We start from the raw sequence: 57671 nt of genomic DNA on the forward strand, positions 1-57671 counted from the left end.
TAAGATAGATACAGAAACATACGACTCCTCCGGAGTCGGTGACAAGGGCGGTTTCAACCCTGTTATAAACATATGATGCCTCTTGGCATCAATTCACACTAATCTATAAAAATCAAATATTGCAGATTTCCCTCTTCCTGAAAAAAATATCATTACCCGGAAATGTGGTTCGTTTAGGAAAACATCCTGTCAAAAAACATTTGATTTCGCTGACATCAGTTTGGTTTGCTTTGAAAGACAATCCTAAAAATACCCAATCAATACAACGACCTTTTAATTCAAACAAGAACTTTTACCCATCCTGGAAGTATGGTATGTTTATAAAAAGCGGCTCCAACAATAAACCCGACCCCAGCGGGGTCACACCTTCAAAATCTATAATTGTTAATTTCATTTAAGTTGTCTCTGTTGTTTTGAAATATGGAAATCCTTTCTTAAACTATAAGAAATTTTCGTTATGAAAATACCAAATACAAATATTGACCTGGAACTGAAGCAAGGAGATATTGCAGCTCAAAACGATATGGAAGCTGTAGTAAATGCAGCCAATGCTCAACTGACTACAGGCGGTGGTGTAGCGGGAGCGATACATCGTGCAGCCGGCCCTGAATTGAGTGAAGCATGTCAACCAATGGCTCCCATTCGCCCGGGAGAGGCGGTTATTAGCGGGGCGTTTAATTTACCAAACGATTATGTGATCCATTGCCTTGGCCCAATTTATGGCCGCGACAAACCCGAAGATCAACTACTGGCAAATTGTTATGAGAATGCATTGCATTTGGCCGATAAAAACAACATTTCATCCATTGCATTTCCTGCTATTTCAAGTGGCGCTTTTGGTTACCCGATAGATTCGGCAGCAGAAGTTGCCCTGGGAACCATATCGGATGTAGCTAAGGAACTCAAACATGTAAAGCTTATCCGAATGGTTCTGTTCAGCAACCGTGATTTGGAAATTTTTGAAAACAAACTAAAACAACTGATATGATTAACTATACTGCTACTTATACCGATATGTACCAATTGACTATGGCGCAGGTCTATTTCCTGAAAGGGCAGAAAGACAATACCGCTGTGTTTGACTATTTCTTCAGAAAATTGCCTTTTGAAAGTGGCTATGCAGTATATGCCGGATTGGAAATACTTCTGGACATTCTTGAAAATTTGCATTTTGATGAAAAGGATATTCTTTTTCTGCAAAAACAGGGATTTGATCACGAATTTCTGGAACATTTAAAAAAATTCCGCTTCACAGGAAATGTCTATAGCAGCACTGAAGGCGATGTGGTTTTCCCTACCCGTCCGGTCTTGCAAATAGAAAGCAATATCATTGAAGCCCAGATAATTGAGACCTTATTGCTGAATACTTTGAATTTCCAGACACTGATTGCTACCAAAGCAAGCAGAATGCGGAAAGTTGCAGGTGACAGAAAGCTGATTGATTTTGGTTTGCGCAGGGCGCATGGTCCGGGCGGGCATTTTGCCAGTCGTGCTGCTGTAATTGGTGGTTTTGATGCTACAAGCAATGTGCGTGCCGGCCGTGATTTTGATATTCCTGTTTCTGGTACTATGGCACATTCTTTTGTTCAAAGTTATGATACAGAATTAGAAGCTTTCCGTGATTTTGCACAAGGTCGGCCTGATGATTGTGTCTTACTTGTAGATACTTACGACACACTGAAAAGTGGTGTGCCCAATGCCATAAAAGTGGGACTGGAAATGAAAGAGCGTGGGCAGCAGCTCAAAGGTATCCGGCTTGACAGTGGCGACCTGGCTTATCTGGCCAAAGAAAGTCGCAAAATGCTGGATAAGGCTGACCTGCATGAGGTTAAAATTGCCGCTTCCAACCAATTGGATGAACACGTTATAAGAAGTCTCTTGGAACAAGAAGCTCCTATCGATTTATTTGGGGTAGGCACGAGTTTGGTGATTGGCCGGCCCGATTCTGCACTTGATGGCGTTTACAAACTTGCATTTGCCAATGATAAACCAAGAATCAAGCTTTCGGAAAATGTAGGAAAGATTACATTGCCACATAAAAAACAGGTACACAGAATACGCGATGACCAGGGGCAAATGATTGGTGCAGATGCAGTTGCTTTAAAGGATGAATTAAAAGTGCACCGTATGCATCACGTGTTTGAATCTGGAAAGTCGCTGTCATTTAAAAACTGCCAGAAAGAACCATTGCTGCAATTGGTAATGGAAAATGGAAAGCGTGTAAACCTTCCAAGGTCGGTGAAGGAGATTCAAACATACAGCCGACAGCGTTTGGAAGAATTGCCCCTTGAATACAAGCGCTTTGAAAACCCGCATATTTATAAAATAGGCCTGAGTGATGGCTTGAAAAAAGAGCGGGATGAATTGATAGCGGAGAAGAAAAGCGTTTAAACTATAAATTTTATTTGCAATCCAATTTATTATTTTATATTTGCGATATACTACGTTTTTCGTAGTGAACCGCAAATTACAAATAATAGCTGTGGTAGAAAAACACAAAAGCCTGGAGAATTTTGTAGAGGAAAAAAGAGCCGAGGGGAAATATTCATTTACGCAAAATGAATTATTAGATAGTTTTGATATTTCTGGAAAGGCTTTACAACAAGCTTTGTATAGACTAAAGACCAAAAATAAAATAGCACATGTACGAAAAGGCTTTTATGCAATAATCTCTCCCGAATTTTTAAAATGGGGAATCCCGCCTCCCTATTTATTCATAGATGATTTAATGAAATCGATTGGTAAGGACTATTATGTGGGCTTATTTTCAGCTGCTTCATTGCATGGTGCTTCCCATCAGGCTGTAATGAAATTTTATGTGATTACTGAAAAGCCTGCTTTAAGAAATATAAGTAAGGATAATTTGAATGTTGATTTTTATGTTAAGCAGAATTGGTCAAAAGATGATATAGTCCTAAAGAAAACCGATGCAGGATATATAAAGGTTTCTTCTCCCGAATTAACAGCCTTAGACCTGCTTTATTATGGTAATTATGGAGTGAATAGGGCATTTACTGTTATAGAGGAGTTAACTGAAGAAATGAATACAAAATCTTTAATCCGAGTAGCTGAAAATTTTCCAAACATCTCTACTATACAGCGCTTGGGCTATTTGCTGGATATTGAATTAAATAATCAAAAATTGGCAAATGCATTAAAAAAAGTGCTGAAAAATAAAAGGATTTATCCAGTTAGGTTAAGTAAGAATTCTAGTAAAAACGGAGCGTACAATTCAATATGGAATATTTATATAAATACGGAGATTGAGAGTGATTTATAATAAATGCACCATGATATGATACCCAAAAGCTACATAGAGCGTTGGAAGTATAAAGCCCCATGGAATTCCCTGCATTATGTAGAACAGGATTTGATAATCAGTAGGGCGTTGGTTCTTTTATTTTCAGATGAATTTCTAAAGGAAAATCTCGCATTTAGAGGGGGAACTGCATTACACAAACTTTATCTTTCACCATCACCGAGATATTCAGAGGATATTGATTTGGTTCAGATTAAAGAAGGAAGGATTAAACCTATATTGAAGCGAATAGCGGAAGTGATTACTTTTTTTGAAGAAAAGCGAACCGTAAAACAGAAATTGAACAACAATACAATTTTGTATCGCTATAATGCTGAGTTCCCTCCTAAAATTCGCCTGCGTCTAAAAATTGAAATCAATTGCAGGGAACATTTCAATGTATTGGGTTGGGAAGAACATCCTTTTGAAATGCAGAGTGATTGGTTTTCCGGAACTGCACAAATCACTACTTATAAAATAGAGGAGTTACTGGCAACAAAACTCAGGGCATTGTATCAGCGGAAAAAGGGTAGGGATCTTTTCGATTTGTATTATGCCTTTGATAAACTGAATCCTGATATTGATAAACTGCTGTACTGCTATGAAAAATATATGGGATATTCAGATGGGAAATCGCCTACAAAAAAGCAGTTTTTGATAAATATTGAGGAGAAAAAAACCGATTTGGAATTTTGGGGCGATATGGAAGGTTTGTTGCGTTCAGATATTGAATTTGGTATGGACAATGCTTTCGAATGGCTTATTGAAAATCTGTTAAAACATTTTAAATAAAGCACCTGCGATTTGTATAGTTCGCTCAGTTTGCTTTTATTATCCTAAAAGGATGAAAATGAAAACTTTAATTATAGTAGATCCACAAAATGATTTTATGCCAGGAGGCAGCCTTGCAGTTCCGGATGGAGATACTATAGTTCCGGTGATCAACCAATTGCAGGAAAATTATGATTTGGTTGTTGCCACACAGGACTGGCACCCTAAAAACCACATGAGTTTTGCCTCAAACCACAAGGATAAAAAGCCTTTTGAGAAAATTCAGCTCAATAATATGGAGCAAATCCTGTGGCCCGACCATTGTGTACAGGGTTATATGGGCGCGGACTTCCACCCGGATCTAAAAACAGAGAAGATTGAAGCCATTATTCGTAAGGGAATGGATCCCGAAATAGACAGCTACAGTGGCTTTTATGACAATGGCCACCAAAAGAGCACAGGGCTTGCAGGCTATCTAAAGGAAAAGGGTGCAAAAGAATTGTATTTCTGTGGCCTGGCAGCAGATATCTGTGTCTATTTCACCATTAAAGATGCTTTGAAAGAAGGTTTTTCATGCAAATTGATCTGTGATGCCACGCGTCCGCTGGAAAAAGAAAAATTTGATGAACTCAAAGAGGAATTGAAAGAAAAAGGATTGGAACTAACGCACAGCAGTGCATGCTGAAAAGGGAACGCCAAATTTAGAATTCCTGTAAATATTCATATACTTTGTGCATGGCCAGCCCTACCACATTAAAATAAGAACCCTCGATTTTTTCAATCCCAATCAGGCCAATCCATTCCTGTATGGCGTATGCCCCGGCTTTGTCATAGGGCTGGTACTGATCCACATAGTGTTCGATTTCTTCCTGGCTGAGTTTTTTAAAAAACACTTTTGTAGTGTCGCTGAAGCAGATTTGCTTTTCAGGCGTAGTGAGACAATATCCGCCAATCACTTCATGCGTTTTGCCCGATAACTGCTGTATGAATGCAATGGCTTCCGCCCTGTTTTTTGGTTTTCCCAGTATTTCACCATCACAAAACACCAGGGTATCGGCAGTCAGTAGAATAGCACCTTCTGTTAATTTTGGCTTCAGATCATCGGCTTTGAGTTTGGCGAGATATTCGGGTATTTTTCCGGCTTCAAGTTTTTGGGGATATACTTCCTCTACACCGCTTTTTATAATCTCAAAGTCAAATCCTGCTTGTTGCAATATTTCTTTTCTGCGCGGAGAGCCGGAGCCCAGAATTAGTTTTTTATTGTTATTCACAATTATTGAATTAAATAATAAAACACAGGCATTGATAAAATCCCTGTCAGCATTACAAATTTCAGCATAATGCCTGTTTTTCTATATTGCTTGGCGTTTGATGCTTTAAAAAGTTGAATTGCGGTCAAAGCAAGTGGTAAAACCACAGCTGCAATAATATAGGAAGCCTGTGGATATTGCGTGTCGCTTACATAAATCCAGGCGATGTAAAGTGTTGCTGCAATAAGCAACAGGAGCAAAAGACTCAATACAAATTTTGTTGTTTTAAATCCCAAAACTATAGGCATGGTTTGCATGCCCATTTGCCCATCCCCTTTTATATCTTCCATGTCTTTCACAATTTCCCTGATCAGCGAAATAAAAAAAGCATAAAGCGAATAGGCCATCAATTGCATATAGAGCAAAGAAAGCAGGCTTCCCATTCGCTGGGCATGCAATTCAAAAACAGGCATTTCAAACAAAGCGACTACCAGCAGCACAAAAGCAGAAAGCCCGGCTACTATCAGGTTGCCAAAAAGAAATTGCCTTTTAAAAATACGATTGTATATAATGAGCAGAAGCGTAGCAAAAAGAAAGATAAAACCAAGCTGAAATCGCCCGGCTTTAAATGCCACATAGAACCCCAGTATATTCCCCGCGATGAAAAAAAGTTTGTAAAGGCGTTCCAGCTCATTTTTCGAAATGCTTTTTAGAGCAAGTCCTTTGGAACCATTGAGCCGGTCGTTTTCACGATCGAACAAATCGTTTTGGATATAGGCACCACCTGCAATTAAAACAACGGCAAGCACCAGTTGGAAGAAATAAAAATCATTCAGCGAAGAGCCAATATCAACAGCCTCAAAAATGGGAAGTACAATAAAATTCCGCACAAAATACATGCTGAGCAGAATAATCAGCAGATTGGGCCAGCGGATCAGTTGCAGCATTTGTTTCAGTGCCTGCCAAACAGAAGTGTTCATTCGGGTTTTTTGAATTTTTTCAGAATAAGCTCCGATATTTCCCGGTAGAGCTTTTGGTATTCGGGTTGGTCTTCAAGCATTTTCAAATGTTTTGAAATCGTTTCCCCGTCACCTCTCCTGGCGGGGCCAGTTTGCAAAAGCGCGGGATCATTTTCGTCTAACCGGGCGGTCATTTCTTTCAAAAGTGGAATCAGCCACTCAAAGGGCAAGTCTTCTTTCCGCATCAGATCATAGGCGATATGATAAAGGTAATTCGGAAAATTATTGGCAAATACCGCAGCAAGATGCAGCTTTTTTCTTTCGGCACTATCCAGTCGATTCACAGTATTGCTGAGTTTACCTGCAAAATGTTCCAACAATTTATAATCAGCTTCCTCATTGGCTTCCAGGAAAATAGGTATGTCATTCCAATCAGGATTTCGATCACTTTGGAAACTCTGCAGCGGATAAAAAATTCCGGTTTTAGTGGCTGCGGCTTCAATGCCACTCAATGGAATTGTACCAGAAGTATGCGCCAGCACCGTATTTTTTAATTGTAATTTTCCGGCAATCTGCTCAATGGCATCATCAGAAACGGCAATGATGGTAAGTGTGCTATCATCCCTGAACTGGCTGAGGTTGTCAGTACTTTCCCCTTCTTTCAGCAGCTTACACAGTTTATCTGCATTTTCCTTTTTTCTGCTGTATATCTGAAGAATGGATATGCCTGCATTTTGAAATGCCAGTGCCATCTGGGTGGCCACTCTGCCCGAACCGATAAAGCTGACACTATCAGGTACCAATTTATTTGCTTTTTCCATGCCTGTTCCAGGCACTGAGTAAAAATCCGATTACCATTACCAAACTGCCCAGCCAAAGTACATTGATGTAAGGAAATACAATGGCTTTCATAATAATAAAATCACTTTCCCCTTCTTCCTGCCACATAGAAATTTTCACTTGTTCGGTTTCAGGGATTAACTTGTCGATGCGCAAACGTAGTTTGAGTTCTTCTACTTCATCTTCTAACTTTATACCACGTTCATCGCGTATCAAATAAACCGGTTGGGCAGTGTATTTCTTTCCATCCAAAGTATAAAGCACAAGATTAATGCCCACTGCAATATCATCTTCCCTTTTCTCATACAATGGAGATTCGGGAAATGGCGTCACCGATTCAAAAACACCAATGGCTCTTGCCGTGTAAAAAGTATCGCCCTTGCTCAGCATCATTGATTCATAATCTTCTTCCTCAATTTTGGGCTCACTTTTGTCGGGAACTGAGGTGACATGGGTATAGACATCCCGGGTCAGATAATGCCTCGTATCGGGATTGGCAATCAGCCCCATATTGGGGTTGATCTGTGCATTTGGGCGCAGCTCAAAGGTTTCCACTACCAGCTCGTTCTCATCCAGTCTTTCATAGCGTACCTTGTAGTAGTGGTTGGGTTCAACAACCGTATCTCCAACATAGGTCACCAGGTAATTGGACATTTTCACCGGCTGGTCTTTTCGAAGCAGGATATTTTCCCGCTTGGCTTTTTTGTCAAAACTATCTCCAAAATCAATGCCTGAAGTATTGATGGAAATCACTTCCTGTTTGTAGTTGGAAATAAGTATTCCCAATATCAAAAGGCCAAAACCAATATGCGCAATGGAACCACCTGCTGCTTTAATATTTTTTCTGAAAGCCCGGGAAATATAAAGTGCGTTGGCAATAATTGTATAAAAAGCTGCAAAAGTGAGTAGCAAATAATACCAGACCCATATTTCTAACATAAAGGCTGTAATAACACTAAGTGATAAAGCAGAAATTGCAGCCCCCACCAGGCTTCTTATAAAAACAATTTTCCGCGTCTTTTTATAGCTGAGATACTGTATGGTAGCACTCATTATCGCCAGAATAATGGCAATCCAAACCTGTACATTGTTGTAATGCGCAATCACGTCTATAGGCGGTGCCAGGTCTTTTTCGAAAAAATGTCCTATACCGGGGATACTCCTGAAAAGCGGGAAGAACTTATTAAATACGGGAATGGAAGTAGAGAAAGATATCTGAATGGCAGAGATCAGAAACACCAAAGCCCCTACAAACATCCAGAATTCACGAGAACTCGTTTCTTCTTCTTTGGCATTGGAGGGCATTTGTTTCCAGCGAATTGCAAGCATGACAATGCCTAAAATCAGGAACAAAAACATAAACACAAGCAATTGTCCGGACATGCCCAAATCAGTAAATGAGTGTACAGAACTGTCGCCAAGAATTCCACTTCTAGTAAGGAAGGTAGAATAGAGAATTAATAAAAAACTAATTATAAGTAGAATATAGCTCGCCTTCAGTGCGTGCTTGGTGTTTTTGTAAACTACCAATGTGTGCATACCGGCAACCAGTGTCAGCCAGGGAACAAGGGAAGCGTTTTCTACAGGATCCCATGCCCAAAAGCCACCAAATGTCAATGCTTCATAAGCCCAGGCACCGCCCATTAAAATACCGGTACCGAGTATGCCTCCACCTACCAATGTCCAGTTGAGAGCTGGTTTTACCCAGTTGGTATAATCCTTTATCCAAAGCGAAGCAATAGAGTAAGCAAAAGGAACTAAAGTAAGTGCAAAGCCCAGAAAAAGGGTTGGAGGATGAATGGTCATCCAGTAATTTTGCAACAGTGGATTCAACCCGTTTCCATCTTCTACAAAACTCATGTAATCGGGACGTGAGAAAATAGGTGCATCCAGTGCTTCGCGCAATAAAATAAAAGGATTGCTGCCAATTCTCGTTCCGCCAATTTCAATCCCAAGCAACATACTCGCCAACACCACCTGTGTGAGTGCCACTATGCTCAGAACCGGAGCTTTTAGTTTGCCTTTGGCTGTTTTTAATAAAATTCCACCAAGAATAACGTGCCAGAACAACCACAGCAAAAAGCTGCCTTCCTGGCCTTCCCAAAAGCAAGACAATAAATAGCGCGGAGGTAAATCGTGCGAAGCATGCTGCCAGGCATAGTAATACTCAAAAAGGTGATTGGAGATCAGGTAGAAAAGTGCAGCAATAATGGTAAAAACACCGAGTGCATGAAGCCCGAAAAAAACAGTCGCCATCTGCGACCACTTTTTTTCTTCCAGATCATTTTTAGAACTGGTGGCCGCCCACCAGGAAATAAATGCCGAAAGGGCAAAAACAAAGGCAAAAACCACTCCGCCTCTTCCTATCATACCGGGGATCAGGTTTTCACCTACATATTGAATATCCATTAACTTTCTGCTGCTTTGAATTCAGAAACTTCCAACTCATCATCCACATATTTGGAAGGACATTTCATCAAAATTTTCGAGGCCATAAAGACATCCCCGTTCATGCCACCCGTGAGTACGATTTGTTCTGATCGCTCGAAATCCTGCGGCTTTGCACCATTAAAAATCACTTTGCGCTCAGTTCCCGATTTGTCTTTCAGGTAAAAAGTAAAATGATTTGGATCTTCTTCCGGGTTGTAATAAATTTCCTTGTCTTCCACCAGTTCCCCTACAATATGAAAATCTTTGGATGGAGAAGCCGTTGCGCTTGTGAATGTTTCGTAGCGACTGTAATCTCCTGTCATGCTGATAATTACGGCAATCGAGATGGCAATAAAAACAAGGGCTATGATATGGGTTTTCTTCATTGGTAATTAGCTTCCTAATGCTGAAAATTCAACGCAAAGTTAAGTGAAAATGTTCAGTTTGTGCACGCTGTGCAAGAAAGGATTAGCGAAGAAATGTTAAACTGTTTTGTACAAACTTTGTACTAAGCTGTTTAGCATTGACAAAAAAACCTACCGCAGGCGATCACTGGCACTCACCAATTTTTGATCGGCTTTTACACCACGCATTGCAAGAAAATTCAAGACAAGTGCTACAAATGGCAATACCAATGGCCATTTAAAACTTACGATATCACCAGCTGCTGCAGGGGCTTCGCCATTAGATAGTGCAAGAAAATTCACCGCGGCAGAGCCTGTAAAACCTAAGAGAATTACCAAGGCAATTAGCCAGGAGAGTTTGATTTGCAAAGGGCGATTATTGACCAGAAAAATGGTCGCCAAACTGAGCAAAGCAGCTAAAGATGTGGCAATGGTCAAAGTCATACAATCCTGCACTGCAAAAACATTTTCTTTGCCGCTTGGTCCGTAGCCAAACATGGGCAAAAACAAAAAAGCCACCAACACCACAGCAGTCAATAACCAGTATATACTCTGAACTCTTTGTATCATCCCCGTTTAGAATTTTATCTTTGTACTATTGTAGAATTGCCGACAAAATTAAAAATACTTTATGACTTCAGCTTACATAATTGACGCACTGCGTACACCCATAGGAAAATATACCGGAACACTGAGCACAGTCAGGCCGGACGATCTCGCTGCACTTGTGATCAGTGAAATTGTGAAACGCAATCCTAAAGTCAATCTAGAAGACATTGAAGATGTAATCTTTGGCGCAGCCAACCAAGCGGGCGAAGACAATAGGAATGTCGCCCGCATGGCCTTGCTTATGGCCGGTTTGCCTCAGGAAATTGGAGGCGTGACCGTCAACAGATTGTGTGCATCAGGCTTGCAAGCTATTATGGACAGCAGCCGTGCCATTATGCTGGGCGAGGCCGATGTATATCTGGCTGGTGGCGTGGAAAGTATGACACGCGCCCCTTATGTGATGAGCAAGGTCAGCAAAGCCTTTGGCCGCGATGCGCAATTATTTGACACTACCATTGGCTGGCGTTTTATCAATAAAAAATTAGCAGATAAATATTATCCATATGCTATGGGCGAAACTGCTGAAAATGTAGCTAAAGAATGGAAAGTCAGTCGTGAAGAGCAAGATGCATTTGCACTGGGCAGCCAGGAAAAATACCAAGCAGCGCATGATGCCGATAAATTCAAGGAAGAATTGGTCCCGGTTTCTATTCTACAGCGCAAGGGCGATCCCATTCTTTTCAATAAAGATGAACATCCGCGACTGAGTAGTATGGAAAAAATCGCTTCGCTAAAACCAGCTTTTATCAAAGACGGAACCGTAACAGCTGCCAATTCCTCGGGCATAAATGATGGTGCCGCAGCCTTGATTTTGGTGTCAGAAGATTATCTTAAAAAACATGATTTAAAGCCATTGGTAAAAGTCATTTCCATGGGCATTGCCGGTGTTTCGCCCGATTGTATGGGCATAGGTCCCGTACCCGCCACGCAGAAAGCGTTGAAAAGGGCAGGTTTGAAAATCAGCGATATCGGTTTGGTGGAATTGAACGAAGCCTTTGCTGCACAGTCCATAGCCTGTATGCGCGATTTGGAATTGGATCCCTCGATTGTAAACGTGAATGGTGGAGCCATTGCACTTGGTCATCCTTTGGGTTGTTCTGGGGCGCGCATCAGCACTACATTGATTCATGAAATGCAGAAAAGAAATGTCCGCTACGGATTGGCAACTATGTGCGTTGGAGTTGGGCAAGGTGCTGCGGTGATTTACGAAAATTGCTGATATGCGCTATTTCGTAGAGTTGATGTATGACGGAACAAATTATCACGGTTGGCAATATCAGCCCAATGTGATTTCCGTTCAAGAAACTATTGAAGCCGCTATTTCCAGGTACCTGAGAACAGAAACAAAAGTAGTGGGTTGCGGACGCACAGATTCAGGTGTTCATGCCTCCCAGTATTTTTTGCATTTTGATCATCACGAGGCCATTGATAAACATTTCATGTATCGCCTGAATAAAATATTGCCACATGACATTGCATTTAAACGGGTGTTTCAGGTAGAAGATAATGCCCATGCTCGCTTTAGTGCAAAAACCCGGTCTTATCGCTATCAAATCTATTTTGATAAAAATCCATTTTTGAAACCCTTTGGCTTTCACTATTTCCTGAAAGAATTAGATTTGGAAAAAATGCATAAAATGGCCGAATTGCTTCCCGAATTGAAAGATTTTGAGTCTCTGAGTAAAAAAGGCACGGATGTAAAAACTACACTTTGCGATATTTATAGTGCTAAATGGACAACAGAAGGCGAGCTTTTGGTGTTTGAAATCAGTGCAAACCGTTTTCTGAGAAACATGGTGCGTATGATTGTAGGAGCGGGACTGATGATTGGACAAAGAACACTTAGTTTAGAAGCATTTGAATCAACAGTTAAAGCCAAAACACCATTTAAATACATAATGCCTGTTGCTCCGGCAGGCCTTTTTTTAAGTAAGGTAGAATATCCATTTTTTGAATAAGCAAAATCAATACGGAAATATTTTTGACTGGAGTCTGTTGAAGCGCATTCTCGGGCTGGTCAAGCCATTTCGCAGGGAGTTTATTTCTGCTACACTTTTGGCTATTGTGCTTTCTGTACTGGGCCCTGTGCGCCCTTATTTAATACAGGTAACGGTTGATGATTATATACTTAAACAAGACGGCAAGGGATTACAAATGATGATCATGATCCTTATTGGATTGCTGATAACAGAAAGTTTTTTGCGCTACTTTTTTATTTTTATTACCAATTGGCTGGGGCAGTCTGTAATCAAAAACCTCAGAGTACAGGTATTCAGCCATGTCACCCGGCTAAAGCTGCAATTTTTCGACAAAACACCCATTGGCACTGCTACTACCAGGACCATCAATGATGTAGAAACCATCAATGATATTTTCAGCCAGGGATTCATTACCATTATTGCTGATTTGCTCACAATTGTTGTCGTTATTGGAATTATGTTTTATTCCAACTGGCAACTTACGCTGGTAAGTTTGGCCACCTTCCCACTGATCATTTACAGCACTTATGTATTTAAAGAAAAAATTAAAGGGGCTTTCCAAAAGGTAAGAAACCAGGTGTCCAAACTCAATGCTTTTGCCCAGGAACACATCACCGGAATGCGCATTATTCAGATATTTAATGCAGAAGACAAAGAATACAGAAAATTTCAAAAAATCAATGCCGAGCATCGCGATGCGCACATACAGTCTATTCTTTATTATTCCATTTTCTTTCCGGTAGTGGAGGTGATCCTGGCCAGTGCCATTGGGTTGATGGTATGGTATGGAGCCAACCAGGTGATTGCGGAAAAAGCTACGCTGGGAGTTTTGATTTCATTCATTCTTTACCTAAATATGCTCTTCAGGCCATTGCGCATGTTGGCCGATAAATTCAATACGCTGCAAATGGGCATAGTGGCAGGCGACCGGATTTTCAGATTGCTCGACAACAAGGATTTTATCGACAATTCCGGCACTCGTGAAACTGATCACGTCAAAGGAGATATCCACTTTGAAAATGTGAGTTTTGCCTACAATGCTGAAGAATATGTATTGCGGGATATCAATTTTGACCTGAAAGCGGGGGAGACACTTGCTATTGTTGGTGCCACAGGTTCTGGAAAAACTTCCATAATCAATATCCTGTCGCGCTATTACGAATTTCAAAAAGGGAAGATCACTGTTGATGGAGTGGATATACGCGATTATAAGCTCGAAAATTTAAGAAGCCATGTTGGTGCCGTTTTACAGGATGTGTTTCTTTTTTCTGGAAGTATTCACGACAATATCACTTTGCACAATCCGGATATCAGCAGGCAGCAGGTGATTGAAGCGGCAAAGGAAGTAGGTGCCCACGATTTTATTATGCGACTGCCCGACAACTACGATTATGATGTGATGGAGCGTGGAGCCACCTTATCTATGGGGCAAAGGCAATTGATTTCCTTTATTCGGGCATTGGTCTATGATCCCAAAATCCTGATATTGGACGAGGCGACCAGTTCCATTGATACGGAAAGCGAACGCTTGGTGCAAAAGGCGATTGAGCGATTGATCCAGGGCAGGACATCCATTACCATTGCCCACAGGCTTTCCACCATAAAACACGCTCATAAAATTTTAGTACTAAAAGCTGGTGAAATCATTGAAGCCGGCACCCACCAGGAATTAATGGCACAGAACGGGCATTTCAAAAAACTGCACGATATGCAGTTTAGCGAGGGGGAAGTGGGGGTATAATTGAACGTCAGCAGAAGTATATACAGGTTTTAGTTATATTTGATAGGATGCTAAATTCCCATTTAGAATGATACCAGATACAGCTAAAAGATTATCATGGAATTTTAATTACTTAATAGTGATCCTATTTTATGGAATCGGACTTTATCTTTCCATCACTTTATTTATATCCAGTTCATATTTATTTGGAATAATCCCCTTTATACTATTATGTGTTTCAACTAGACCATTTTTAAAAAGGATGATTAGTGTTTATTGTGACAATGAGCACATATACATTAAAAACATTTTTTCTAGAAAGATTAAAAAGCATGACAAGAAACACGTTATATCTATTGTTCTAGATCAGTGGCCAAATTCATATAAAATATCTATCAGTGATAGCGGTGAATCTAAAACAATTTATTTTTCAGGTGAAATGTTTTTAAGAAGTGAAGAGATAATTGATTATATAAAAAATAAACCCACCCCTTAATCTGTAGTAAAATAATGTGAAGGGCGACTAAGCATTAACAATCCAAACCCCAGAACACACTTGTTATATCTACCTCATAGTCAATGCTGGATGTAAAATCATAGATGAAAATGCTGCTATTTTATAACTTTTGCAGTTGTGAAATGGGGGAATGTATCTACAAATCAGGATTACTGAGATATAGTGGTAAATCTTTCCTATGTTATTGCTACAAAACCTTAAATTTATTCCTTAACATTTCACTTCCATGAACAATCACCCCTATAAAATCTCAGACTTTTCCTCCCACCTTTTTTGGGACACAAATAGAGATATGTTGGATTTTGAAAAGCACAAATCACAAATTATTTACCAAGTGCTGGAATATGGCGAGATGAAAGATTGGAAAATGATCCAGGAAATATATGATAAGGACACATTAAAGGAAGTGACAACAAATCTCCGGCAACTTGATGTTGTTACGCTTTCCTTCATTGCCCACTATTTAAATATTGACAAATCAGAATTTAGATGCTACAAAAACAAGCAGTCGAACCCAAACTTCTGGAACTCTTAGAGTTTTTAATGAAATTTGATGATTCAGATACGCCTGAATAATATGCAGTTTATTGAGGGGAAAGTGGAGAGGGTTTAAAAAACTGGTTCTTAGTCTGTAGCAAAGAAAAGTGCAGGGCTACTACGGACAGCTTCAAATAAACCAAGCCCTTAACTTTAATGGGGAAAAGTTTTGTTTGATACTTAGATTAAATCCGAAGTCCCTATGCTCTAGAATTGCTTAAGACTAAGGATAGTTAGGGAAAAACGAGAATTTCATATTTGAAAATAGGACGTGTGAAAAGAAAAGGTTAATTTTGAAAAAAAAATTGTATGAAATCACTAATTCCTGCTTTTCTTTTTCTAATTACAATATCTTCTTGTAAAAATGGAGATTCTGAAGAAGTAGCTAAAAAGTATATAAATGCGATATTCTCCTACGATTTTGAAACTGCAAGATTTTTATCTACTAGCAATTTAGATAAAGATATTGAATATTACGAGCATATATACAACCCTAGCCGAAGAGATAATATAACTTTAAAGAGTATTAACACTCTTAGTGAAGAGGAATCTGACGATAAAGTATGCTATAGCCTCGAAATATACTACACACACGATGGAGCACCAACTCGAAAAAGAGGAAAATACTGCTTAAGATATATAGATGCCAAATGGCAAGTAGTAAGTGTCCATGATTTAAAGTAAATTAATCTTAACTGCTTACTTGTAGTGACACCTAACGACCCTTATTTCTAGCAGACACGTGACAAACGACCAAGGAATAGCAAAGCTTTCCTTTGATTCATAAATTCCCAAGTCCCTATGCGCTAATACCTTTCTACAGACTACGGATAGTTAGAGTATTCAGATTAGTGAGGGTAAGGAGAGAAAGTTTAACCCCTATTCCACTTCTTTTTCTATCCCATTTATGGTCATCAGAAGAAAATTAAGTGCTTTGTTGTAATCCAGTTTTGCATATTCAAGCCCTAATTTTTTGATGTTATTATAATAGTGATGGATATGCACATAATAATTTTTCTCTAGTTGAACGGCAGCAGCTTTTTGTCCTATTTTTTCAATTAAAAACCATTTTTCAAGCAAACGGGCAGTGCGTCCATTTCCATCTTGAAAAGGATGGATTTTCACAAAGACAAGATGGATATAGGCAGCGTAATAGAAAATTTCAAAATCATTGAGCCGGGCTTTTAAAAGCAGTTCAATATCATTGAAAAGCTTTTCAATTTCTATTTTCACTATTGCTGGTTCAGCGGCAATATATTCGATTTCATCTTCGCTATTGATTACCATCATAGGATTATTCCTTATCAAGCCCTGTTGGCTTTTGGGCAATAAATGCGCACTTAAAATGGAATGGGCTTTTTGAATATTTTTAAAGCTGATGGAATGATTGTCAATAAAATCATAGGCAGCATATAAGTCATCTGCTTTGCGAGTATAATCTGCTTTGAATTTTACCTTTAAAAACTTATGCTTGAAATAACTGTCAAAATCAATATTTTCCCCTTCGATTTTAGAAGAATAAACAGATGAAATGGATTTATAGAATTGAAAATAATCAACGGGGATTTCAATCTTTTTGATCTTGTCCAGTTTTTGCAATGGGGATTCTTTCACCACATTGGTATAGGCATCAAGAAGTGTATCGCTTAATATTTTGAAATTCATTCCCAGTTATTTCCCCAAAGATACCTATAAATTAAAGTCTGTGGATTAGCCCTCTATCACCGAATACAGTACCTTGCCAATTTGAATTCCAAATACAAAAAGCAATACGCCCCCAACAAGTGCCAGCAATACCGCAATGGCTGATTTTTCTGGTTTTGTAAAGCTGTTCCACTTCTCCTTTATTGTTTCTGAAAACTCCATGCCTGCATTATATTTTTCACAGCTCTTTTCACATCCCTATTTTCACTAAAAAACCACCTTCTCCACCAATTCCTTTCCAAAATGCTGGTTGATCTTCACGCGAAGCGGTTCCTTCAGATAAAGCATTTCGTTTTTTACGGCTGCAGAATCCAGTTGAATAAACAAAGTATTTTTGTGCAATCTGATGCTACGAGTGTATTTAGCGATCATCTTACCGGCAATTTCCTCCCAGTCCGTTTTCAATCGGGTTTCTACCATTTTATCACCCATGCCCAATAATTCTATCATTTCATCAATGACTTCTTTAATGGGTCTTTCTTCATCTTGTTTAGGCATATACATTTCCGTTTTCTACTTTAAAAATGGCAATATTGTCTAAATTTCCTGCAAATTGCTTTTCAATTCTTTCACGGCTGGTATCTGAAATAAATACCTGTCCAAAATCGGGGTTCAAAATAAACTCAAGCAGGTGCCGACCTCTCTGATCGTCTAATTTATCAAAAATATCATCCAAAAGCAGCAAAGGTTTCTTCTTGCTGATTTTTTCCAGCAAGGCTACTTGTGCCAGCTTTAATGCAATCAGATAAGACTTTTGCTGTCCTTGTGAAGCAAAGCGTTTCACCTTCTGCCCGTTCATTTCAAATTCCATATCATCGCGGTGCACACCCTCAGAACTGCGCCTGATATTTCTGTCAATACTCAGGTTTTGCTCAAAAAGCTCAAGCATATCTTTTCCATAAACCTCTGAGGCATAGCTTAAGCTTACATGTTCTTTTTCTCCTGATATCTTTGCATACAATTCATGAAATTGTGGTACAATCAACTCGATCAATTCCTTGCGCTTTTCGGCAATATATGTTGCTGCTTCTGCCATAGGTATTTCATAGGCTTTTAACATTTGCCTTTCAAAGCGTCCATTTTCGGCAAATCGTTTAAGCAGGGCATTGCGCTGAGTCAACTGCCGATTGTATATTTGCAAATATTGCAGGTACTTGCTGTCCATTTGCGAGAGCAAGGCATCCATAAAGCGTCTGCGGTCTTCACTTCCGCCCAATATCAACTGATTGTCGTCCGGAGTGATGATCACAACAGGGAATCTGCCGACATGCTCGGAAAGCTTCTCATATTTCACCTGATCTATAGACAATTCTTTTTTTCGGCCATTGGCATACAGCAGGCGCAATGCTTTTTGCTCATCACTATCCTGAATGTGCGCATCAATTCTAAAAAAATCCTTTTCAAAAAGAATGTTGCCGGCCTCCTTATTGTTAAAATAGGATTTGGAAATGCAGGTATAATAAATGGCATCCAACAAATTGGTCTTTCCCGCACCATTTTCTCCCACAAAACAATTCACCTTTTTATCAAAGGCAATATCCGCCTTCAGATAATTCTTAAATTGGCATAAAGAAATGGTTTGAATAAACATTAGTTTCGGGGAGCGGTTTTATTTTATAATTTTGAAGCAAAGTGCGGAAAATGGCCAAAGCAAAAATAACAAAAGATCAGTACCTCAAGTGGTTTGAATTAATGACCGAATTGAGGCGATTTGAAGAAAAAGCAGGGCAGCTCTATGGACAACAAAAGATTCGGGGATTCTGCCACCTCTATATTGGCCAGGAAGCTGTGGCAGCGGGTATCGTTTCTGCTACAAAGCAAGAGGATCCTTTGATTACAGCCTATCGCGATCACGCTATTGCTATTGCCAAAGGTATTAGTTCAGATGCTGCTATGGCAGAATTGTTTGGCAAAAAAACAGGCTGCTCCAAAGGAAAAGGGGGATCCATGCATTTCTTTTCAAAAGAACACAATTTCTTTGGTGGACATGGTATTGTGGGCGCACATATTCCGCTTGGAGCGGGTATTGCATTTGCTGAACAATATAAAGAAACCAAGAATGTATGTGTCTGTCTTTTCGGAGATGGCGCAGCAAGACAGGGAGCACTGCACGAAACATTCAATATGGCCATGCTTTGGAAATTGCCGGTGGTCTTTATTTGTGAAAACAACAATTACGCAATGGGCACTTCTGTAGAGCGATCGTCTAATGTGAAAGATATTTACAAGCTTGGTTCTGCCTATGAAATGCCCTCTGAAGCTGTTGACGGCATGAAAGTGGAAGATGTACATAAGTCTGTTGAAAAAGCAGTGAAACACGCAAGGGATGGAAAAGGCCCCACTTTCCTTGAAATGAAAACCTATCGCTACAAGGGGCATTCAGTTTCAGACCCGGCCAAATACAGAACGCGTGACGAGGTTAATAAATACAAAAAGACAGACCCGATAGAACAAGTGAGAACCACTATTCTGAAAAAGAAATACGCCTCAGAAAAAGAATTAAAAAAAATAGAAGACAAAGTGAAGGATATTATAGCAGATGCTGTTAAATTTGCAGAAAATTCGGAATATCCGGCTCCTGAAGCTTTATATGAAGACAATTACAAACAGGAGGATTATCCTTTTATAAAAGACTAAACAACAACAATGGCTAAAACAAGAACAACAGGTACAACACCAGAAGATAAATTAGACAAGCTTGAAAATTTTGTCAATGAAAATCAAAACAAAGTACTCACAGGAGTAGCAGTAGTGCTGTTGGTAGTTTTTGGTTATTTGGGTTTCAATAATTATTATCTGCCCAAACAAGAGCAGGAAGCCCAGGAACAAATGTTTAAAGCACAATTTTACTTTGAAGTAGATTCTTTTTCACTGGCATTGAATGGTGATGGTAATTATCCCGGGTTTCTGGATATTATTGACAGTTATCGCTTTACAAAAGCCTCAAATCTTTCCAATTACTATGCTGGCATCAGTTATTTAAAATTGGGCAAATACGATCTGGCTATTGATTACCTCAATAAATTCAGTGCTGATGATGTGATGCTAAGCGCTATAGCACTTGGCGCCATTGGCGATGCTTATGCCGAAAAAGGAGAGAACGGTCAAAGTCTGAACTATTATGTGAAAGCTGCCAAAGCAAGCGATAATAATTTCACAGCACCATTGTTTTATCTCAAAGCCGGATTAATGGCCGAATCTGAAGGAAAAAATGCCGATGCATTGAGCTATTTCAAAGCACTAAAAGAAAATTACCCCGAATCTTCCCAGGCTTCTAATGCTGAAAAACATATTGCCAGGTTGAGCATGAAAAGTTAATTATGGCTACTTTTCTCAAAAGCCTTTCTGATTACGATCCCGCTAATGTGCCTTCAGGAAAAGGCAGGCGTTTTAGTGTAATAGTTTCTGAATACAATAGTGATATTACATTTGCCCTTAGAGATGCAGCAATTGAAACCCTGCTCAAACACCATGTCAAGGAAGAAGATATCCTTTTAGATCACGTGCCGGGTACCTTTGAACTTCCTTCAGCAGCAGCAATGCTCTACAAAAAATACAAGCCTGATGCCCTGATCTGTATTGGCTGTGTCATCAAAGGGGAAACCGACCACGATAAATACATTAATCATGCAGTTGCTCAGGGTTTGGTAAATTTATCTCTGGAAATACTAAAGCCGGTGATTTTTGGCGTCCTGACTCCAAATACCCATCAACAAGCGCTTGATCGAGCCGGAGGAAAACACGGCAACAAAGGTGTGGAAGCAGCTTTTACGGCTTTAAAAATGCTCGGTTTACAATAATCTTTTGTTTTTATTGCGCAAGTGAGAAAGCGAATCGTGGGTTTTATGCAACTGAAATTTAATTTCCTTTTGTATCTTGGTTTCATGAAAACAAAACCTATTTTTTCGGCCCTCTCCATTCTGTTATTTGTCTCAACAGCCTGTAATAAAGACAAATGTGAAAGTAAATTTTTTGGCATTCCGGTAAGCAATACTGGATTGGACAATTCTATTTGCACACCTATTTGTGAATGTGAAGGTATCGCTTCTAAAAGTTTTAGTGTCGATGAGCTTTTGCTAATGAAGCAATACACCAATACAGATCCCTCTGAGGAAATTTTGGAGAACCCGTATGACGATCCAGTTCCGGAAAAACCGGAAAGCGTGTGTGCAGTGGTAATAGAGGATAAGAATGCTAAAACCTACCATTTGGAAACTTTCAGCAGCAGGGAGGCCGCCAAAAATGCAGGTGCCATAGTTACACATACGGATGCCTGTGGTGCTTGTTCCGGACTTCAGGATTTAAGTGTTTACGCTGAAAATTTAGATGTGGGAGCAGATGTAAGAGCTTGTGCCATTTCCAATCTGGCAAAGCCGATGGATAGTTTGGTTGCCTGTATTCAAGCCCTGGGATTTACCAGGCCCTGTGCACAGATTTGGGCATTCAACACCAAAAATACCCAAGCAGAATGTTTTGAAGTGTGCATAAACAATAATACCTACAACAATGAAGATGGATCGCTAAGCGAATGTCTTCAATGCGATGAAACCAATAGTGGGCCGGTTTTTAAAGCAGTAGCCGGAAGAACTAGAAGAAATACCGGCATAGCCAATGCCATTTGTAGGTTTTGCGAAGAAGTAGAAATTATTGAGCACAATTACTCTTTATGATTCAGGGTTAAATAGTCATGCTGCTGCGAGTTTTCAACCTGAACTTTGTACTATTCCAGAAATTAAAAATAAATTTTATTTAAATGTCTCTTGAGCCAATTTTCAAAGTTAGGGGCGCACGGCCATGCGCCCCTAACTTTGAAAAATTTCTAGAAAATTGTAAGGAGTTAATAGCGCAATAAGATAAACAGGCACTAAATAATCATGCCAGCACCAACCGTTTCATGGGTGCCCTCATCTACAAGAATTACACTTCCTGTATTTCGGTTTCTCCGGTAACTGTCGTGAAATAAAGGACTGGTGGTTCTAATGCTGATTCGAGAAATATCATTCAGTCCGATATTCTTATCTCCTTCATTGCGGTGTAGTGTATTAATATTGAGTTTGTACTTAATATCTTTCACAATGCAGCGCACTTCTTTAGAGGTATGCTTCAGCATATATTTCCCCCTGTGTTGCAGTGGGCGCTCATTCAGCCAGCAAACCATCAGGTCAATATTCTGTTCTACTCGTGGGGAGTTATTTTCACGCACAATCATATCTCCTCTACTGATATCAATATCATCTTCCAGGGTCATACTTACCGACATTGGTGCAAATGCTTCTTCAATTTGACCATTCAAGGTATCAATGGATTTTATTTTAGAAGTAAACCCTGAAGGCAGCACCATGATCTGGTCACCTTTTTTGAATACGCCTCCTGCAATTCTTCCGGCATAGCCCCTGTAATCGTGAAATTCCGTGGTTTGAGGTCTGATTACTGTCTGAACAGGATACCGGGCATCTATATGGTTTTGATCGCTGGCAATATGAATGGTTTCTAATGAATACAGTAAAGTAGGTCCATCGTACCAGTCCGTTTTTTTAGATCGTGTAACTACATTGTCGCCAAACAATGCACTTATCGGAATGAAACGAACATCTTTCACATCTAATTTGGTGGCAAATTTCCTGAAATCTTCTTTGATGCGATTATAGACTTCTTCATCATAATCCACCAAATCCATTTTGTTGATACAAATAACAATGTGCGGAATTTGCAACAGGGAAGCGATAAAAGCATGTCGCCTGGTTTGTTCCACCACACCGTGGCGTGCATCTACCAAAATTATGGCCAGGTTGGCCGTAGAAGCACCGGTTACCATGTTTCGGGTATATTGAATATGCCCGGGCGTATCGGCTATAATGAATTTTCTGCGCGGAGTGGCAAAATAGCGATAAGCTACATCAATCGTAATGCCCTGCTCTCGTTCAGCTTTCAGCCCATCTGTCAAAAGCGCCAGGTTTACCTGCTCATCCCCTTTGCGCTCACTGGTTTGCCTAATGGCCTCATACTGATCTTCAAAAATAGCTTTGCTGTCATAAAGCAAACGACCTATGAGCGTACTTTTCCCGTCATCTACACTGCCGGCTGTTGTAAAGCGCAGCAGATCCATATCCATATATGCTTTGCTGTCAAATATTGTATTGTTCTTCGTATCTGTCATGATGTGTTTTACTTAAAATCAATTGCTAAAAATAACCAGCTTTTTTGCGGTCTTCCATTGAAGATTCTGATCTTTTGTCATCTGATCTTCCACCGCGTTCAGTAATTCTGGTAGCTGCTACTTCCTGAATGATTTCGTCAATATTGGAAGCCGTAGAAAGCGCAGCACCGGTACAAGTGGCGTCACCTATTGTTCTAAATCGAAGGGTCATTTCTTTCACTTCCTCTTCAGGGCGGGTTTCTATAAAATCGGTTTTGGCCAGGATCACCCCATCTCTTTCAAAAGCTGGCCGCTTGTGAGAGAAGTACAGCGATGGCAGTTCAATTTTTTCCATGCCAATGTATTGCCAAACATCCAGCTCTGTCCAGTTGGAAATAGGGAAAACACGGAAATGCTCTCCTACATGTTTTTTAGCATTAAAGATGTTCCACAATTCAGGTCTTTGGTTCTTTGGATCCCACTGGCCGAATTCATCCCGGTGTGAAAAAAAGCGCTCTTTGGCCCTTGCTTTTTCCTCATCGCGTCTTGCGCCACCCAATGCGGCATCAAATTTATGTTTCTCTATAGCATCCAGCAATGTGACTGTTTGCAAGGCATTTCTGCTGGCGTTAATTCCTTTTTCCTCTACGGCTTTTCCACTGTCAATAGATTCCTGAACGGAGGCGACTATTAATTTTGCCCCGATTTTTTCCATCAATTGATCTCTGAAGGCAATGGTTTCGGGAAAATTATGCCCGGTATCAATATGCATCAGGGGAAATGGAATTTTACCGGGATAAAAAGCTTTTCTCGCCAAATGTGTTACCAGTATAGAGTCCTTTCCTCCGGAAAACAACAAAACAGGATTTTCGAATTCCGCAGCCACTTCCCGGATCACATAAATGGATTCGGATTCCAGCTCCTTAAGGTGATTTAAATTATAATCCATAAGATATTCACTTCTTTATAATAGGTAAAATATATTGCAGCACAGCATCTACGGATGCTTCGGCTGTCATTTCATTTGTTTTGATTTCCAAATCGGGATTTTCAGGAGCCTCAAATGGCGCATTCAGTCCCGTAAAATTTTTTATTTCTCCTGCTCTTGCCTTTTTGTACAGTCCTTTCACATCTCTTTGTTCGCAGACTTCAAAAGGGGCATTGACATATATTTCTATAAAATCTTTATCGCCAATAATAGAACGCGCAGCATTTCTAATTCCAATAGTAGGGCTCACAAAAGAATTGAGCGTAACAACGCCACAATCTACAAACAACTTAGATACTTCGGCAATACGCCTGATGTTTTCTGTGCGGTCTTTGTCTGAAAAACCGAGATTGTTGTTGATTCCTGAGCGCACATTGTCTCCATCCAGTATTTGCACCAAATGACCCAGTTCGTGCAGCTTTTTTTCTACTCCCCTGGCAATTGTACTTTTTCCCGACCCCGAGAGTCCGGTAAACCAAAGCACTTTGCTGTGCTGCTTTAGCAATTCTTCCTTTGCTGAGCGCGGAAGGATTTGATCAAAAATAGGATGTATGTTTTCTGCTTGATTGGCCATAAATCGCTGGCAAAGATAGAAAATAAGGCTTAGTGAATGAAGTGTTGCTATGATTCAAATAATAGCTAAAAAGCAATGGGAGAAATATTGTTCAGTAAGAGAAAAGATGCGAAGCATGGTTTTATGTGGCTTAATTTGAATTCCTATTAGAAGGTAAGAAGGGTTTGGAGTTTCCGTTAATAAGTAATGAGTGGGTTTATTTAGCTTATTTGTAAGTAGAAAGCCTGAGATTATCTTGCGCCAAACAATTGAGAAATGTTGGGGAATCAAGATTAGAAAGTTCAAGTTTGGATGTTTGTAAATTCATTACTTAATTGGAAGATTAAGATTCCAAATAGTCTTTCAAATAGAGAAAGGGGGTGTTCAGTTTGCCTTTTTTTACTATTGTAGCTCTGTCTAAAATTTTACTATCTGCTTTTTTGAGTTCGGGCAAAATTTCACGAAGCATTTTTTCACCAAAAGCTGTAGAGGCATCCCTTGGCAGCTCATTGGGTAAATTGTCAACCGCCATTACGCTAATGTTTTCTTTGTCAAAGGCGTCCCTTTCTTCATTTGTTTTGGGATCAAATCCATAAAATGGCGCATCGATAGTGGAAGGGCGAATGGTAGATGGCACGGATGCTTCAGGCGCAATATCGCAGGTAATATCCGCAATGGTCGATATCCTGAAATTGTCCTTCAGCATATCTTCCCTGGTAAAAAATGCCGGAGCTTTTGGATCCCAATAAATGGCATTGATGAATAAATCGCTGTGCGGATAATATTGATGGAACCGACTTTTATACTTTTCCGGATTTGCGAAAAAATCTTTTAGCTCAAATGAATTTCCATCTTTTCTTTCAAATAAATCTTCTGAATCGAGCTGTGCATATACGGCTTCATTGAATTCCTCGCTTGTAAATGCTTCGGGACTCACTTTTTTTATTCCTAAAAAATCTAAAATCTCCATGGCTCCCTTTGCCACCCTTCCCCCACCGGAAATGGCAATTTTAAATGCAGGGAATTTCAGTCCTTCCAAGGCTTTTTTCACTACTTCATAATCCTTGAAACTATTCACCGGATTAATCTCGAATGATTGCGTGCGCAATCCATAAGCCCTTAATCCATTCAGTGCGCCTACAATTCCCGCCCAGCGGCCAAAAGCAATGATGCGCTGACCATTTTCATCCGTTAGCACTTCGTAATCTATCAAGCGAATATTTTTCTCCGCCACGGCTTGTAGCAATTTTTGATTGTAAGGCTGTGCCTTAATCGTGTGGCTAAAGAAAAAATAGGTTTTATTGGCAATTAATTTATCAATGGGCACTTCTTTTATTCCAATTAAAATATCCCTATCGTCCATGTCGGGTACAATAGGCAATCCTTCATTTTTGTATTCCTCATCACTAAAGCAGCGGCTATCAGAACTTTGCACCGCAATGTCAAACCCCATTTCAACAGCGGCTTTGGCTTGTTTGGGATTAAGCGCGACACGGGTATCCGCAGGTGTTTTTCCTTCCTTGATAAGACCTATTTTGAGCATATTGAAATGATAAATTTTGTTAGAAAATGCATTGCTGAAACTAAAGCAGCTAAAATACAGTTTTGCAAATGAAAATGAATTAGACGAGCTTTGTGCTCCAATTTGCCCATTGAGCGAAGTCGAAATGCCGCAAATTGGAGAATGAATTTCAAATTTAAAAGCTTCGTTCTATCAATCGATCTTTGACATATTGGGGCTGACCGGAATTGACGGCAGGACTTGGAGATATACTTGCGTGTCGAGTATTCTGTCATATACTCGTAAATCCTAAGGCAGTATTTTTTTAGTTGGCGAACAAGATTACGCCATGGCTGCGTAGTACAAGGTACTAAACAGCTTTTGTCCCTTTCCAGCTTTGTCTGGTAGGTAGGATATGGGGCATCGACAATATCAGACTAGTGAGGCAGAAGTAATTCGCCTGTCTTGCGAAATTTAGAATTTAAGGAGTGCATCAGGTGGGTCAACTGACCTTTGCATTCCCGACAATCAACAGGTGACTACACATGTAGATGGTATGTTTGCGACCTGGCCGGACCAGAGTTCGAATCTCTGCAGCTCCACTTATAACAAACCCAATACTTTGTATTTCAAGGTGTTGGGTTTTTTATTTAATTACTTGCTTCTTATTTGCTTTGTTTCCTGCTTATAACTCAATCATGTTTTATTGCTCTGTTCCTTTTCCTGTATGTATTTTCAGGGCAAGAAAAAATAATTTTAAACTTTTGAATTTTCGTACAATAAAATTGTTAATTCAGTAGCTTTATTCTATAAAACCGAAAACTATGAGTAGTATATCTGTTATTACCACAAAACTGGAGCAATTGCCCCCCAAGGCATTAAAACAAGCAAATGATTATATTGAATTTCTCCATCAGCGTTATTCACGGCAAAGACCGAGTAAAAAAACAATAAACAAGAGGGTTTCAGATAATCCACAGTTTGGAAAATAGGAATACCATTAAGGTGTTTAATTCAGTTTTTCAGGAAGGCAATTGTTAACCTCCAATCAATATCTTCTCTCCGTAAAACTTTGGTTCTTTGCCCAAAAGCAGGTCCGAAACCATCTTTACACGGGCCAGTTTTTCCCTTATCAAAGTTTTAAAACCATATTTTATATTTACTGATTTGGCATTGTATCCAATAGCCTTGAGTTCTTTTTTATTGGCTATAAACACCGCCCTTTCATTGTGGAATTTTTGAGAGATAATGGTTATTTGGTTCTGCCCGAAAATTTCCCGACTTCTTACTACAGAATCCAGTGTTCTGAAACCAGCATAATCAAGAATAATTCTTTCTTTTGGTATGCCCCTAGCAATTAAATCCCTTTTGATGGTAGTTGGCTCATCATATTCTTTGGTAGCATTATCTCCACTTACAAGAATAAAATCAATTTTTCCAGATAGAAAAAGTTCAACAGCAGCATCAATTCTGTACTGGTAAAATAAATTAACCTTCCCGCCAGATGCGTATTTTGAAGTGCCAAGTAATAATCCTACTTCATTTTTGGGTATCTGCTCTACTGAACTGAACAATTGTTGCTTTACACTTAGCTCAACATATTTGTTGATCCCAAATACAGTGGCTAAAATTATAACAAGCAGCAAGCTTAAGTATTTCCAAAATTTCATCAAGTAAATATTTAATAAACGCAGTTGTATTTCAAGATAAAACGAAAAAAATAATTGTTTCTTTTTTACTCAATTATTTTACTATAGTGTGTAGTATTCGATTTCCCTTATTTTAGCTGAAATATGGCTTTTAAATCAAAATACGGTCCATGGGCTTTTGTGGCCGGAGCATCGGAAGGTTTGGGAGCTGCTTTTGCTGAAGCATTGGCAATAAGAGGACTTAATTTAATTCTTGTTGCCAGGAGAAAAGATAAGTTGGAATCACTGGCTCAAAAAATCTCTGAAAAGTATGCTGTAAAAGTACAAACAGAGTCGCTTGACCTTTCACAGTATGAATCTGTCTTGACTTTTATAAACAGCCTTGACCAGGAAGTGGGATTGTTGGTTTACAATGCAGCCTATGCACCAATTGGATATTTTTCTGAAATGGATTCGGAACACCTTTTAAAAGTAGTAGACGTAAATGTCAAGGCTCCTTTATTGTTGGCAAAGTTATTCTCCAAAGGAATGCTTCACCGTAAAAAAGGGGGGATAGTTTTAATGTCCTCATTATCCGGAACACAGGGGAGTCCTAAAATAGCTGCCTATGCTGCTTCAAAGGCATTTAATACGATTTTGGCAGAAGGGCTTTGGAATGAGCTCAAAAAATCAGGTGTGGATGTAATTGCTTCCAATGCTGGTGCTATAAGAACTCCCGGCTATCAACAGGCGCAAGATAAAGAAGCCCCAGGCACCCTGGATGCAGCAAAAGTAGCAGAAGAAACCCTGAGTGCATTGGGCAAGGATCCGGGAGTAACACCTGGCTTCACCAATAAAATAGCACGCTTTTTAATGGGTAGGCTATTGCCGAGAAAAATGGCTGTCTCAATTATGGAGAAAAACACAAAAAAATTATCATGAGTACAGAAATACTAGGTTTTTTCACCCCCTGGGTTATTTATGCTCTAATTACAGCATTGCATTATTTTTTGCCTGGAAAATGGATCGTTGGATACGTGAATGACAAGAAAAGCGGTGAAAAATTAAAATACCGGCTCAATGGCAGGTTGGTATTATTTGCGATGGTTGGCATCTGGTTTTTGCTCGGATATATGGAGTGGTTGGCATTTGATTGGCTTTATACCATCCGTTGGTATAGCCTGGCAGGTGCATGCACATTTGGATTGATCTATTCCTTGCTTTCGGTTTTCCCTTATCCTTCTACAGGTAAATCAATTGCAGCTGATTTTTTTCTTGGGCGAATTGATAATCCACAATATTTCAATGCAAAAATTGATGCTAAAATGTGGCTTTACCTGATTGGGGCAGTGATGCTGGAATTAAATGTTTTAAGTTTCACGGCTCATCATTGGCTTGTGTATGGAGCTGATGCTTCTCCCGGAGTTTTACTATGCGCTGCTATGCTGAGCTACTTTGTACTGGATTATTTGTCTTTTGAGAAAGTACATTTATACACCTATGATATTTTTGCAGAAAAAGTAGGATTCAAACTGGGCTGGGGATGCCTTACTTTTTACCCCTATTTTTATGCCATTGCATTGTGGTCAACTGTGCATTTGCCCAATCCGGGGACACCTGTTTACTTGCTGATCATTTATGGGCTAATTTTTTTGACTGGATGGACTATAGCACGTGGTGCCAATATGCAGAAGTTTTATTTTAAAACACATCCTTATAAATCTTTCCTGGGATTCAAACCTGAATTTATCACAGACGGCAACAAAACATTACTGGTAAATGGGTTTTGGGGGGCGAGCAGGCATATTAATTATCTTGGAGAAATTTTAATGGGTACAGGTATTGCCCTAAGTGTCGGATTCCCAACTATGCTCTGGCCCTGGTTGTATCCCCTGTATTATGTTGTACTCTTGCTACCTAGGCAAATTGATGACGACAAGCGTTGTGCTGCAAAGTATGGTGCTTTGTGGGAGCGGTATATAAGCAGAGTTAAATACAGGATTGTGCCTTATGTGTATTGATTTTAAAAAATCAACTGGTAATAATAGGCATATTTTTACTAATTTATAGGCAAAAGCATGTAATTATGAAAAGTATCAATCCCTGGAATGGGGAAGTAATATTTGAACACAGGGCAGATTCTGACTCAATCGTCAATAATAAAATAATAAAAGCTGAGGTCGCCTTCAGTAAATGGAGAAAGCTATCCTTTGAAAAGAGAGCTGAAAAACTGGAAGCTCTTGCACAAAAATTAGAAGCGCAAAAGGCTGAATTGGCAATTTTGATGACTCGTGAAATGGGTAAACCAATTAAACAGGCAGAAGCAGAAATTGAAAAATGTGCCTGGGTTTGTCGCTATTATGCAAAAAATGCTGCTGCTTTTTTGTCCGATGAAATAATTCAAACAGATGCACAGAAAAGTTTTGTGCGGCACAATCCACTTGGGGTACTTTTGGGAATAATGCCATGGAATTTCCCTTTCTGGCAGTTTTTTCGTTTTGCAGCTCCTTCTGTCATGGCAGGCAATACAGTTTTACTCAAACATGCATCTTCTGTAATGCAGTGTGCCAAAGCCATAGAAAAGCTTTTTCTCGAAGCGGACTTTCCAGAAGGTGTAGCCCAATCATTAATTATTCCCTCTTCTGCTGTGCAATCAGTAATAGAAAATCCTGTGGTGAAGGCAGTGAGTTTGACAGGTAGTGAATTTGCTGGCGCTAAAGTAGCAAGTCAGGCGGGAGCTAAAATCAAAAAGACTTTGCTCGAGCTGGGGGGCAGCAATGCATTTATAGTGTTTGAAGACGCAGATATTGAAATGGCTGCAGAGAAGGCTGTCTGGGCGCGTTATCAGAATACCGGGCAGAGTTGTATAGCCGGAAAACGGTTTTTGGTTCAGGAGCAGGTCTATGAAGCTTTTAAAACATCATTTATCGAAAAATTAGAAAAGCTAAAGTTTGGAAATCCTGAAGAGACCGATACAAAAATTGGCCCTATGGCTTCCGTAAAACTCGCTGAAGAGTTGGAGAAACAATTGCAGGAGTCCGTTAAGAAAGGAGCACAATTGACATTAGGGGGAAATCGAAATGGGGCAAAATTTGAACCTACTATATTAGAGAAAATTAAACCCGGTATGCCTGCATTTGATGAGGAGCTTTTTGGCCCTGTAGCGGCTTTTAGTAAATTTTCTACTGAAGAAGAGGCCGTGAAATTGAGTAATGAAAGCAATTTTGGACTTGGGGTAAGCATATGCACAAATGATAAGTCGCGTATAAAACGCCTCATTGATCAAATGGATGAAGGTGCTGTATTTTTCAATGAGCTTGTAAAGTCAGATCCGCGCTTACCTTTTGGAGGGATAAAAAATTCCGGATATGGAAGAGAGCTTTCTAAAGCAGGCATTGTAGAGTTTGTGAATCAAAAGACTGTTTATATTGCTTAATATACGTTTACAGCTACTAAGATGTTGTAGTAGTCTGTTTATTTATTATTTTATATGCGTTAAAAGCTCCCAGCTTGCAGTGAAATAGAAGCAAATGGCTGATAAAATAGATTACTACAAGGATATTAATAAACTGAATCCGGAGTCTGGGCGCTTAATTTTTAGACGTACAGTTACTTCAACTTGTTTTTTTATTCTCACTTTTTATACAGCCGTATTTTTAAACCATGCTGTTTCTGCTTATGCTGCAAAAATAATGGGTTATGATCCTGTACTTAAATATTTTGAAGTGAGCAATCTCCCTATGGATTGGGAGCATTGGTCTAAGTTGAGAGTCTTTGTTTTTTACAGTAGCGGGCCATTATTTGTTTTGTTTGTCGGGCTGATATCATGGCATTTGCATAGTTTATTAAAAAAAACCAGCAGCATCTTTAAGCCTGTTACTTTGTGGTTTTCTTTTAATTGTATTGTGCTTTTTTTGAGCTATGTGATTGTTGTCGTTTTAGGTACGGGCTCATACAATTCCCCATTTTATTATGGTTTTTCAGTAATTGCTTCCTGGTATTGGTTTGGAAAACCTCTAATGGCACCGGTTACATTATTGGGGGTTGGCTTTAGTGCACTTTATGCTTTCTTTGTTTCAAGAAGTTTTTTGGAACTGTCAAGTTCATATAAACGGATAAATAACCTTTACGGAAAACGTGCTTTTGTGTTTTACAATGTGGTTTTGCCAGTATTTATAGGTTCGGTTATTATATTGGTATTAAGAGCGGATAAAGATTTTATTGAAAGCCTGGTGACTTTTATCAGTGCTGTAATTGTAGTTTTTGTGATTTGGCTGCGAAGTATTCCTAAAATATCCGGATTGAAAATTGTAAAGAGCGATACATTGGATTTTCCTGTAGGATTTTCTCTAATTCTCTTATTGGTTTTTCTTGCTTTGCTTAGCTGGTTTTTTGAGAATGGGCTTGTTCTTTAAGCAGATGTATATGGAGCATTTAATTTTCATATGCCTTTATAAACTAAAAAGGTATTTGTCCAAAGGTTTCTCTCATCATTACAAATGAAAGTGCTAAAGTCAGTACTAAAAATGATCTGGGTTTTAAAAATTTCTTCATAGCTGAATATTTAAGATTGAATAGCAATTGTTTTTTATTACGAAAGGAATGCTTAAATGTTACGTTTTCAAGAAAATCAATAAACGCCCTTTTCGGGATGCTTTCCTTTAAATTGCTTATACCATTCCATGAGTTCTGCTTCGGTTTCTTCCCAGCTTTTATCTTGAGTATAGAAAGGTTCTTTGAACACAACCTCTTTTTTTGAATAGTCGAGTGCTCCGCAAATAATAGGAATATCTGCCTTCTTTGCGATGTAATAAAAGCCCGATTTCCATTTTTTTACATAGGCTCTTGTGCCTTCTGGAGCTATGGCAAGCGCAAACTCATTATTGGTTCGGTAAATGTCTGCAATTGTATCTACAAGATTGCTGTGTTTTGAACGATCAACGGGGATGCCACCAATTTGCCGTATAAATTTTTCGAATGGAAATCTAAAAACTTCTTTCTTGGCCATAAATTTAATATCCAGGCCAAGAATACTTCTGGCTCCTGCACCTATAGGAATGTCCCAGGCGCTAGTATGGGGGGCTGCTATAACAATATACTTTTTCAGATCATAGGGTATAGCTCCTTTGAGTTGCCAACCGGTTTTAACGAAATAGAGCCGGCAGAACCACATGAAAATGCGTGCAATCATTTGCGGTGAGTTTTACCTACTAAAGTAATAAAGCAAATGAAAATATATCTAAATCTGGAGTAATTTTTTATAAGTTCAAATTCAGCCTTGGGATTAGTATGACCCGAGGTACTTTCTAATACTCCATTCAAAACTAAGCAAAAAGAGCAGCAGGAAGAATATCCATTTGAAATTCAGCACTGCCTGGTTTTCTTCAACTTCGTAGGTACTTGGGCGAATCTGACTGTTTTCTGCTATGTTTTGTGCAAGCATATCCAATTGGGCACTTGTATAAAAACCGCCCTTCGATTCTTCCGACATTTGATAGAGCAGGCGGTGGTCGGCTTCGGTTCTGAAAGCCTCCAGTTGGGTGGGCTGAATACTGAATTTCCCTGAATAACTATGGTTTTTCCCAGCCCATTGTGTGCGGGCTATATATTCATAATTGCCTTCTCCAAAGCCTGGAACTTGCAGTTCATATGCATTTCCACTTCTGTTAAAAACAAAGGGATATTCTTTGCCTTCAGCATTTTGAATGGTGATTTCTACATCCGGATCATTGATCAATTGATAACTATCATTGTACAATTCAGCTTCAAGACGTATTACTTCATTGTCAGCATATATGTCCTTTTCCTGAATAATTCTGAATTTGCGCTTATCGTCTTTTACCGAAAGATATTGCAGTGTCTTGCTAATCAGCTCTTTAAAGGCATCGTGGTTATTGTTTTGCAAATAATTGTACAAATTCCATCGCCAAATTCCATCTCCGAGTGTAAGCGCGGACTTTCTACCACTTTGATTTTGAAAAAGCCACAGCGGATAATCAGTTGCTACACTGCCTACATTTTGAGAAAAAAGTACTCTTGAGGTTTTTGCTGTTTCGTATTTTCCAAAAGGTGCTTTCAAAGGTGGCAGCTTTCGGTACATTTGCCGAGATTTTTCCGAAAGTGAGAAAAATTGAAAATCTTCATTGGTATTTGCTGAAACTTCATTCCAGGAATTTCTGCTTTGATTGATTTTTGCCAGGTTTTGAATTTCATTCAGTTTATTAAAATCTGTTTGAGTGCCGGCAATGTACCAAACGGGCATATTGGCCTTTTTTGCAGCATCTATCCAATGCATGCCTTTATTGCCAGTGCCGGGAATTTGATGAAAAACAACGGTATTGTATTCTTCTGCATTGAAACTTTGATTGTGGCTGAGCATTACCACATCAACTTCATAATTCTTATTTTGCTCAGCCATAGTTTTTATTGCGGCAATATCCGGGTGGGGGCTTAATGCTGCAATGAGGATTTTTTGCCTATTGTCCAGCACATTCACAAAAAAGTCTTTGCTGTTGTTTTTAGTCGTAAATTCCCCTTCTACCGGTTTTGCTACTATTCTATAATGCTGTACTCCGGGGCGATCAGCACTAATCGTAAAATTGTTTTCAATAAATGCATCACTTTTGCTAAAATTGATGTCTTTGCTTGCTAATTCTTTTATATTATTACCGTCAATTCTTTGTAAAACGACTTGAGTACTACTTTCGAGTTTTTTGTTTTGAATGCTCGCACTTATCTGAAAGCGATCATCGAGATAAACGATTTTATTGTACAGTACACGCTCTACTAGCAAGTCTTTCTTAGGAGTTGTATCTCCCAGTGCTATGCTGTAGATTGGATAGTTGAGCAATTTAGGCTTATAAATTGGATTGATGCCATTGTTGTATATCCCATCAGATGCAAGAATAATGGCAGATAGGTTTCTGGATTTGTATAGATCAATACCTTCTTCAAGGCTACCAGAGATGTTGGTCAGTTTACCAGTGAAATTAATACTGTCTTTATCTGTAAGTTTAGCATCAAAACCTTTTAGAATCACCTCATAATTATCTTGCAGCTTTTCTTTAAGTTGCTGCAATGCTTCGAGATATTGATTTTTCTCTTCTTCTGAAAAACTGTTTTGTAAGGAAAGCGTATTGTCCTGTAAAAGTAGGATCACCGGGGCTTCACTTTCGGTTACCGTACTTTTGAAAAAAGGGGAAAGCAATAGCCATGCAATTATTGAAACCAGTATAAAGCGTGTAATAGCCAATACTTTTTTCCATCTTCTATGCTCTTTTTCCGGGGCATCTACTATTTCATTTTTGAAATATAAAATACCTGCTACAGCTGCTCCAAGAAGCAAACACAAAGGAATAAACCACAGCGGATATTCGTAAAATATTTCAAATTTCAATTGCTATAAATTTAGCGGGACAGGCCACCGCATACGCTGATAACCTGGCCATTAACATAAGAAGAAAGATCAGATGCCAGAAACAAAGCAGTATTGGCTACTTCAGCACCACTACCTGCTCTGTTTAACGGTATATTTTTCAAAAATTGTGCTTTTGTATTTTCATCCAGTTCACCGGTCATTTCAGTTTGGATAAAGCCCGGAGCAATAACATTGCATCGGATATTTCGCGCACCCAATTCATCAGCTATAGATTTTGAAAAACCGATAATTCCGGCTTTTGAAGCGGCATAATTACTTTGCCCTGCATTTCCACTGATGCCAACTACAGAAGAAATATTGATAATTGAGCCTTTTCTCTGTTTCAGAAAATTGCGCGAACAGACTTTTGTGAGGTTGAAAACGGATTTCAAATTGGCATTGAGCACTGCATCCCAATCTTGTTCGTTCATGCGCAATATCAAATTGTCTTTTGTGATGCCTGCATTGTTCACAAGAATATCTATGGTTTCAAATTCAGAAAGTACTTCATTAAGAAGTTGTTCACTCTCATTAAACGAGGCTGCATCAGACCGAAATGCCCTGGCTTTTATGCCGGATTGAGAAAGCTCATTTTCCAGCGCTTTTGCCTTTTCAACAGAATTAAGATAAGTAAAAGCAATATCAGCACCTTCTGCGGCAAAGCATTTGGCTATGTGATATCCTATCCCCCTGCTCGCTCCGGTAATTAATGCAGTTTTGCCTTTTAACAATGCCATAATTTGCTTTATACCGAAGCTCCTTTTAAAGCTTCAACCATAGTAGTACCAATATATGCAGGAGATTCAACTACATGAATCCCGCATTCTTTCATTATTTCCATTTTGGCTTTGGCCGTATCGTCTTTTCCACCAACAATGGCTCCGGCATGTCCCATGGTCCTACCTTCTGGAGCGGTTTGTCCGGCAATGAAACCTACAACGGGTTTAGTTCCGTGGTCTCTCACATAGCGTGCAGCCTCGGCTTCCATTCCGCCACCAATTTCACCGATCATAATAATGCCATCAGTTTCGGGGTCGTTCATCAACAATTCCACAGCTTCTTTGGTAGTAGTGCCAATAATTGGGTCTCCACCAATTCCGATACAAGTGGATTGTCCCAATCCGGCTTTGGTAACCTGGTCAACCGCCTCATAAGTCAAAGTCCCCGACCTGGAAACAATTCCGATTTTTCCGGGATTGTGAATAAAACCGGGCATAATACCCACTTTTGCTTCACCGGGAGTAATCACTCCGGGACAATTCGGGCCTACCAGTCGGCAATCTTTATCACTGAGGTAAGATTTTACTTTTACCATATCTTGTACAGGAATGCCTTCAGTAATACAAATGATCACTTTAATTCCTGCCTCGGCAGCTTCCATAATGGCATCTGCTGCAAAGGGGGGCGGAACAAAAATTACAGAAACATCTGCTCCGGCTTCTTTCACAGCTTCTGAAACGGTATTGAAAACCGGCTTGTCCAAATGCTTTGACCCGCCCTTTCCAGGGGTTACTCCACCAACTACATTGGTGCCATATTCAATCATTTGTTCTGCATGGAAAGAACCTTCTTTACCGGTAAACCCCTGCACTATTACTTTCGAATTTTTATTCACTAATACACTCATAGTCTGTTATAGATGGTTTGTTAAAATTTCAGTTGCGCTAAAATACGAGAATATATGAAGCCCTCAAAAAAGAAAGTAGATGCCGTTAAAACTAATCAGGCTTAAGAAGCTTTTTCTTCCTTTAGTTTTTTCAAAAACTCAGAAGCAAAAACAAAATCGTACAATTCGGGATTGTCTGTTTTTAGAATTTCTTTATTACTGCCTTCCCAGTGTTTTCTTCCTTGATGGAGAAATAAGACTTTATCACCAATGCCCATTACAGAGTTCATATCATGGGTGTTTACTACTGTAGTAATATTTTGATCAATAGTAATATCCCGTATCAGGTGGTCAATTACAATTGCTGTTTTAGGATCTAATCCTGAATTGGGTTCATCACAGAACAGGTATTTTGGTTGTTGAACAATAGCGCGGGCAAGTGCCACCCTTTTTTTCATTCCACCACTGATTTCTGAAGGTGCTTTGTGATTACTGCCTTCAAGGTTTACACGTTCCAGGCAAAAATTCACACGATCAATTTTTTCTTTTTTTGTCATATTGGAAAACATATCCAATGGGAAGCGTATGTTTTCTTCCACAGTCATAGAATCAAAAAGTGCATTGCCCTGAAAAAGCATGCCTATTTCCATACGGATGGCTTTTTGTTCTTTTCTGTTCATTTTTTGGAAGCTGCGATCATTATACAAAATTTCACCAGAATCAAGCGGTATAAGACCTACTTCACATTTCATTAAAACAGATTTTCCAGAACCACTTCTGCCAATTACAAGATTGGTTTTCCCAGGCTCAAAAGAAGTGGAAATGCCTTTTAACACATGTTCTTCACCAAATGATTTATGTACATCTCTCAATTCTATCATAGGAAAAGGTAAGCGATTAAAAAATTAGCGATAATAAGACTTATACTACTGTAAACAACTGCTTTGGTACTTGATGCGCCAATATCCAGCGCACCCCCGCTTGCATAAAATCCCTGGTAACAGGAAATAGATGTGATAATAAATGCAAAAATTACTGCTTTTATATACATAATGAAGATGTCATAATTGTCTAAGGGCTCTTGCATGCCGCGAATAAACTCCTCCTGACTGTAAATTCCTGAAAGTGTTCCGGCTACCATACCACCATAAACCCCAAAGAATACTGCTGAAACAACCAATAAAGGAACGACTACGAGAGATGCCAATACTTTGGGGCCAACAAGATAGCCCGCAGTGCTGACACCCATAATCTCCAGTGCATCAATTTGTTCTGAAATACGCATAGTGCCCAGTTCAGAGGAAATGTTGGATCCTACTTTTCCTGCGAGTAAAAGGCAGGATAGAGTAGGGGCAAGCTCTAGTATCATAGAGTTTCTTACGATCAAACCAATCCACCACATAGGAATGATATTGTCTTCTAACTGATAAGCAAACTGAATGGCTGTAACAGCTCCAATAAAAAGAGCCATAACAGAGATGATCCCAAATGAACCCACACCGATCAATTTCATCTGTCGCATGGATTCTTTCCAATACATGCTGAATTTCTCAGGCTTGACAAATGTGCTTGTGAGCAGCAGAATATATTTTCCGAAATGATAAAAGAAATTCATAGCTTAATTCCTGACTCAAATTTAGTTTTTAATTTTAGCATTTTAAATTTAGAAAGCAGCACTTATGAGAATTGTAGTTAGTGGAGGTACAAAAGGTATTGGAAGAAGCATTGTGGAAATATTTGCTGCCAATGGTTTTGATGTAGCTCTTTGTTCCAGAAATGCTATGGATTTGAATAAGCTAAAAACTCATCTTGAAGATGAATATGGTGTTGAAGTGCTGGTAAAAGTAGCGGATGTTTCCATTAAACAAGAGCTTCTGGATTTTGCAGCTACAGTTAAAAAAGAATGGGACAAAATTGATGTTGTAGTAAATAATGCAGGAATCTATCGTGCGGGATTATTGCATGAAGAGGAAGACGGTGTTCTGGAAAAAATGATAAATACCAATTTATACAGTGCTTATCATCTGAGTCGTGCTTTTATTCCTGGAATGAAAAAACTAAAATCAGGTCACATCTTTAATATTTCTTCAATTGCAGGTAAGGAAATTTGTAAAAATACCGGAGCTTATGGGGTTTCTAAATTTGCAATGACGGGGTTGAATAAAGCTTTGAGAGCTGAACTTATGCATTTTGGAATAAAAGTGACTGCTGTAATTCCGGGAGCTACTCTTACTGCTAGTTGGGAGGGGGAGGATTATTCTGAAGACCGACTGATACCTGCGGATGATATTGCCCAATTGGTGTGGAATTGTTTTAATCTGTCAAAACAGACTGTAGTGGAAGAAATTGTGGTGCGGCCACAGATGGGGGATTTGTAATTTTTTTTATTTTAGTGTTATGGGAAAAATGAAATTATTGGCCGGCATACTATTGTTGATACTGGCATCAAGTTGTAAAAAAATTACAGAGAACAAAATCCGAAAGGACAAGTGGACGGTTCACAAGATTAATACTCCCGGAAATGAGGGGAATCTAATGCACCTGCTTTTGCCAAATTTCAGGGATTATCCCGATGAAAGCGCATATATAATTGATTTTTATGAAGATGGTACTGCCGAAGCACGCAATTATCTTCGCGATTCACTTATATACGCCAAAGAGGGTTATTGGGACTTGAAAGAAAAAGACCTGCTATACCTCGATGTTGATGATCATGTTGAGGGAGAATTTGAAATTCACCGCGAAAAGACAAAAACCTATACGCTAAAATCGGATGATAATTATAGCAAAGCATTGGATACAGAGCTTGCAATAGAAGTAAGGGTCACACGCGAACGGGATAGTGCATTTAAAGATTAATCTGGGTTAGTTCTGCAAGTTTATGCTGTTGAAAATCACTTCAGCTTTGCGCATAAATATGCGTTTTTTCTCACCAGGTGCGTGAATAAAAGCATCCATCATAATCAGTCGCTTTCTTTGTTTATCAGGGATAAGATAATTTAAAAAAGGACCACCCATAAAATCATTCTGTACTTTCCAGAGTCCCCGGTTTTCTATTATTTCCGTACCATTTATTTTCTTAATTGATGCCATTACTGGAAGTATGCTGTCGGTTGTCATGTATGTGCTGTCGATTTGGGTAGAAATGTACTTTTTACCCAGTTTGTTGCGCCAGGGAATGCCATAATTTTCAATATCCTTTTCGAATGCATAGGGTTCAAAATAGAGCATAATGTTTTCGCTTGAAACAGTGGTTTCTCTCCTTATCCATAGAAAATCATCTTCTTCCTGAGCCAGAATATACTCTTCAGGAATTTCCATTTTGATATGATATTTTTCTCTTAAGGTTTTCTCTAGCTCATAATTGTGTCCTTTGGCAAAGAGGATTTTTTTAAGAAACGGTTCCTGGTATTTTTGAATGACTTCACAAAGATAATCGCCTTGGGATTGGATGGCTTTCCACAGGTTATGCTGGTCATTGGCAAAAAGACAAATAATAAGTTGTGGTTCAGCCCATGCATTTTTTTTGATATAAAAATTGCGCTCCCCACTATCAATTATTTGCTGTGGAACATTTTCAAGGGTGAAATCCCGTGCCTTGCCTTTTTTTTCGAGATCGGCAACAATAACGATTGTTCGAAATCTCGACAGCAAATCGGTCATTTTATTGTAGGAAATAAAACGACTGATAAGTCTGGGTTCATATTGAGGCAACACGTCATAAGGGCCGGAAAATACATTGCTTAAGATTTTCCGAGTACTGTCTTCAAGATGCAGGGGATCTGCAACTATAAGAATTTCGTCTACAGCACCATTTGAGTCGGGAAGTATTGTTCTTTGACTTTTGGAATTGTTTGCATCACAAGCACTGAAGAGGCTAAATAAGAGGAGTGTTAAAATAAAGAGCAGGAGGCTATTGCAGCGCATCTAAGTTCTGATTTTAAGTTTCATGCCGGGTTTTAAGTGTTGGTTTTCGCTGAGCTGATTCCAAATTTTCAAATGTTCTATACTTACATCCGGATAAAGCCTGGAGATATCCCAAAGTGTATCGCCTGATTTAACTTCGTGATAAATGCATTGACAATCTTCATCAGCTAATAATTTAGTGCTTGAAGTGGTTTTTCCCTGTCTTTTAGCTTCAAAACTCAAGGAGTTAATATCTGCATAATCTCCAAGTTTGTTCTTGGGGACAAAAATATCCAAACGCTGTCCGGTTTTAATGATATTTCCATTGATGTTGTTCCACTTGCGAATATCTTGAGCACTACAATTGTACCATTCAGCAATGTAGCCCAGGTTATCGCCCGGCTTTACATGGTAGCTTAATCTTGCCATATTTTCATCCTTGTATGGAAATTCGCTTTTGTCGAGTTGTGCAATACTTTCAGTAATACTTTCTTTTGTGTTTTCGTATGCTGCAAAAATAGAGTCCCGTTTTTCTTCAAAAAGCACAATTTTATTAATTGGAAGTGTTAAGGGATATGCTGTTTCGCTTTCTGGGATAAAGAATTTTTTCAGGCCTGGATTAAGTCCTGCAATTACTTTAAAATCTATACCTAAACTGTCGGCTGCAATTTTTAAATCAAGATTGTTTTTTATCATTACAGTATCGGTGCTGTAATAGTCAAATTGTGGATGAATAGCTTTAAGCCCAAACTTTTCGTAGTGTTCCATTACATACATGGCTCCAAGAAATGCAGGAACATACCCCCTCGTTTCGCGCGGTAAATACTTTCTTATACTCCAGAAATTTTTGTGTCCTCCTGATCTTCGTATGGCTTTGTTGACATTTCCGGGGCCACAATTGTATGCTGCTATTACAAGGAGCCAGTCGCCATATACATTATAAAGCCTGTTTAAATAATTCAGGGCAGCTTCTGTAGATTTTGCCGGATCTCTGCGTTCATCAATATAGGAATTGACATTGAGTCCGAGAGATTTGCCAGTATAATACATAATTTGCCAAAGGCCACTGGCGCCTGCAAACGATACAGCATTAGGGTTGAGGGCTGATTCAACTATGGGTAAATATTTTAGTTCTATCGGCATGCCTTTTCTGTCGAGTGCGGTTTCAAACATGGGAAAATACCAGGCACTCATACCTAACATTCGCTCTACTTGTTCTCTGCGTTCTAAGGCATAGAGTTCAATATATCTTTTTACATAGCGATTGTATGCTAAATTTATGGGAGTTGGTATTTTGCTGAGGTCTGTTATAATCAGCGAATCATTGAGCAGATACCTAAATGAATCAGCAGGCAAAGTAGCTACAGATGAGTCTTTTAATTCAAATTGAAGGTTTGTGCTGTAGAGCCAATTACTCAGGCTATCTAATTTAGTAGTGAATTCCTTGTCAATAAAGGAAGTATCATTTTTCTCTGCCTTTAGGAAAAAGGAGAAGAAGATGACATGCAAAAATATGGCAATAGATTTTAGACGCATTTTTATCAGTATATATTTACTTCAGTAAAATTTATTCAACTGCTAGAAATTTATATTTACTCATTTGAAGGAATAAAGTTACCAAGACTATGAAAAAAGCTTTTAGGCTTTGTTCACGTGCTAATGTTTATAACGATTCCGTTCAGTTAAAAAGTGTCTTGTTTTCCAACAGTGTTTTTGAAAAAGACAACAATTTAGCTTCTTCAAATTTATCACTCATCAGTTGCAATCCAAAAGGGAAGCCATTGGAATGCTCAAACAAAGGAACTGAAACAGCAGGTAATCCTGCCAGATTGGCCTGGACAGTGAAAATATCGGCAAGGTACATTGCTATGGGGTCATCGGATTTTTCGCCAATCTTGAAAGCTGTTGTAGGTGTGGTGGGAGTCAGAATAAAATCATAATCCTCGAGCATAGCCCTGCTGCTTTCAACAAGTAGACGTCTTACTTTTTGTGCTTTCCCATAATAAGCATCGTAATATCCTGCACTTAGCACAAAGGTGCCGAGCATAATTCTGCGTTTTACTTCTGGCCCAAAATTTTCAGAGCGTGTATTGTAATAAACATCGTCCATGCTTTCGGCATTTTCCGAACGCTTTCCATAGCGTACGCCATCAAAGCGGGCAAGGTTTGAAGATGCTTCGGCAGTTGTCAACACATAATAGGAGGGTACAAGATAATCGAGGTATGGAAATTCAATTGCTTTTACTTCATGCCCTTCGGCTTTGAGTTTTTCAATTGCAGACAGGATTTTTGATTTAATTTCCGGATCAAGTCCTTCGTGTTCAAGTGTAGCGGGCAAATACGCAATTTTATATTTCTTTTGAGCATCAAGCTGATAGCTTTTTACAGCTTCATCCGAGCAAGTACTGTCGTATTCGTCAGCACCGCTCATAATTTCGAGAAGCAATGCAGCATCTTCAGCACTTTTGGTAAAAGGGCCAATTTGATCGAATGAAGAAGCATAGGCAATAAGTCCATAGCGGGACACTCTGCCGTATGTAGGTTTTAATCCGAACACACCTGTGAAGGATGCCGGTTGCCGAATAGAGCCTCCGGTATCTGTACCGAGAGATGCATGGCAAAGCCCGGCCTGAACTGCTACTGCCGAACCGCCAGAAGATCCACCAGGGACATAATCGGGGTTCAGTGCATTTTTTACATTTCCGTATGCAGAGTTTTCATTGCTTGAGCCCATAGCGAATTCATCGCAATTTAGACGGCCTATGATTATAGCGTCTTCATCGATGAGTCTTTGAACAGCAGTGGCAGTATATAAGGAATTGAATCCTTCCAGAATTTTTGAAGAAGCACCAACTTTATGGTCTTTAAGGCATAAGATATCTTTTATGCCAATTACCATGCCTGTCAGTTTCCCTGCATTGCCGGATTGTAATTTCTGATCAATGACTTTTGCCCTGGTTAAAGCTTCATCAGAATAAACTTCAAGAAAAGCATTTAAATCTTTGCGGGTTTCAATATTTTTCAGGTATGCTTCTACCAGGCCAACACAAGTTGTGTTGCCGGCATTGAGCTCCTGTTGAATATCAGACAGACGGGTATATTCTTTCAAAAGAGCTTGTTTAAATCAGTGGGTTAATTGACTTTTTCTTCTTTGGATTGTTTTTCTTTCTTGGAATCCTCTTCTTTTATTCCATCCTCAATCTCAGTTCTTATATTAGCTTTGGCAGCATTGAATTCGCGTATGCCTTTGCCAATACCTTTCATCAATTCAGGGATTTTTCTACCGCCAAAAAGCAGTAAAATCGCGAAAATAATAATAATCCATTCCCAACCTCCTGGAAGCATAATCTTAAGTTTTAGAATTTACAAAGTTACCATTATTGATTGTATATCCATAAGGCAGGATTTAATTTTTTCGTTCCTTTCCATACTTCCAAGTGCACTTCGGTTTTGTTTTCTTCCTCATCGGTGTAAACTGCGCCTATGGTTTGTTTGGCTTTAACAGCATCGCCTGTTTTCAAGAGCACATCTTTCAGGTTTGAATACACGGTAAAATATTCTCCATGCCTGATTATTATTGCTCTTTGAAATCCGGGATTATAGACCACGCTCACAACTTCTCCATCAAATACAGCTCTTACTTCAGCATTTTGGTTTGTTTTGATATCAATGCCATTGTTAAATGTTTCGACTTTCAGAATGGGATGTACATGCTTTCCGAAACGACTGGAAATAATGCCTTTTTGAACGGGCCAGGGCAGTTTGCCCATATTAGAAGCGAAATCTGCTGAAAGTTTTGCAGATTCCGGTGTATCTCTCAATGCATCGCTACCTTCTTTCTTTTCTTTTTTTGCGGCTTCAGCTTTTTGCCGTGCAATTTCTATTTCCCTTTGAATGATTTCTTCAATTTTTTTATTGAGCTTTTCAGCTGAGCTTTGCTTTTTCTTCAGGTCTTTTTTTAGCTGTCTTTCTTGCGAAAGCAAATCGTTTACGAGTTTGTCCTTTTCACTTTTTTCATTGTCTAGCTTTTCTTTTTGTCGCTTTTGATCATTAAGCAAACGCTGTTTTTCATTTTTTTTCTTTTCCAGATCTGAGAGTTTCCCTGAAAGTGTTTTTTTAGTGTTTTCTATAAGCTGTGCCTGGGTTTTTCTGAATTCTCCATAGCGTTGCAGGTATTTCATTCGGTTGAATGCATCATTGAAATTTTTGGAAGAAAATATAAAAATCAGCTCGTTTATCTCTGAACGGTTTTTGTAGGCGTATATCAGCAGTTGTGCATAGCTTTCCTTGAGTTCTTCCAGGTCTTGCTCAAGAGAGGTGATAACGGTTTCTGTTTCTTTAATTGTAGCATTGAGCGAAGCCAGCTCTTTAGAGATATTGATGATTATTTCCTGTCGCAGCTCTATTTGTTTTTCTAATGTTGTGAGCTGACTGAGGGATTTTTTTTTGCTGACACTTGTTTCCTGTAGCAGTTGTTTGGTAAGGTCGATTTCCTTGAGCAATTGTTTTCTTTCTTTTTCAAGTGCAGAGCGCTGCTGCCCGTATATTGGCAGGCAAAAAAGCAATATTGCAATAGCTAAAAAGAAAAACTTATTTTTTTTCATATTTACTGCCTACAAAGAAAGGGAAATCCACGGGTTCATTCCATTTTATGCGTGAAAATTTTATTTCTGTTTCCAATGGTTTGTCACCGCTGAAAAAAATGTTTCGCTCCGAAGAAAAGTCTATGGAATCACTGGTTACATAATCATCAAAAATAAATCTTGCATATCTTTTTACGAGATTATCCTCTAAAAAAACTTCGCTGAGGCGAAAGTGCTTAGGTTCAATTTGAATTTCCACTGAGAAATCATCTTGCTGAAAAATAAGCATGTGCTGTTTGTTGCGGACTTTACTTTTGGCTTTATCCTGTATTTCAAAACTGAACTTGCCAAGAAGTATATCCTGAACTTGCTTTAGTGAAAGTCGATATGGCAAGTATTCTTCAATAAATTCATAATCGCGTTCGTAATAGACTTTGTCCATTCGGTCGAGCAGGAATACGGAATCTTTTCTAATCAATACTCTTCCTACTTCAATGCCCATTAGTGAGGTGAAATTTGCCCAGATTATACTGTCTTTGATCATGCGCAAATTGGCAGTGAAACTTTGTGATTTTTCTTTGGTTTTGTAGCGGATCTTAAGGCGGGCACTGAAGCTTTGATAATCGTAATCATTTTGCTGTAATGCTTCTTGAAGCGCTTTCGGACTTAGCTTTTCAATTTTTATTTCTTTGCTAATATCTTTACTGCTGCGGCAGGAGAAAATAAATAGCAGCACTACAACAAGAAAGAATACACCCCTATTCATAAAGCTTTTTGTCGGCAATTTTCTTATTGATCAGGTCTGATTCAGAGCCATTCATTGCAGCTTTCTTCCAATATTGAAGTGCTTCTTCTTCTTTACCGAGTTTATACAGAATATCTCCATAGTGTTCCAGTATTACAGCATTGTCCTCCCCGCCATTATCAAGGGCTTTTTTAATCCATTTTTCTGCTTCATTGAATTCTTTCATTTTGTATAGAATCCAACCGTAAGTATCTTGAAATGAAACAGTATTGGGCTCCAGTTCATTCGATTTTTTAGACAGCTCTTTTGCGCGCTCCAGATTTTCTCCTCTTAATGAGAGATAATAGCTGTAGTTGTTCATGACATAGGAATTCTCCGGATCAAGCTCCAGGGCTGCTTCAAAAGCTTCATCAGATTTTGGATATTTCTCAAGGCTATTGTAGGCATCGCCTAAAGTAGCCAGCATTTGTGATTTTAATGCCTTGTTGTTGACTACAAGGTCTTTTCCGGCTTCTAAAATATCAACAGCTTCCTGATGTTTTTTTTGCTGATTCAGCGCCATTCCATTGAAGAAATATATGATGGCCTGATTGGGAAATAATTCCAGGGCATTATCAGTGCGTTCGAGCAATTCATTATAATCTTGCTGATCTGATAAGATAAAGAATAATTGTTGCCATACTTCAAATACGCTGTTGTCGTTTTCTAAAGCTCTTGTATATTTTTCACGTGCTTTGTCTAATTTATTATCCTGGTAATAAAAATCACCATAAAGGGCAAATACTTTGGCGCTTTGAGGGTGTACTTCAGCAGCTATTTCTACAAGCTCCATTGCTTCTTTTCGTTCCAGTGTATCGGTTTCGGGGTTGGTGAGATAAGGAAATAGCACCCTGATTTTTGTGTCTTCACCAACTTCTTCATTTCGGAAAGCTTTTTTTAGGTATTCCATATAGGCTTCCCGGTCTCCCTCTTTACGTTTGATTTCTGCAAGATTAAAAAGAGCAAAGGGGTTGTCAGAGTCTAATTCCATGATTTTTTTATAGACCTCTACTTCTTTTTCGGGCATTTTGTTGGTTCTGTAAAGATCCGCAAGTGCATGATAGTATTCGGGATTTTCAGGATCCATGTCAATTAAGCGATTGATTTCCACAATCGCACTTTCTAAATCATCCATTTTGATATAAAGCCGCTGTTTTTGTAAGGCAATATTTTCATTAAAACCTATTATATCTTCTAATGCTTCATAGGTTTTTAATGCTGCTTTATAATCTTCTGATTTGATTTGTTGAAAAGCCAATTCAAAATAATAGTCTATCTCTTTGGGGTAATGCTCCAGTAGTTTGGAGTAGGTTTCCGCTGCAGCTTTATTATTGCCCATTTGGGCATTGATTTCGCCCTGTAATATCAGATACCATTTGTTTTTGCTTTCATCTGTTTTTACAGCTTCATTGATATACTTGAGTGCTTCTTCATACTGTTTTGATTTGTAAAATAGCAAGGCCAATTCATAGAAAGCTGCTGAATTACCGGGATCCATTCGAACTACTTTCTCGAATTTATTTACAGCTTCTTGGAAATCTTCAAGTATTTTGGCTTTAGTAGCATCTAGGTACATACTTTGTACAGCAACCTTATCAGATTTTGACAATTGCTGTTCTTTTTTGTTTTTTTTCTTCTTTTTATCCTTTCGGCCACCAAATGCAATTAGTGGAATCAGAATAAGAAAGAAAATCCAGATTGTATATTTTGATTGATTTATCATTTGCTTTGGCTGAAGTCTCCAAGACTCAGATCGTCATATGTGCCTTCAATTTTGGCATTGTTTCCAATCATTGAGTCTTTAAAGATTTTTTTTTCAATTATTGAGTGCTTTTGAATAATGCTGTTTTTTACAATGCTGTTTTTCACAATACTATAGGCACCTATGGAAACATGCGGACCTACAACGGAATTTTTAAGTTGCACATTTTCTCCTATAAAACATGGTGGTATAATCACGGAGTTTTCACTTTTAACACTTGAAGCTACCAAATCGTTTTTGTCGAGTTCTAAAATCCGTTGATTGGTGTGTACCGTTGCATCTTTATTTCCACAGTCAAGCCATTCATTGACTTTTCCGGGCACAAATGCAGCTCCTTTTTCCTTCATATTCTCCAAAGCATTGGTCAGTTGAAACTCACCTTTGTCCTTGATATTGTTATCTATAAGATATTTTAACTCTTCTTTAAGCCAATTTCCATCTTTAAAATAGTAGATACCAATAATGGCCAGGTCTGTTATAAAAGTTTCCGGTTTTTCTACAAAATCGGTGATGTGGTTGTTTTCATCAAGTTTTACGATACCAAAAGCAGAAGGATCATCAATTTGCTTGACATAAATAACCCCATCTTTTTCTTTGTCTAATTTGAAATCTGCACGAAAGAGTGTGTCGGCAAAAGCTACAATAATATTGCCTTCCAGCGATTTATCAGCGCAAAGAATAGCATGGGCTGTACCCAATGCTTCTTCCTGGTAATAAACCTTTCCTTCTGCACCGAGATTTGCAGCTATTTCTTTTAAGTCTCTTTTCACCTGTTCGCCAAAATCACCAATGATGAATGCAATTTCATCAATGGGTTCTTCGCTCATTTCAGCAATATCTTCAACCAATCTTTGAACAATGGGTTTTCCACCAACAGGAACAAGTGGTTTGGGGATAGTTAATGTATGTGGTCTCAATCTACTGCCGATTCCGGCCATGGGCACGATTATCTTCATTTGCTTATTTTTTATTTGCTTATTTTATTTATTACCTGTGGAGCCAAAACCTCCGGCACCTCTTTCAGAGGTTTCTAATACCTCTACTGCTTCCCATTTGTACTGGTTCACGGGTTTTATCACCATTTGAGCAATACGTTCTCCATCATTGATTGTGAAGCTTTCATTGGATAAATTGACCAGAATAATCCCCACTTCACCACGATAATCAGCATCAATGGTACCTGGACTGTTCAATACAGTGATGCCCTTTTTAAAAGCCAGCCCACTTCTGGGGCGAATTTGTGCTTCATGGTTCTCAGGCAATTCTAAAAAAAGCCCGGTTTTGATCAGCTTTCTTTCTAATGGGGCCAGTTCAACAGGGGCATCTAAAAAAGCGCGAATATCCATTCCTGCCGAGCCCGAGGTTTTGTATTCAGGCAGTGCGTGATGTGATTGATTTACTATTTTTATTTTCATCTGTTTAAAATTTTTCTTCAAGCTCCAAAAATGCAGAAAAATTTCTGCACAAATGCCTGCCCGACTAAAGTCATGCAGGCGGGGAACCGCTTCGCTCCTGCCTACCGGCAAGGCAGGCTCACATGATTTTTTTAATCATACTCATGTGTAAGTTTTTGATTAAAAAAATTCATGTTCGTTTCATGCGCTCAAAGTTATAATTTTTAGTCGAGTAGATTTATTGCTAACCTTTTATCTTTCTTTCCAATATCCAAATCAGCAATATAAAAGGCAGCAACAAAATGGTATTGATCAGTAATCTGGTAGTGGTCTCCATTTGAAATAGCAAATCCAGGTTGGCACTGAGCAAATACAATGCAAGCGCTGTAAGAATGTATAAAGTGATCTTCTCCCAATTGTATTTTACCGGGTAATATTTATGACCGGCAAGGGCTGTCATAATCACCATTGATACATATGCTATTAGTGTAGCCCAGGCTGATCCCATATAATAGAATTCAGGAATCAACAGAAAGTTAAACAGTACAGTGATGAAAGCAGTTGCCAGCGCAATTAGTGCCCCGGTTTTGGTTTGGCCGGTGAGCTTGTACCAAATAGAAATATTGATTTGAATTCCGAGGAACAAATTGGCCATTAACAACACGGGCACTGCTTTGAGCCCGGAACGATAAGCTTCGCCAATAAAATACTGGACTATATCTATATAGAAAAGCACCCCAAGAAAAACCAGGCACCCAAACAGTACAAAGAAATCCAGTACTTTGACATACAGTTTTTTTGCATCTTTGGAACTGGCCTGATTGAAGAAAAATGGTTCGGCAGCATAGCGAAATGCCTGGATAAAAAGAGTCATTAAAATGGCAATTTTATAATTGGCTCCATAGATACCAATCATTGCCATTCTTTCCTTTAGCTCAAAAGGCAATAGCTGTTTGAGCATTATCCGGTCGGCCATTTCGTTAACAATACCTGCAAATCCTACTACCATAAGTGGTAGTGCATATTTTACCATGGGTTTCCACTGCCTTGGGCTCCAGCCAATTTTTAGCCCTTTGAAAAGCGGAAGCAGGAAAATCAGCGTAACAATACTTGCGAGCAAATTAGAAATGAAAATATAGGCCACACCAATTTCAGGATTGTAGAGAAAGTGCAAAGACTCCAATATTTCATTTTTAATAAGCCAGGGCAGCAACACCAGGAAAAAGAGATTGGCACCAATATTAATGCTGATGTTTAAAATCTTGATGCCTGCAAAGCGGGCAGCTTTATTTTCTAAGCGTAAGCGTGCAAAAGGTAGTGCTGACAGTGCATCTAATGTAAGTATCCATGCAAAATACTGAATGTACTCCGGGTTATTGGGATATTCCAGAAAAGTGGCTATTTGGGGAGAAAATACAAGTGCTAAAAACAAAAAAACAGATGTAGTACCAAGCAGCGACCACAGTCCTGTAGCATAATAGCTTTCTTTTTCATCTCCTTTTTTCCCTGAGGCAAAATTGAAATAAGCCGTCTCCATGCCATAGGTCAGTAATACAACAAAAAAACCTACATAGGCGTAGAATTCTGTTACAACACCGTATGCCTCGGGTAGGAATATATTGGTATATAGCGGGACAAGTAGGTAATTCAGAAAACGACCTATTACACTACTCAGTCCATACAGTACTGTTTGTCCGGCTAGCTTTTTCAGGGGATTCAAAAAGCAATAGTTTGCAGCGAATTTAGTTAAATAATCTCAAGGCAGTGATGCCGGACAGTTTACATTTCCTATTTTTGAACAAAATACAAGTAGTAATGCGCAAAATTACTGTGCTTCTATTTTTATTGATGGGTTTTTCAAGGTTCCTAATACTCAGTCATATTTCTATTTTGGAGCCGAAAAAAAATGCCCCTATTGGAATAAGTGTCGGCTCATATTTATCACATTGGTTTTTGAAAATAGATCATTCCAAACTGTATGCTGCAATCAATGAGGTCAATAATACCGGTACTTAATAATATAAAAAAATAATAACTATTTTGGCATTCACCTTTCACTCATATTTAAAAATAAAGATTAACAAATCATGAAAAATTACAAGCTATTATTTCTCATTTTTACAATTCCTTTTTTTGCATGCAATACCGATTCCAGGACCGAAACAGAAAAAAAACTGATTGGCGACTGGGAGAGCTTGAGTATAAAAGTAGAGATCAATTCGGAAGGAGGAGAATCAAGAGTACTGGAAGTTCCCCGTTCTCAATGGGAAGAAAAGCTAAAAATCCAACCCATACAAACCACTTACAATGCAGACAGCACCTATAGTTCTGTATATAAAAGCCTGGAGGGCAAAGTGATCACTACTAATAAAGGCACCTGGCTAATTAAAAATGATGCATTGATAATGCGTGAAACAGAACCCCGCAAAGAAAATTTTAGATACAGTGTCGAGTTTTCAGGCGACAGCGCATTGTTCAAAGGCGAAATTGACTGGGATTTGGATGGCAAAAAAGACGACTTTTACGAAGGCTGGCAGATCAAAGTTGAGTCAGAAAGTAAATAATTCTTATTACGAATGCTATAAGTATTACACCAAACAAGCGAAAAATAATTTTAAGTGTTTTAGGCTTTAGCCATTTTCTCAGATATCCTGCAAAATAGGCTCTTAAAATATCTAAAATAAATACAGTGCTAAGCATTGCAACTACAAAACTGCCTGCATTGTCAGGATATTTATTAGAAGCATAAGCGATAATGCCCAGCCAAACAGCAAATACAAATGGGTTCACAAAATTCACCAGAAAGCCATAAGAAAAACCACTAAACAAATCTTTTACATTTTTTTTGGCTTTTCCACTCATATCTGCCGGAGGAAATAAAATGAAACGCATAGCTAAAAAAGTAAGAATACCAACAGCCAGAACACCAAGTGTAAATTCAGATATTTCTTCTTCAAAGTATTGATAAAGCCCAAAAAAACAAATGGCAGAAGCAAGAATATCACTTACTATAATTCCTGTAGCTACAGAAATGCCACCCCAAAACCCGTGCTGGAGGGAGGCATTGACCAATGTGAAAAAAACCGGGCCGGTGAATAAAATTGTGCCCAGACCAAATAAAGCACCTTCAATGATGGGATGATCAATCAAGATTAGAGGTTTTAAAGGGTGAAATACAGCAATTTTTGGCATTTAAACAATTCATACTTTTGTCTGAATTGATTTGTTTCAGTAATTTTTGCAAAAAATAAAACCAATGCAATTTAAAACAGCAGATTTAAGCGATGAGCACAGGGAAATCCTACAAGTAGCCCAGCCTATTTTTCTTTCATTCGGTGCAAAGCCGAAATTTTGCGGTGAAATCGTTACCGTAAAATTATTTGAGGACAATGTATTGGCCAAAGAACAATTGGGCAAAGACGGCACCGGAAAAGTGCTGGTTGTTGATGGAGGGGGGTCAGAGCGTGTGGCTCTGATGGGCGACAATGTGGCTGCCCTGGCGATTAAAAATGGCTGGGAAGGAGTCGTGATTTTTGGCTGTATTCGCGATGCTGCCGATATTGACGAAATGGGAATCGGGATTCGCGCCATTGGCACCCATCCTTTTAAAAGCCACAAAAAAGGCGAAGGCGATGTGCAAATTACCGTACAATTTGCCGGTTGCACCTTTCAGCCCGGGCACTTTCTTTATGCAGATGAAGATGGCCTCATTATTTCCCCAAAAAAGCTGCTCTAAAATTTTACGAGCCTACCTAAATAAAGGAAGAATAGAAGCCGGCTGCGATGAGGCTGGCAGAGGCTGTTTAGCAGGGCCGGTATTCGCTGCTGCCGTCATTTTACGAGAAGATTTTTCTGATGAATTGCTCAATGATTCCAAGCAAATGAGTTTGAAAAACCGTTTGCTTCTACGCAAAAAAATAATGGAAGAAGCACTGTCATACTCCATTGTGGCTGTGGATCAAAAGGAAATTGATGCAATCAATATTTTACGCGCATCGATTATGGGTATGCAGAGGGCGGTTAGGCAATTGAGCACTCGCCCCGATTTTCTACTCATCGATGGCAATCGCTTTTATCCTTTTGAGGATTATAAATACGAATGCATCATAAAAGGGGATGGGAAATTTATGTCCATTGCTGCAGCATCGATTTTGGCCAAGACCGAGCGGGATATTTATATGGAAAAAATTCATGAGGATTTTCCGCATTACGATTGGAAAAATAACAAAGGCTACCCGACCAAGGCGCACCGTGCTGCCATTTTAAAACACGGTTCTTGCGAGCATCACCGACAGAGTTTTCGCTTACTACCTGTAAAGCAGGGGAAGTTGTTTTAGAGCTCAAAACTACACATCAGTCTCTACGCATTTCATCCAGGTTTCCTTCCCATTTGACCTTGCCGGAAAGTGCTGTAAGCTCTTGTTGTTTTATATTTGTCAAATAAGCTTTTAATGCTCTATGAACTGCTTCCTTTTTGGTTTTGATTTGTGCCAATTTCATCACTTTTTCCAAAAGCGCATCATCTATTTCTATATTGGTTTTCATGGGGTAAGTTTTTTATCTACACAAAAAAATGATTTTTTTAGTTCTGTGATTGATAATGCTATTAATCGTCTAAACCTTATACTCCTCTACAAAGTGCGCAATATAATCAGGGATTTTGGTTCCCAAATAGTAAGGAAGGTTCATAAGCAAAAAGGTGTTTCCCGCATTGGTTTGGTGTTTTTCAACTGAAAATTCCCCGGCATATATTCTCACAGCATAAGGGTGCTTACTGCGGTCTATAAATTGGTGCAATGATTTTAGTTTTCCAATACTCCCCGATTTTATTTCAATGGGAATCAATTTATCCTTGTAAACAACTACCAGATCAACTTCTGAAGAAGCCTGGCTTTTTTCCCTCACCCAAAAATTGGGTTTTGAGCTGCTGATGGTGTTCAATGACATTAATTCCTGCGTAATCAGTTGAGGAATTATTGCTCCTTTATAGGAATTGCTCAAATCCTTTAGGGCCAGTAACTCAGCTTGGATTCCCAGGGTATAATTTAAAAGCCCTGTATCTAGAAACTGAAGCCTTGGAGATTTTCTAAGATCGGGTTTTACAGGGGGCTCTATCTCAGTTGTAGGGTAAATCAGTTGAATGATTTTAGCAGCATCCAAATTGCGCATGGCTTCACCAACCTCTCTCGATTTATAATTTGAATTTCCGAAATTCTGGAACTTAATGCGCTGATCTACATACAAATGTGCTGAGCCCATAACATGCTTTATGACCTTTCGATCAGCCTCATGACTTGTATATTTTTCAACATCATTTTTATAACTCTCCCATATACTTTCATACACTTTTGGCAAATCGCTCAGGCTTTTGCTTTCAGTATAAGTTTTAACGATTTCGGGCATACCGCCAATAATGGCATATTCATTAAACAGCTCAATCAGTGTATTGTGTGCAAAATCGGAAAGGGGGATTTTCTCAATTTGTTCCAATGCAGCATGGTGTTCGATGGCCTTTAGGTACTCGATAAAATTCAAGGGATATAAATAAAGGTATTCCACCCTGCCCACAGGAAAGCTTTTTATGTGACGCATGGCAAACTCCAACAAAGATCCGGCAGCTATTACATGCAATTCGGGCAATTCTTCATAGAAATAGCGCAGTAACTGAATGGCTTTTGGTGATTCCTGAATTTCATCTATAAACAATAAGGTATTTTTTGTTGCACTACTAGGGATATTATGGTTTAGCAATAAAGCATTTATAATTTTTAGCACATTATCATATGTTTCAAAATAATTTAGATGCTCTGCTTTCTCTAGATTTAAAAAAATAGCATTGGAGTAGTTTTTGGCAAATTGTTTTACCAAAGTAGTCTTTCCCACCTGTCTGGCACCTCTTAAAATAAGGGGTTTTCTATTACTTGAATTCTTCCAATCCTCAAGATTATTGATTATCAGTCTATTAAAAGCCATTTATCTTATATTTCTGCACAAAATAAGGGTAAATTTTGAATTTTTATGTAACAAAACAAAGGTAAATTTCCCATTTTCATGTAACAGAATAAGGGTAAAATTCCCGATTCCTTGTAACAAAACAAGGGTAAACATAAATCCTTGTTCTCTACTTTCCACTTTTTTACTTACGATTTCCGCCTATTTGACTTAGAACTTAGACGAGTGTTCAATTTCAGAAACTGTCAGACGGTTAGTGTATTTATAGGGCCTACGTCAATTAACAAGCCTCAAACCTTTGTATAAACTTAGGACTATTAAGTTACAAACCGTCAGACAGTTTACCCTATTGTTTGGTAGTAAATACAAGGCGTTTTATAGGAGTTTGACTTAAAACTTACAACTTCAAGACTCATCGACTTACAAACCTCCCATTGTTACAAATGTTACGCTGGCGATTGCGTAAATTAGAGAGCTTTGCCCTTGAACCCGGAATATCAAGACTGTGAAAAAAATAATCAATTACCTCAAAAGCTTAATGCCAATTCTTCATTGGTTGCCCAATTACAAAAAAGAATATTTACAAGGCGATTTATCTGCTGGGCTTACCGTGGGCGTAATGCTCATTCCACAAGGAATGGCATATGCCATGTTGGCGGGTTTGGATCCCATTCACGGGCTTTATGCCGTTACCGTTCCCTTGGTGCTTTATGCTATTTTCGGAACATCGCGTCAGTTGGCCGTAGGTCCCGTGGCGATGGTCTCTTTGCTTACCGCTGCGGGTATTGGCACACTGAACCCAAGCTCAACTGAAGAATACTTACTGCTGGCTTTAACCTTGGCCTTTATCGTAGGGCTTATACAATTTGGCATGGGCATTTTCCGCCTGGGATTTATAGTCAATTTTCTATCGCACCCTGTCATCAATGGTTTCACTTCGGCAGCGGCCATCATTATCGGCCTGAGTCAAGTAAAGCATTTGTTAAAGATCGATTTGCCTAGAACGGAACATGTTCAGGATATAGCCCTTGCGCTTTTCCAAAATATCGGGGATATCCACTGGATTACTTTTGGCATTGGCCTCGCAGGAATATTGATAATAAAATACGGTAAAAAAATCCACAGCGCTTTTCCCGCGCCATTGGTTGCGGTGGTATTGGGAATTGTTGTGGTTTCTGTTTTTAACTTAACCGAATATGGCGTGGTAGTATTGGGCGAAGTGCCATCGGGACTGCCCACTTTTTCCGCTCCCTCATTTGATCTGGAGAGCTGGAAAGAATTGCTGCCCATTGCATTGACCATCTCATTGGTGGGTTTTGCGGAAAGTTATGCGGTGGCAAAGTCCATTCATGCAAAACACAAAGATTATAAACTGGATGCCAACCAGGAATTGATCGGTCTGGGAATGGCCAATTTTGGTGCCGCATTTTTCAAGGGCTATCCCGTAACCGGAGGGTTTTCCAGAACTGCCGTAAACGATCAGGCTGGTGCAAAAACAGCTTTGGCATCCATAGTCAGCGTAATTCTAATTGTACTGACCTTATTATTTTTCACTAGCTTATTTTTCTATCTGCCCAATGCAATTTTAGCAGCAGTAGTATTGGTAGCTGTTTCTGGATTGGTGGATTTTGAAACGCCAAAAGCTTTGTGGGAAAAAGATAAAAGTGATTTTTTAATGCTTTTGGCCACTTTTGTGATAACACTCACACTGGGCATTGAAACCGGAATAATTTCAGGTATGGTCTTGTCCCTTGCGGCTGTGATTTATCGCGCTTCAAGGCCACATATAGCGCAGTTGGCCAAAGTTCCAGGTACAGATTATTATAGAAATATCACTCGGTTTGACAATTTGGAACAGCGCAATGACCTTTTATTATTGCGCATTGATGGGCCTATTTATTTTGCCAATATTCAATTTATAAAATCAAAAATTGACATATGGACAGAACAAAAAGGCAAGGATCTAAATACCATTGTGCTGAACTTTGAAAGTGTTACAGCCCTGGACAGCACAGGAGCTCATGAATTGGAAGAATGGATATTAAGCTGGAGAAAAAGCGGCATTGATGTTTTGCTAAGTGGAGTCAGGGGACCCATTCGCGATGTGCTTGAAAAATGGGGCATTATGAAAAACATTGGTGGAGATCAATTTTTTGTGGATGACTCTTCGGCCATAAAATTCGCAGATAAAAATATAGGGGAAGGTGAAATCAAAAACCTGAGACCTTTTGCCATTCAATCTAATGTGAAAAAAGATTAGCCGGGGCTTGTGTGACTTTTATTACACACTTCCCTTTTTAGTCGATTTATATTTGTTGTAGAAATTAAAAAAAACCAAAAAAATAAACTGATGAAAGTAGAACAAATTTATACCGGATGTATCGCCCATGCAGCGTACTATGTAGAAAACAATGGCGAAGCTGCCATTTTTGATCCACTCAGA

The 57671-nt window shown here is 39.0% G+C and carries 61 protein-coding genes and 1 other RNA gene (1 of these 62 cut by a window edge); 28 read left to right on the forward strand and 34 right to left on the reverse strand.

Features of this window, described 5'->3' with window-relative positions:
- The first annotated feature begins 457 nt into the window (after positions 1–457).
- The 5 genes from WD048_09605 to pncA all read left to right on the forward strand — a co-directional run bounded on the left by WD048_09605 (position 458) and on the right by pncA (position 4754).
- Positions 458–988, forward strand: coding sequence for a macro domain-containing protein (locus WD048_09605; GenBank protein MEX0812458.1), 531 nt, complete (start codon positions 458–460; stop codon positions 986–988).
- Positions 985–2391: a nicotinate phosphoribosyltransferase gene (locus WD048_09610; GenBank protein MEX0812459.1), complete on the forward strand. Its 1407-nt coding sequence runs from the start codon at positions 985–987 to the stop codon at positions 2389–2391. Before WD048_09605 ends, WD048_09610 begins: the two co-directional genes overlap by 4 nt.
- Before the next feature lie 91 nt (positions 2392–2482).
- Positions 2483–3280: a type IV toxin-antitoxin system AbiEi family antitoxin gene (locus WD048_09615; GenBank protein MEX0812460.1), complete on the forward strand. Its 798-nt coding sequence runs from the start codon at positions 2483–2485 to the stop codon at positions 3278–3280.
- 15 nt (positions 3281–3295) lie between these two features.
- Complete coding sequence (locus WD048_09620; GenBank protein ID MEX0812461.1) at positions 3296–4090, forward strand: nucleotidyl transferase AbiEii/AbiGii toxin family protein; 795 nt, start codon at positions 3296–3298, stop codon at positions 4088–4090.
- Between the two features lie 58 nt (positions 4091–4148).
- The gene (gene pncA / locus WD048_09625; protein ID MEX0812462.1) at positions 4149–4754 is read left to right on the forward strand and encodes a bifunctional nicotinamidase/pyrazinamidase; all 606 of its coding nucleotides are present in this window, start codon (positions 4149–4151) and stop codon (positions 4752–4754) included.
- A gap of 16 nt (positions 4755–4770) precedes the next feature.
- On the opposite strand, the gene WD048_09630 is transcribed toward pncA, so the two are convergent.
- The 6 genes from WD048_09630 to WD048_09655 all read right to left on the reverse strand — a co-directional run bounded on the left by WD048_09630 (position 4771) and on the right by WD048_09655 (position 10522).
- Entirely contained in the window at positions 4771–5340 is a 570-nt protein-coding gene (locus WD048_09630; GenBank protein MEX0812463.1) for a Maf family nucleotide pyrophosphatase, read from the reverse strand.
- Between the two features lie 2 nt (positions 5341–5342).
- Positions 5343–6299, reverse strand: coding sequence for a geranylgeranylglycerol-phosphate geranylgeranyltransferase (locus WD048_09635; GenBank protein ID MEX0812464.1), 957 nt, complete (start codon positions 6297–6299; stop codon positions 5343–5345).
- Complete coding sequence (locus WD048_09640) at positions 6296–7099, reverse strand: DUF2520 domain-containing protein (protein ID MEX0812465.1); 804 nt, start codon at positions 7097–7099, stop codon at positions 6296–6298. Before WD048_09640 ends, WD048_09635 begins: the two co-directional genes overlap by 4 nt.
- Entirely contained in the window at positions 7083–9527 is a 2445-nt protein-coding gene (gene ccsA, locus WD048_09645) for a cytochrome c biogenesis protein CcsA (protein MEX0812466.1), read from the reverse strand. The genes WD048_09640 and ccsA overlap by 17 nt, the downstream gene beginning before the upstream one ends.
- Positions 9527–9934, reverse strand: coding sequence for a cytochrome c maturation protein CcmE (locus WD048_09650; protein MEX0812467.1), 408 nt, complete (start codon positions 9932–9934; stop codon positions 9527–9529). The genes ccsA and WD048_09650 overlap by 1 nt, the downstream gene beginning before the upstream one ends.
- A gap of 150 nt (positions 9935–10084) precedes the next feature.
- On the reverse strand, positions 10085–10522 hold the full coding sequence (locus tag WD048_09655) for a DUF4293 domain-containing protein (GenBank protein ID MEX0812468.1): 438 nt from the start codon (positions 10520–10522) through the stop codon (positions 10085–10087).
- Positions 10523–10583: 61 nt separating this feature from the next.
- On the opposite strand from WD048_09655, the gene WD048_09660 reads away from it, so the two are divergent.
- From WD048_09660 to WD048_09685, 6 genes are all read left to right on the forward strand, one after another.
- Positions 10584–11780 carry an acetyl-CoA C-acyltransferase gene (locus WD048_09660; GenBank protein ID MEX0812469.1) on the forward strand — a complete coding sequence of 399 codons (1197 nt, stop codon included), beginning with the start codon at positions 10584–10586 and terminating at the stop codon, positions 11778–11780.
- 1 nt (position 11781) lies between these two features.
- Positions 11782–12519: a tRNA pseudouridine(38-40) synthase TruA gene (gene truA / locus WD048_09665; GenBank protein ID MEX0812470.1), complete on the forward strand. Its 738-nt coding sequence runs from the start codon at positions 11782–11784 to the stop codon at positions 12517–12519.
- Positions 12512–14281, forward strand: a complete 1770-nt coding sequence (locus WD048_09670) for an ABC transporter ATP-binding protein (protein MEX0812471.1) — start codon at positions 12512–12514, stop codon at positions 14279–14281. Before truA ends, WD048_09670 begins: the two co-directional genes overlap by 8 nt.
- Positions 14282–14348: 67 nt before the next feature.
- The gene (locus WD048_09675) at positions 14349–14756 is read left to right on the forward strand and encodes a hypothetical protein (GenBank protein MEX0812472.1); all 408 of its coding nucleotides are present in this window, start codon (positions 14349–14351) and stop codon (positions 14754–14756) included.
- Between the two features lie 247 nt (positions 14757–15003).
- Positions 15004–15312, forward strand: a complete 309-nt coding sequence (locus WD048_09680) for a hypothetical protein (GenBank protein MEX0812473.1) — start codon at positions 15004–15006, stop codon at positions 15310–15312.
- A gap of 311 nt (positions 15313–15623) precedes the next feature.
- Positions 15624–15998, forward strand: coding sequence for a hypothetical protein (locus WD048_09685; GenBank protein MEX0812474.1), 375 nt, complete (start codon positions 15624–15626; stop codon positions 15996–15998).
- A 195-nt stretch (positions 15999–16193) separates the two neighbouring features.
- Here WD048_09685 and WD048_09690 read toward each other — a convergent pair whose 3' ends face one another.
- The 4 genes from WD048_09690 to WD048_09705 are packed head-to-tail and all read right to left on the reverse strand — an operon-like array spanning position 16194 to position 18609.
- The gene (locus WD048_09690) at positions 16194–16979 is read right to left on the reverse strand and encodes a Fic family protein (protein ID MEX0812475.1); all 786 of its coding nucleotides are present in this window, start codon (positions 16977–16979) and stop codon (positions 16194–16196) included.
- A gap of 45 nt (positions 16980–17024) precedes the next feature.
- On the reverse strand, positions 17025–17180 hold the full coding sequence (locus tag WD048_09695; GenBank protein ID MEX0812476.1) for a hypothetical protein: 156 nt from the start codon (positions 17178–17180) through the stop codon (positions 17025–17027).
- Positions 17181–17225: 45 nt separating this feature from the next.
- Entirely contained in the window at positions 17226–17516 is a 291-nt protein-coding gene (locus WD048_09700; protein ID MEX0812477.1) for a DUF721 domain-containing protein, read from the reverse strand.
- Positions 17509–18609, reverse strand: a complete 1101-nt coding sequence (locus WD048_09705; protein ID MEX0812478.1) for a DNA replication/repair protein RecF — start codon at positions 18607–18609, stop codon at positions 17509–17511. Before WD048_09705 ends, WD048_09700 begins: the two co-directional genes overlap by 8 nt.
- Before the next feature lie 50 nt (positions 18610–18659).
- Here WD048_09705 and pdhA point away from each other — a divergent pair, with 50 nt between their 5' ends.
- The 4 genes from pdhA (at position 18660) to WD048_09725 (ending at position 21688) form a co-directional block, all read left to right on the forward strand.
- Positions 18660–19655 (forward strand): pyruvate dehydrogenase (acetyl-transferring) E1 component subunit alpha, encoded by a 996-nt coding sequence (gene pdhA, locus WD048_09710; GenBank protein ID MEX0812479.1) that lies wholly within the window; start codon positions 18660–18662, stop codon positions 19653–19655.
- A gap of 9 nt (positions 19656–19664) precedes the next feature.
- The gene (locus tag WD048_09715; protein ID MEX0812480.1) at positions 19665–20336 is read left to right on the forward strand and encodes a tetratricopeptide repeat protein; all 672 of its coding nucleotides are present in this window, start codon (positions 19665–19667) and stop codon (positions 20334–20336) included.
- A 2-nt stretch (positions 20337–20338) separates the two neighbouring features.
- Positions 20339–20818: a 6,7-dimethyl-8-ribityllumazine synthase gene (gene ribH, locus WD048_09720; protein MEX0812481.1), complete on the forward strand. Its 480-nt coding sequence runs from the start codon at positions 20339–20341 to the stop codon at positions 20816–20818.
- Positions 20819–20902: 84 nt separating this feature from the next.
- Positions 20903–21688: a hypothetical protein gene (locus WD048_09725; protein ID MEX0812482.1), complete on the forward strand. Its 786-nt coding sequence runs from the start codon at positions 20903–20905 to the stop codon at positions 21686–21688.
- Between the two features lie 194 nt (positions 21689–21882).
- On the opposite strand, the gene cysN is transcribed toward WD048_09725, so the two are convergent.
- The 4 genes from cysN to WD048_09745 all read right to left on the reverse strand — a co-directional run bounded on the left by cysN (position 21883) and on the right by WD048_09745 (position 26238).
- Positions 21883–23175 carry a sulfate adenylyltransferase subunit CysN gene (gene cysN, locus WD048_09730; protein ID MEX0812483.1) on the reverse strand — a complete coding sequence of 431 codons (1293 nt, stop codon included), beginning with the start codon at positions 23173–23175 and terminating at the stop codon, positions 21883–21885.
- A 25-nt stretch (positions 23176–23200) separates the two neighbouring features.
- Complete coding sequence (cysD, locus tag WD048_09735) at positions 23201–24103, reverse strand: sulfate adenylyltransferase subunit CysD (protein ID MEX0812484.1); 903 nt, start codon at positions 24101–24103, stop codon at positions 23201–23203.
- A gap of 7 nt (positions 24104–24110) precedes the next feature.
- On the reverse strand, positions 24111–24716 hold the full coding sequence (cysC, locus tag WD048_09740; protein ID MEX0812485.1) for an adenylyl-sulfate kinase: 606 nt from the start codon (positions 24714–24716) through the stop codon (positions 24111–24113).
- Positions 24717–25038: 322 nt separating this feature from the next.
- Positions 25039–26238, reverse strand: a complete 1200-nt coding sequence (locus WD048_09745) for an NAD(P)-dependent oxidoreductase (protein ID MEX0812486.1) — start codon at positions 26236–26238, stop codon at positions 25039–25041.
- Positions 26239–26430: 192 nt separating this feature from the next.
- Here WD048_09745 and ssrA point away from each other — a divergent pair.
- Together ssrA and WD048_09755 are read left to right on the forward strand one after the other, a co-directional pair.
- Positions 26431–26801: a transfer-messenger RNA gene (gene ssrA, locus WD048_09750) on the forward strand.
- 219 nt (positions 26802–27020) lie between these two features.
- Positions 27021–27188: a DUF2281 domain-containing protein gene (locus WD048_09755; protein MEX0812487.1), complete on the forward strand. Its 168-nt coding sequence runs from the start codon at positions 27021–27023 to the stop codon at positions 27186–27188.
- 45 nt (positions 27189–27233) lie between these two features.
- Here the strand turns inward: WD048_09755 and WD048_09760 are convergent, their stop codons facing one another.
- Positions 27234–27866 (reverse strand): ElyC/SanA/YdcF family protein, encoded by a 633-nt coding sequence (locus tag WD048_09760; protein ID MEX0812488.1) that lies wholly within the window; start codon positions 27864–27866, stop codon positions 27234–27236.
- A gap of 123 nt (positions 27867–27989) precedes the next feature.
- Here WD048_09760 and WD048_09765 point away from each other — a divergent pair, with 123 nt between their 5' ends.
- From WD048_09765 to WD048_09780, 4 genes are all read left to right on the forward strand, one after another.
- Positions 27990–28766, forward strand: a complete 777-nt coding sequence (locus tag WD048_09765; GenBank protein ID MEX0812489.1) for an SDR family NAD(P)-dependent oxidoreductase — start codon at positions 27990–27992, stop codon at positions 28764–28766.
- Positions 28763–29845 carry a DUF1295 domain-containing protein gene (locus WD048_09770; GenBank protein MEX0812490.1) on the forward strand — a complete coding sequence of 361 codons (1083 nt, stop codon included), beginning with the start codon at positions 28763–28765 and terminating at the stop codon, positions 29843–29845. The genes WD048_09765 and WD048_09770 overlap by 4 nt, the downstream gene beginning before the upstream one ends.
- 65 nt (positions 29846–29910) lie before the next feature.
- Complete coding sequence (locus WD048_09775) at positions 29911–31260, forward strand: NAD-dependent succinate-semialdehyde dehydrogenase (GenBank protein ID MEX0812491.1); 1350 nt, start codon at positions 29911–29913, stop codon at positions 31258–31260.
- Between the two features lie 94 nt (positions 31261–31354).
- Positions 31355–32239 (forward strand): hypothetical protein, encoded by an 885-nt coding sequence (locus tag WD048_09780; protein ID MEX0812492.1) that lies wholly within the window; start codon positions 31355–31357, stop codon positions 32237–32239.
- A 215-nt stretch (positions 32240–32454) separates the two neighbouring features.
- Here the strand turns inward: WD048_09780 and WD048_09785 are convergent, their stop codons facing one another.
- The 6 genes from WD048_09785 to WD048_09810 all read right to left on the reverse strand — a co-directional run bounded on the left by WD048_09785 (position 32455) and on the right by WD048_09810 (position 38462).
- The gene (locus tag WD048_09785) at positions 32455–33015 is read right to left on the reverse strand and encodes a 1-acyl-sn-glycerol-3-phosphate acyltransferase (GenBank protein ID MEX0812493.1); all 561 of its coding nucleotides are present in this window, start codon (positions 33013–33015) and stop codon (positions 32455–32457) included.
- Positions 33016–33108: 93 nt separating this feature from the next.
- On the reverse strand, positions 33109–35220 hold the full coding sequence (locus tag WD048_09790) for a hypothetical protein (GenBank protein MEX0812494.1): 2112 nt from the start codon (positions 35218–35220) through the stop codon (positions 33109–33111).
- An 11-nt stretch (positions 35221–35231) separates the two neighbouring features.
- The gene (gene fabG / locus WD048_09795) at positions 35232–35978 is read right to left on the reverse strand and encodes a 3-oxoacyl-[acyl-carrier-protein] reductase (GenBank protein ID MEX0812495.1); all 747 of its coding nucleotides are present in this window, start codon (positions 35976–35978) and stop codon (positions 35232–35234) included.
- Between the two features lie 8 nt (positions 35979–35986).
- Positions 35987–36868, reverse strand: a complete 882-nt coding sequence (gene sucD, locus WD048_09800; GenBank protein MEX0812496.1) for a succinate--CoA ligase subunit alpha — start codon at positions 36866–36868, stop codon at positions 35987–35989.
- A gap of 101 nt (positions 36869–36969) precedes the next feature.
- A complete protein-coding gene (locus tag WD048_09805) occupies positions 36970–37728 on the reverse strand; it encodes an ATP-binding cassette domain-containing protein (protein ID MEX0812497.1) in 759 nt (252 codons plus the stop codon).
- The gene (locus WD048_09810) at positions 37725–38462 is read right to left on the reverse strand and encodes an ABC transporter permease (GenBank protein MEX0812498.1); all 738 of its coding nucleotides are present in this window, start codon (positions 38460–38462) and stop codon (positions 37725–37727) included. Before WD048_09810 ends, WD048_09805 begins: the two co-directional genes overlap by 4 nt.
- A 64-nt stretch (positions 38463–38526) precedes the next feature.
- On the opposite strand from WD048_09810, the gene WD048_09815 reads away from it, so the two are divergent.
- On the forward strand, positions 38527–39225 hold the full coding sequence (locus WD048_09815; GenBank protein ID MEX0812499.1) for an SDR family oxidoreductase: 699 nt from the start codon (positions 38527–38529) through the stop codon (positions 39223–39225).
- A 37-nt stretch (positions 39226–39262) separates the two neighbouring features.
- Entirely contained in the window at positions 39263–39706 is a 444-nt protein-coding gene (locus tag WD048_09820; protein MEX0812500.1) for a hypothetical protein, read from the forward strand.
- Between the two features lie 6 nt (positions 39707–39712).
- Here WD048_09820 and WD048_09825 read toward each other — a convergent pair whose 3' ends face one another.
- The 10 genes from WD048_09825 to WD048_09870 all read right to left on the reverse strand — a co-directional run bounded on the left by WD048_09825 (position 39713) and on the right by WD048_09870 (position 50996).
- Positions 39713–40774, reverse strand: a complete 1062-nt coding sequence (locus WD048_09825) for a DUF4837 family protein (protein MEX0812501.1) — start codon at positions 40772–40774, stop codon at positions 39713–39715.
- On the reverse strand, positions 40775–42289 hold the full coding sequence (locus WD048_09830; protein MEX0812502.1) for a transglycosylase SLT domain-containing protein: 1515 nt from the start codon (positions 42287–42289) through the stop codon (positions 40775–40777).
- 142 nt (positions 42290–42431) lie between these two features.
- A complete protein-coding gene (gatA, locus tag WD048_09835; protein MEX0812503.1) occupies positions 42432–43862 on the reverse strand; it encodes an Asp-tRNA(Asn)/Glu-tRNA(Gln) amidotransferase subunit GatA in 1431 nt (476 codons plus the stop codon).
- Between the two features lie 23 nt (positions 43863–43885).
- Positions 43886–44098 carry a twin-arginine translocase TatA/TatE family subunit gene (locus WD048_09840; GenBank protein ID MEX0812504.1) on the reverse strand — a complete coding sequence of 71 codons (213 nt, stop codon included), beginning with the start codon at positions 44096–44098 and terminating at the stop codon, positions 43886–43888.
- Between the two features lie 32 nt (positions 44099–44130).
- Positions 44131–45357 carry a peptidoglycan DD-metalloendopeptidase family protein gene (locus WD048_09845; GenBank protein ID MEX0812505.1) on the reverse strand — a complete coding sequence of 409 codons (1227 nt, stop codon included), beginning with the start codon at positions 45355–45357 and terminating at the stop codon, positions 44131–44133.
- On the reverse strand, positions 45344–46102 hold the full coding sequence (locus tag WD048_09850) for a DUF4292 domain-containing protein (GenBank protein ID MEX0812506.1): 759 nt from the start codon (positions 46100–46102) through the stop codon (positions 45344–45346). Before WD048_09850 ends, WD048_09845 begins: the two co-directional genes overlap by 14 nt.
- A complete protein-coding gene (locus tag WD048_09855; protein MEX0812507.1) occupies positions 46095–47843 on the reverse strand; it encodes a tetratricopeptide repeat protein in 1749 nt (582 codons plus the stop codon). Before WD048_09855 ends, WD048_09850 begins: the two co-directional genes overlap by 8 nt.
- Positions 47840–48838 (reverse strand): sugar phosphate nucleotidyltransferase, encoded by a 999-nt coding sequence (locus WD048_09860; GenBank protein ID MEX0812508.1) that lies wholly within the window; start codon positions 48836–48838, stop codon positions 47840–47842. Before WD048_09860 ends, WD048_09855 begins: the two co-directional genes overlap by 4 nt.
- Before the next feature lie 24 nt (positions 48839–48862).
- Entirely contained in the window at positions 48863–49297 is a 435-nt protein-coding gene (gene dut, locus WD048_09865) for a dUTP diphosphatase (protein ID MEX0812509.1), read from the reverse strand.
- Positions 49298–49520: 223 nt separating this feature from the next.
- The gene (locus WD048_09870; GenBank protein ID MEX0812510.1) at positions 49521–50996 is read right to left on the reverse strand and encodes a polysaccharide biosynthesis C-terminal domain-containing protein; all 1476 of its coding nucleotides are present in this window, start codon (positions 50994–50996) and stop codon (positions 49521–49523) included.
- 367 nt (positions 50997–51363) lie between these two features.
- Between WD048_09870 and WD048_09875 the strand changes: the two genes are divergently transcribed.
- Positions 51364–51840: a hypothetical protein gene (locus WD048_09875; GenBank protein ID MEX0812511.1), complete on the forward strand. Its 477-nt coding sequence runs from the start codon at positions 51364–51366 to the stop codon at positions 51838–51840.
- On the opposite strand, the gene WD048_09880 is transcribed toward WD048_09875, so the two are convergent.
- A complete protein-coding gene (locus WD048_09880) occupies positions 51815–52426 on the reverse strand; it encodes a LysE family transporter (GenBank protein MEX0812512.1) in 612 nt (203 codons plus the stop codon). The two genes, WD048_09875 and WD048_09880, sit on opposite strands and share 26 nt — an antisense overlap.
- Positions 52427–52532: 106 nt before the next feature.
- Here WD048_09880 and rraA point away from each other — a divergent pair, with 106 nt between their 5' ends.
- The gene (gene rraA, locus WD048_09885) at positions 52533–53012 is read left to right on the forward strand and encodes a ribonuclease E activity regulator RraA (protein MEX0812513.1); all 480 of its coding nucleotides are present in this window, start codon (positions 52533–52535) and stop codon (positions 53010–53012) included.
- Positions 52978–53613 (forward strand): ribonuclease HII, encoded by a 636-nt coding sequence (locus WD048_09890; protein ID MEX0812514.1) that lies wholly within the window; start codon positions 52978–52980, stop codon positions 53611–53613. Before rraA ends, WD048_09890 begins: the two co-directional genes overlap by 35 nt.
- A 16-nt stretch (positions 53614–53629) precedes the next feature.
- Here the strand turns inward: WD048_09890 and WD048_09895 are convergent, their stop codons facing one another.
- Together WD048_09895 and WD048_09900 are read right to left on the reverse strand one after the other, a co-directional pair.
- Positions 53630–53821 (reverse strand): type II toxin-antitoxin system VapB family antitoxin, encoded by a 192-nt coding sequence (locus WD048_09895; GenBank protein MEX0812515.1) that lies wholly within the window; start codon positions 53819–53821, stop codon positions 53630–53632.
- A 69-nt stretch (positions 53822–53890) separates the two neighbouring features.
- Positions 53891–55249, reverse strand: coding sequence for an AAA family ATPase (locus WD048_09900; GenBank protein MEX0812516.1), 1359 nt, complete (start codon positions 55247–55249; stop codon positions 53891–53893).
- Between the two features lie 484 nt (positions 55250–55733).
- Between WD048_09900 and WD048_09905 the strand changes: the two genes are divergently transcribed.
- The gene (locus WD048_09905) at positions 55734–57488 is read left to right on the forward strand and encodes a solute carrier family 26 protein (GenBank protein MEX0812517.1); all 1755 of its coding nucleotides are present in this window, start codon (positions 55734–55736) and stop codon (positions 57486–57488) included.
- A gap of 90 nt (positions 57489–57578) precedes the next feature.
- Positions 57579–57671, forward strand: the beginning of a protein-coding gene (locus WD048_09910; GenBank protein MEX0812518.1) for an MBL fold metallo-hydrolase. It continues 1320 nt past the right edge of the window; 93 of the gene's 1413 nt are visible here — the first part of the coding sequence; its start codon is at positions 57579–57581; the stop codon falls past the right edge of the window.

Source organism: Chitinophagales bacterium (genome assembly GCA_040877935.1).
GTDB lineage: Bacteria > Bacteroidota > Bacteroidia > Chitinophagales > CAIOSU01 > JBBDNB01.

What these genes read in the sequence shown, in the direction of transcription:
- WD048_09770 (MEX0812490.1), top strand. Translation starts at nt 28,763, where the DNA reads ATGAGTACAGAAATACTAGGTTTTTTCACCCCCTGGGTTATTTATGCT.
- WD048_09890 (MEX0812514.1), top strand. Translation starts at nt 52,978, where the DNA reads ATGGCCTCATTATTTCCCCAAAAAAGCTGCTCTAAAATTTTACGAGCC.
- sucD (MEX0812496.1), bottom strand. Translation starts at nt 36,868, where the DNA reads ATGAGTGTATTAGTGAATAAAAATTCGAAAGTAATAGTGCAGGGGTTT.
- ccsA (MEX0812466.1), bottom strand. Translation starts at nt 9,527, where the DNA reads ATGGATATTCAATATGTAGGTGAAAACCTGATCCCCGGTATGATAGGA.
- WD048_09725 (MEX0812482.1), top strand. Translation starts at nt 20,903, where the DNA reads ATGAAAACAAAACCTATTTTTTCGGCCCTCTCCATTCTGTTATTTGTC.
- WD048_09855 (MEX0812507.1), bottom strand. Translation starts at nt 47,843, where the DNA reads ATGATAAATCAATCAAAATATACAATCTGGATTTTCTTTCTTATTCTG.
- ribH (MEX0812481.1), top strand. Translation starts at nt 20,339, where the DNA reads ATGGCTACTTTTCTCAAAAGCCTTTCTGATTACGATCCCGCTAATGTG.
- WD048_09650 (MEX0812467.1), bottom strand. Translation starts at nt 9,934, where the DNA reads ATGAAGAAAACCCATATCATAGCCCTTGTTTTTATTGCCATCTCGATT.
- WD048_09680 (MEX0812473.1), top strand. Translation starts at nt 15,004, where the DNA reads ATGAACAATCACCCCTATAAAATCTCAGACTTTTCCTCCCACCTTTTT.
- WD048_09765 (MEX0812489.1), top strand. Translation starts at nt 27,990, where the DNA reads ATGGCTTTTAAATCAAAATACGGTCCATGGGCTTTTGTGGCCGGAGCA.
- WD048_09850 (MEX0812506.1), bottom strand. Translation starts at nt 46,102, where the DNA reads ATGAATAGGGGTGTATTCTTTCTTGTTGTAGTGCTGCTATTTATTTTC.
- WD048_09785 (MEX0812493.1), bottom strand. Translation starts at nt 33,015, where the DNA reads ATGATTGCACGCATTTTCATGTGGTTCTGCCGGCTCTATTTCGTTAAA.
- cysN (MEX0812483.1), bottom strand. Translation starts at nt 23,175, where the DNA reads ATGACAGATACGAAGAACAATACAATATTTGACAGCAAAGCATATATG.
- WD048_09660 (MEX0812469.1), top strand. Translation starts at nt 10,584, where the DNA reads ATGACTTCAGCTTACATAATTGACGCACTGCGTACACCCATAGGAAAA.
- WD048_09610 (MEX0812459.1), top strand. Translation starts at nt 985, where the DNA reads ATGATTAACTATACTGCTACTTATACCGATATGTACCAATTGACTATG.
- WD048_09830 (MEX0812502.1), bottom strand. Translation starts at nt 42,289, where the DNA reads ATGCGTCTAAAATCTATTGCCATATTTTTGCATGTCATCTTCTTCTCC.
- WD048_09695 (MEX0812476.1), bottom strand. Translation starts at nt 17,180, where the DNA reads ATGGAGTTTTCAGAAACAATAAAGGAGAAGTGGAACAGCTTTACAAAA.
- pdhA (MEX0812479.1), top strand. Translation starts at nt 18,660, where the DNA reads ATGGCCAAAGCAAAAATAACAAAAGATCAGTACCTCAAGTGGTTTGAA.
- WD048_09705 (MEX0812478.1), bottom strand. Translation starts at nt 18,609, where the DNA reads ATGTTTATTCAAACCATTTCTTTATGCCAATTTAAGAATTATCTGAAG.
- WD048_09690 (MEX0812475.1), bottom strand. Translation starts at nt 16,979, where the DNA reads ATGAATTTCAAAATATTAAGCGATACACTTCTTGATGCCTATACCAAT.
- WD048_09745 (MEX0812486.1), bottom strand. Translation starts at nt 26,238, where the DNA reads ATGCTCAAAATAGGTCTTATCAAGGAAGGAAAAACACCTGCGGATACC.
- WD048_09900 (MEX0812516.1), bottom strand. Translation starts at nt 55,249, where the DNA reads ATGGCTTTTAATAGACTGATAATCAATAATCTTGAGGATTGGAAGAAT.
- WD048_09780 (MEX0812492.1), top strand. Translation starts at nt 31,355, where the DNA reads ATGGCTGATAAAATAGATTACTACAAGGATATTAATAAACTGAATCCG.
- WD048_09700 (MEX0812477.1), bottom strand. Translation starts at nt 17,516, where the DNA reads ATGCCTAAACAAGATGAAGAAAGACCCATTAAAGAAGTCATTGATGAA.
- WD048_09805 (MEX0812497.1), bottom strand. Translation starts at nt 37,728, where the DNA reads ATGATAGAATTGAGAGATGTACATAAATCATTTGGTGAAGAACATGTG.
- cysC (MEX0812485.1), bottom strand. Translation starts at nt 24,716, where the DNA reads ATGGCCAATCAAGCAGAAAACATACATCCTATTTTTGATCAAATCCTT.
- rraA (MEX0812513.1), top strand. Translation starts at nt 52,533, where the DNA reads ATGCAATTTAAAACAGCAGATTTAAGCGATGAGCACAGGGAAATCCTA.
- WD048_09760 (MEX0812488.1), bottom strand. Translation starts at nt 27,866, where the DNA reads ATGAAATTTTGGAAATACTTAAGCTTGCTGCTTGTTATAATTTTAGCC.
- WD048_09860 (MEX0812508.1), bottom strand. Translation starts at nt 48,838, where the DNA reads ATGAAGATAATCGTGCCCATGGCCGGAATCGGCAGTAGATTGAGACCA.
- WD048_09775 (MEX0812491.1), top strand. Translation starts at nt 29,911, where the DNA reads ATGAAAAGTATCAATCCCTGGAATGGGGAAGTAATATTTGAACACAGG.
- WD048_09810 (MEX0812498.1), bottom strand. Translation starts at nt 38,462, where the DNA reads ATGAATTTCTTTTATCATTTCGGAAAATATATTCTGCTGCTCACAAGC.
- dut (MEX0812509.1), bottom strand. Translation starts at nt 49,297, where the DNA reads ATGAAAATAAAAATAGTAAATCAATCACATCACGCACTGCCTGAATAC.
- WD048_09875 (MEX0812511.1), top strand. Translation starts at nt 51,364, where the DNA reads ATGAAAAATTACAAGCTATTATTTCTCATTTTTACAATTCCTTTTTTT.
- fabG (MEX0812495.1), bottom strand. Translation starts at nt 35,978, where the DNA reads ATGGCATTGTTAAAAGGCAAAACTGCATTAATTACCGGAGCGAGCAGG.
- WD048_09640 (MEX0812465.1), bottom strand. Translation starts at nt 7,099, where the DNA reads ATGGAAAAAGCAAATAAATTGGTACCTGATAGTGTCAGCTTTATCGGT.
- WD048_09635 (MEX0812464.1), bottom strand. Translation starts at nt 6,299, where the DNA reads ATGAACACTTCTGTTTGGCAGGCACTGAAACAAATGCTGCAACTGATC.
- WD048_09840 (MEX0812504.1), bottom strand. Translation starts at nt 44,098, where the DNA reads ATGCTTCCAGGAGGTTGGGAATGGATTATTATTATTTTCGCGATTTTA.
- WD048_09815 (MEX0812499.1), top strand. Translation starts at nt 38,527, where the DNA reads ATGAGAATTGTAGTTAGTGGAGGTACAAAAGGTATTGGAAGAAGCATT.
- WD048_09675 (MEX0812472.1), top strand. Translation starts at nt 14,349, where the DNA reads ATGATACCAGATACAGCTAAAAGATTATCATGGAATTTTAATTACTTA.
- truA (MEX0812470.1), top strand. Translation starts at nt 11,782, where the DNA reads ATGCGCTATTTCGTAGAGTTGATGTATGACGGAACAAATTATCACGGT.
- WD048_09620 (MEX0812461.1), top strand. Translation starts at nt 3,296, where the DNA reads ATGATACCCAAAAGCTACATAGAGCGTTGGAAGTATAAAGCCCCATGG.
- WD048_09605 (MEX0812458.1), top strand. Translation starts at nt 458, where the DNA reads ATGAAAATACCAAATACAAATATTGACCTGGAACTGAAGCAAGGAGAT.
- pncA (MEX0812462.1), top strand. Translation starts at nt 4,149, where the DNA reads ATGAAAACTTTAATTATAGTAGATCCACAAAATGATTTTATGCCAGGA.
- WD048_09755 (MEX0812487.1), top strand. Translation starts at nt 27,021, where the DNA reads ATGAGTAGTATATCTGTTATTACCACAAAACTGGAGCAATTGCCCCCC.
- WD048_09825 (MEX0812501.1), bottom strand. Translation starts at nt 40,774, where the DNA reads ATGCGCTGCAATAGCCTCCTGCTCTTTATTTTAACACTCCTCTTATTT.
- WD048_09655 (MEX0812468.1), bottom strand. Translation starts at nt 10,522, where the DNA reads ATGATACAAAGAGTTCAGAGTATATACTGGTTATTGACTGCTGTGGTG.
- WD048_09715 (MEX0812480.1), top strand. Translation starts at nt 19,665, where the DNA reads ATGGCTAAAACAAGAACAACAGGTACAACACCAGAAGATAAATTAGAC.
- WD048_09685 (MEX0812474.1), top strand. Translation starts at nt 15,624, where the DNA reads ATGAAATCACTAATTCCTGCTTTTCTTTTTCTAATTACAATATCTTCT.
- WD048_09845 (MEX0812505.1), bottom strand. Translation starts at nt 45,357, where the DNA reads ATGAAAAAAAATAAGTTTTTCTTTTTAGCTATTGCAATATTGCTTTTT.
- WD048_09895 (MEX0812515.1), bottom strand. Translation starts at nt 53,821, where the DNA reads ATGAAAACCAATATAGAAATAGATGATGCGCTTTTGGAAAAAGTGATG.
- cysD (MEX0812484.1), bottom strand. Translation starts at nt 24,103, where the DNA reads ATGGATTATAATTTAAATCACCTTAAGGAGCTGGAATCCGAATCCATT.